The sequence below is a fragment of the Chitinilyticum litopenaei DSM 21440 genome (assembly GCF_000428145.1).
Classification (GTDB): Bacteria; Pseudomonadota; Gammaproteobacteria; order Burkholderiales; family Chitinibacteraceae; genus Chitinilyticum; species Chitinilyticum litopenaei.
In genome coordinates, this window is record NZ_ATZJ01000028.1 from 1 (window position 1) to 52,500 (window position 52,500).

Here is a 52,500-nt window from a genome sequence, read left to right on the forward strand (position 1 = left end):
GCCCAGTGATGCGCGCCCCCGCAGGCTTCCATGCCGACCTGGCAGGGCGGGAGTTTTTTGAAGAAATCGAGGACTTGCTCCCGGCGCAATTTCCGGGTGCAGACGACCTGTTCGTTGGCGTTGACGCCATGAACCTGGAAGACGTTTTTGGCAAGGTCAATGCCGATGCGGATAATGGTCATGATGGGCTCCTCGTTCCGTTTGGACTGGTTGGTGACACGTCCCAGTCTGGCACTTGATGCCGTTTCAGGAGGGAGGAGTCCATCCCATTGGCTTTCGCCGGAATGACGAATTGTCCATTGCTATGGTAGCTACCTAATCAGGTGGCGCCTTGCCGCGCCCCCGCGCTTCACCCGCTTCAGAACAGCATGCCGGCCAGTTTGCGCAACAATTCCTCGGCCGACATCATGGTCAGCAGCAGCGGAATCAGCGGGGCCACGGTGGCGGCGGCCAGAAAGAGGATGGCGTCGCGACTGACCGGCACCGTGCGCATGCCGCGCACCACGTCATAACTGCTGCCTAGATCAACCAGCGACGACATGTCCTGATTGCCGATTTTTTCGGCATCGTCCGGCAGGCCGCCGCGCAGCCATTTGTCGTCAAATTCGCGGTTGTGGCGCATCACCAGCACGCCGTACTCGCGATTGCCGTCGCGCTTGGCCTGCGCCAGCTGCGGGGTGAAGAACAGCAGTGGCCCAAGCACCAGCAGCTCCATGAACACCACCATCAGCAGGATTTCCAGTTTGAAATCCAGCAAGGCCGCGCCGCCGTAGAAAATGCGGTTGGCCAGCATCGCCGCCAGCATGGCGCCGTGCGCGACGGCAAGCGGCGTGAAGGCATAAAAGGTGCCGGAAATAAAACCCAGCCCGCCCAGCCGATCGGCGTGCGTGGGCAGCAGGCGCAGCGGCAGCCTCGCAATCCGCCACAGCAGTCGCGCCCAGATGAACATGCGGAAGTACCAGCGCAGCAACAGGAACTGGAAGATGGGCAGACTGACCAGCACATACCACCAGCCGGCGGCGGTGAACTGCATGCCGTCCGCCCCCGGGCGCGCATACCAGGTGCTGGTGTCGAGCACGACAAAGGTGTGCCAGATGAACAGCCCGACCGCGTACACGATGGCGATCAGCAGCAGCTCGGCGCGCGGCGAATTGCGCAAGGGCATGGCGGCGTCGATGGCAGCCTGAAAGCGCGGCAGATCGGTGTCGGCAATCAGGCCGCGATCAAGAAACTGCTGCATGACGCGGCGCAGGCGCAGGTGCACAAGCAGCTCGGCGGCCACCAGCACCGGTATCGCCAGCAGAAAGCGCACATGCACCTCGGCATCGAGCAGGAAGGGAACGGCGATGGCCCCGCCCAGCGCATCACCGCTGATGGCACTGATCAGCACCAGCGGCAGCCAGGCCAGCAGGGCAATCACCACGATGCGCCGCTTCAGCAGCCCCTCGGCGTCGTCCGAGAGTCGCGAACGCAACCAGAGCTGGAACAGCGGCCCGCCCAGCACCAGCGAGAAATCCGGGGTGGCCACCTTGGCCTGAATGCCATGCGGCGAGAGTGGCGAATGATCCATGGCATGCTCCTCAAGAACCGCTTTCAGCATAGCCCTGACCGGAGCTGGCCCGCCATTCCTTAGACAGCGCCTTCCGCAAAACCCGGTTTGTCATTCCGGTGAAATCTGGCCGCGGAATTCCCGCGGGACGCCGGCATGACAAGTTGCCGGGCAGGCTGCCGAATCAGGCCGCTGGGCCGGACGTGGCTCAGCCCAGCACGATGCGGTTGCGTCCCTGGCGCTTGGCCTCGTACAGCGCGGCATCGGCGCGCTTGAGGACTTGCTGGGCATCGGTATCCGTGGCCAGCAGCTCGCCAAGCCCGCCGCTGATGGTCGGGCTGCAGGGCTGGCCGTCAAGCAGCCGCAGCTCGTCCGCCACCCGCTGGCGCAGCCGTTCGACCAGCGGTGCGGCCTGCGCCGCGCCGGTATGCGGCAGCAGGATCACGAATTCGTCGCCGCCAAAACGCACCGAGACATCGGTGTGGCGCAGCTCGTTGCGGCAAATGTCGGCAATCGCGATCAGCACGCGGTCGCCCACGTCATGACCCAGCTCGTCGTTGATGCTCTTGAAGTGATCCACATCGAACAGCAGCACCGACAGCGGCGTCTGATAGCGCAGGAAGACTTCCAGATACTCGCGCAGCACATCGGCCATGTGGCGGCGGTTGGGCAGCCCGGTCAGCGGGTCGGTGCTGCTTTGCCAGCGCAGCTGCAATTCCAGCTCGTGGCGGGTAGTGATGTTGCTGGCCACCCAGAGCACGGCGGCTTCGCCATTCACCGGAAAATCCAGCGCCTGCACGCGTCCTTCGAACCAGATTTCGCGCGCGGGGCCTTCGTCGGGCAGGCCCAGCACATCCCGCCCGGACAGGCCGTACTCGACCACATGCAGGCCGGGCTGGGCCAGCGCCTGCTCGATCACGCCGAGAAACCAGGCGGTTTTCTCCGCGCTGAGCACCTCGTCCATGCGCTTGCCGATCAGATCGCTGCCATCGTGGTAATAACGGGTGTCGATGCCGCCGAACACGCCGGCATAGAGCCCGCTGCGGGTCAGGATGAACACCGGATCCGGCAGGGTCTTGAGAATGGACTGGATGTGGCTGAAATCCAGCATGGCGCGTGCGTCTCCCGTTTGACACACCAGCATAGCCTTCAAAGCGGATTTGCACCCGCAAGCATGCCGGGGCGCGTCATGCGCTTCGTTACACGATTAGTTCCCATTTTCTGCAAAAAAACGCGGATTTTTGCTGAACGCGCGGGAAAATTGACACCTTCGATCCCCCTTTGTACGATCAGCCTGTTTTCATCAGCAAAGGACTCCGGGCCATCTCGGCAGCTAATATGGGCAGTTACAGCCGCATTTTCACCTCCGCTTTCCCCCCTGCTTCATCTCCTCCCTCGTCTGACTGCCGTCAGCCACCAGCAGCACCCCGCCAACCGGCCGGAGGGTGCTGAAATGGAAATCCTGTTACTGATCGGCCTCGTCGTGCTCAATGGCGTGTTCGCCATGTCCGAAATTGCCCTGGTCACCGCCCGCAAGGCCCGGCTGCAGAAGCTGGCTGCCGAAGGCGATCATGCCGCCGGCGTTGCCCTCAAGCTGGGCGAAGACCCGACCCGCTTCCTGTCCACCATCCAGATCGGCATCACCTCCATCGGCGTGCTCAACGGTATCGTCGGTGAATCGGTGCTGGCCGGCCCGCTGGCGCTGTGGCTGCAAACGCTGGGCGTACCGGCGGCCAGCGCCAGTCTGGGCGCCACCGCGGCGGTGGTCATCGTGATTACCTATGTGTCCATCGTCGTCGGCGAGCTGGTACCGAAACGCCTGGGCCAGATGAATCCCGAGCCGATCGCCCGCCTGGTGGCGCGGCCGATGAATGGCCTGGCCATCCTCACCCGCCCCTTCGTGCTGCTGCTGACCGCCTCCACGCACGCCCTGCTGGGCCTGCTGGGCGCGAAGCAAAGCCAGCAGAATGGCGTAACCGAAGAAGAAATCCACGCCATGCTGGAAGAAGGCTCGGAAGCCGGCGTCATCGAGCAGCACCAGCACGAAATGGTGCGCAATGTGTTCCGCCTGGACGACCGCCAGCTCGGCTCGCTGATGATTCCGCGCTCGGATGTCATCTATCTGGACATCCGCAAGCCGCCGGAAGAAAACCTGCAATGCCTTATCGAGGCCGAGCATTCGCGCTTTCCGGTCTGCGATGGCGGCCTGGACAATCTGCTGGGCGTGATCAGCGCCAAGCAGGCGCTGGCCGGCGTGGCGCGCGGCGAGGCGCCTGATTACGTCAGCAAGCTTGATCCGTGCGTGTATGTGCCCGAAACGCTGACCGGCATGGAACTCCTTGAGCATTTCCGGGCCAATAGCATGCATCTGGCCTTTGTGATTGACGAGTATGGCGAGGTGGAAGGCATCGTGACGCTGCAGGACGTGCTGGAAGCGGTCACCGGCGAATTCACGCCGCGCAACGCCGAAGACGCCTGGTCGGTGCAGCGCGCCGACGGTTCCTGGCTGCTCGATGGCGCCATCCCCATACCGGAAATGAAGGACCGGCTGGCGCTGAAGACCGTGCCCGAAGAAGACAAGGGGCGCTACCACACACTCAGCGGCATGATCATGCTGTTGCTGGGACGGGTGCCCAACACCGGCGATCATGTCGACTGGGAGGGCTGGCGCCTGGAAGTCGTCGACATGGACGCCAAGCGCATCGACAAGATCCTTGCCGCGCGGCTGGACGAACACCCCTGAAGCGACCGCCTTGCCGATTTGCCTTGTTTACCCTGAAAGGATGGATTGCCATGAAACGCGTTCTCTTGTTCCTCTGTACCAATCTGGCCGTCATGCTGGTGCTCAGCGTGGTTGCCAGCCTGCTGGGCGTGAACCGCTTCCTGACCGCCAACGGCCTCAATCTGGGCATGCTGCTGGTCTTTGCCGCGCTGATGGGCTTTGGCGGTTCCTTCATTTCGCTGCTGATGTCCAAGACCATCGCCAAATGGTCGACCGGCGCTCAGGTGATCGAACAGCCGCGCAACCAGCATGAAGCCTGGCTGCTGGAGACGGTGCGCAAGCTCGCCACCCGCGCCAACTTGCCCATGCCGGAAGTGGCCATCTACGAGGGCGAGCCCAATGCCTTCGCCACCGGCGCGAGCAAGAGCAATTCGCTGGTTGCCGTGTCCACCGGCCTGCTGCACAGCATGACGCAGGAAGAAGTCGAGGCGGTGCTGGCGCACGAAGTGGCGCACATCGCCAATGGCGACATGGTGACGCTGACCCTGATCCAGGGTGTGGTGAATACCTTTGTCTTCTTCTTTGCCCGCGTGGTCGGCTATCTGGTGGACAGCTTCCTGCGCCGCAACGACGAGGAAAGCAGTGGCCCCGGCATCGGCTACATGATCACGGTCATTGTCTGCGAGATCGTGTTCGGCATTCTGGCCAGCATCATCGTCATGTACTTCTCGCGCCAGCGGGAATACCGCGCCGATGCCGGCGCCGCCCAGCTGCTGGGCTCGCCGCGCCCCATGGTGGCCGCCCTGCGCCGTCTGGGCGGCGCGCATCCGGCCGCACTGCCGCAGAACATGGCGGCGTCCGGCATCGCCGGCGGCGGCGCCTGGACGGAACTTTTCGCCACTCACCCGAGCCTGGAATCGCGCATCGCTGCACTGGGCGGCTGAGACCAATAATTCAGGTATCTCACGGAAGCCCTTTCCTGCCAAGGGCTACAGGCAGATACCCTTATAGAACTTTCTGCTTCCTTATAAAACCGGCCTGTATCAGGCCGGTTTTGTTTTATCTGCTTATGTCTCTCCTTCAGAAACCTTTATTCGTCATGCCCGCGAAGGCGGGCATCCAGAGCAACGCTTGATTTCACACCCTCATCTGGATTCCCGCGTACGCGGGAATGACGATTCTGCAGCAGAGACATAATCAGCTTGTTTTATCTGCCCCTGGCAGTTCCGACAAGACTTGCCGGCAAGGCCGCTTGCGGTCCGGCAGTTCAGGGGGCGGCCAGCAGGCGCTCGGGCAACTCGGCCAGCAGGGTCTCGTAGCGCTGCCAGTCATCCAGACAGCGGCACAGCAGCCGCGTGCCTTCCAGCAGGGCAATGCAGTCGGCCGCCCGCTCGCTGGCCAGCCCGGCGGGGAGGCCGGCATCTTCGATCACGCCCTGCAGCGCATTCAGCCAGTCCTGCACGGCGATGCCCATTTCACCGCGAAACAGCGCACAGGCCTCGCCCATGCTGTACACATCCAGCGTGCTGGCCTGACTTTTTTCCGCCTCATCCAGCTGCAGGCAGCGGGCAAAGGCCGCGACCCGTTCGGCCGGCACACCCGGCGCGCGCAGCACGGCCAGCGCGGCGTGAAACCACTCCCCTTCGGCCTGCAGCACCGCAATCGCCATATCGGTCTTGCCGCCGGGAAAATGGTGGTAAAGGCTGCCCTTGCCCAGGCCGGTGGCGTCGGCAATGCGGCTGAGCGTGGCGCCATCGTAGCCATAGGTATGAAACACGCGGCGCAGTTCATTGATCAGCACGGGGCGTTGCTTGCTCACGACATTCTCCTTGCCGATGCACAGTCGCACGGCGGGCGGCCGCCGCCGCCAGGTGCATGGCCCGGTAACGGGCCAATCGGATTCTCATGGGCGGCCAGTTTACCGGATTGCCCGCATGGCTTGACAAGAACGCCTGGCCTCACGGATAGTTTACCTAACGATCGGTACAATTTGGTCGTCCTCTCATCCGTCCCTCACTGGAGACTTGCCATGCGCCTCACGTCCTTCGTCCTGCCCTTCCTGTTCACCCTGGGGATGTTGCCCGCCCTGCCCGCGCAGGCCGAAATCAGCCGCAGCGACGCCATTGCCGCCTACCTGCAGGCCTGGGCGGAAAAGTCACCGGCCAAACGCCAGCAGCTGCTGGAAAAAGCGGTGACCGAGCAGGTGCAATTCCACGATGCGTTCTCCACTACCCGCTCGCGCAAGGAAATGGATGCGATGATCGTCAGCACGCAGGCGCAATTCCCGGGCTTGCGCGGCGAAATGGTCGGCCGCCTGCGCGAGGCCGGCAATGCGGCTCTGTTTGAGTGGAAGCTCTACGGCGCCGAGGGCCAGACGCTGTTCTTCGGCGTCGACGCCGTGAGTTTTGCCGACGACGGCCGCCTGCAGCGCATCGAAGGCTTTATCGATACGCGCCTGCAGTAATTCCCGCGGCGCGGCCGCATGCCATGCGGGGCACGGCGCCGTGCTCCGTGTCAGTTCTGCCGCACCCGGCAGCATTGACAAGGCAGGTATAGGCTTGAAGCCTTTATTCAAAAAAGGCTGCAGGCACATACCAAAAAATCATCCGGACAGATGCACACCGGGCGCCACCCTTGCTGCCGCGCTCAGCAGCGAAACACCTCGGTCAGCAGCCCCTCGTCCGGCATCTGCGTCTGCAAGCGGGTCGCCTGAATGCGCAGCTCGGCGCCGTTGGCGAACTGCAGCTCCAGCACGAGTTCGCCCACCAGTTGCGCCGGCAGAAGCAGCCCGGAATGGCGCGCGCCATTCACACGCAAGAGGCCGGCGCTGAGCCGCCCCAGGCAATCGCCGGCCAGCCCTTGCCAGCTCGCGTCTTCACAGCGCAGCGCGACACCACGCAGATAGCCATCTTCCGCTCCGCCGACCTGCGCTGCGGCGAAGATCACGGTCAGGATATCGCCGGCCGCATCGATGCGGGCGACTTCCGAGTCATGCCATTCCAGCACCAGCCCCGACCGCATCAGCGACCACCCGGCATGGTGTCCGGCGCCAGCGCTGAGGCCTGGCGCAAAAAGTCGATCAGCGGGCGCAAGGCGGCAAACTGCCGGCCAATCTGTTGCGCGGCATCCGCCTGGCAGTAAAAGCCGGGCGGCAGCGGCCGGCTGGCGGTGAAGCTTTTCAGTTTCAGCAGGGCAATCCGCGGATGATCCTTCGCATAGCCCTTCGGTGCGGTCTTCAGCGCCTCGCCCGTGTCCAGGCCTCCAAAGGCGGCAAGAAAATCCGGTTCGGCAATGAGGCGCTGCAGGCGCTCGCCCTGCTCGGCCACCGTCTGGCGGATGGCGTGCAGCGCCGCGGGCGCAGGGCACCACCAGCCACCGCCGATGAAGCACTCGTTCGGCGCGATGTGCACGTAATAGCCGGGTTCGACAAACTTGCTGCCAAAGCGCGAAATGCCGATGCCGAAATTGCTCTTGTATGGCAGCTTGTTCTTGCTGAAGCGCACATCGCGATGCAGGCGCAGCACGCATTGCTTCGCCGGCAGCTCGGGCGGAATGCACGCATCGAAGGCCGTGATTTCGTCCAGCACCGCACCGGCAAAGCGCACGACGTCGGCTTTCGCCGCCTCGTAGCGTTCGCGCTGGCTGGCGAACCATTCCTTGTTGTTGTTGGCTGCGAGTTCGGCCAGGAAATCGATGCTGGAAGCTGCAAGCGCAGTCATGTTCGCCACCGGGGTCAGAAAATTGCCCCAAGCATACCGCGCCCGGCAACCGGGCGCACCGGCGGCGTTCAGCCGCGCAGATAGCTCAGCAGACGGCCCTTGTACGGACTGCCATCGTGCAGCGGCGCAACAATCGCGGTTTCCGTGTGGGCAAATCCCAGCCCGGCCATGACACGGTGAAAGGCATTGCGGTTGCTGCGGTTCGGATCGACGATCAGCACCTCGCAGGCCGGCGCCGCATGCAGCGCGATAAAGCCGGCCAGTTGCTCCGGATGGCTGCGCTCATAGAGCACGTCGCTGCCGATGATGAGATCAAACTCGCCCAGGCCGGGGTTGTCGCGCCCCCAGTTGCCGGTGTGATACGGCAGCGGCGGCAGATCATTCAGCAGCAGATTGGCGCGCAGGAAGCTCTCGGTCAGCGGATGGCAATCACTGGCGGTGATGTTGCCCTCGCGGCGCTGGATGACGAGGCTGGCCAGCGCCAGCCCGCAGCCGATTTCCAGCACGCGACGGCCATCGATGTGCCAGGTCTGCATCAGGTCGGCCAGCTTTTGCGCCGAAGGCCATACCTGCCCGAACAGCGGCCAGGTGGCCGCGGTGATGCCGGCGGCGGCGGCGCTGCCGTCCGGGTCGTGAAACTGCTGTTTGTCGAGCAGCGAACGAATGGCCAGCGGTGCGGCGCTATGCACATGCACTTGCTGATTGCGGGTCTGGTAGCCGGGCGGCGAGCCCGCAGTGGTCTTGACGGGCATGGCCGTCCTCCTGAAACGATTTGCGTGCGGCGGGGATGATGGTCGAACCGACACGACGCTTCGCGGGAAGGGCTATGCAAGTACAATCAGGGCATGCAGCGGGGCAGTGCGCAAAGGGGGATGAAAAGGAAAACACGACAAAGGCCGACAGCGTAACACAGCAGCAAGGCATGCCCGACAACAACGGGGTAGCGAAATGTATCGCCATCAAGCCCATGCAGCGAAATGGCTATAAAGCCATACCCACCACCCTATCCAGGTACAAGGCCGCCAGCCCAAGAGAAAAGCCCGTTGATTGGCACATTTCTCCTCCGCAGCACACCCTGAGCGTTCGCGAAGCCGCGCGGCGCCGGGCTGGCCCGGATCGCGCATCAGCACAGCGAAGGATGGCGCACACGGCCGGGTCTTCTGCGCCGTCATGCCGCGAACAAGCAGCAAGCGCTTCGGTACGTTCTGTACCGAGACCGCAAGCCATTCCAGGCCATGGCCAGCAAGGCCTGGCGGCCAATTTGGCGCGTGGCGGATGCGATGGCAGGCTAGCGGGCGGTCACGATCGTCTTGCCGATCGGCGCGAGCGCCAGGCCGGCGAGCTTGAGGTGCTGCAGGCCAAAGGGAATGCCGATGAGGGTGATGAACAACCCCAGCGCGGCGCAGAGATGGCCGATGGCCAGCCAGATCCCGGCGACGAGGCACCAGATCACGTTGCCGACGGTACCCAGGCTGCCGGTGCCAATGTCGTGCCGGCCGGAGAGCTCGTGCCGGCTGACCGCTTCCCTGCCAAACGGCCACAATGCAAAGCCGCCGATCACGAAGCACGCACGCCCCCAGGGAATGCCGACAATGCTGATAAAGCAGAGCAGCCCGGCCAGCCACCAGCTCAGCGCCATGGCGAAACCGCCCAGCAGCAACCACAGGATGTTCAAGATCAAGCGCATGACGGGGGCTTCCTGAATGCATTCAAGGGCCGTCAGGATAACACAGCGCCCGTGCGCGGATTGCCGATGTCCCGCAGTGCCGGCGCCGCCGCTTTGTGCGACGCTGCGCGTCCGCTCAAGGAGAAACGCCATGGCCAAGCGCCACAGCCTGTTTGAAGACCTGCAAGGCGTGCTGACCGGCGCGCTGTTCATGGCGCTGGCCATCCAGTTTTTCCAGCACGCGAAACTGCTCACCGGCGGCGTGACCGGCATCGCCTTCCTGATTCATTACACCACGCACTGGGCGTATGGCGCGGTGTTCTTCATCATCAGCGCGCCCTTTTACCTGTTCGCCTGGCGCACGCTCGGCGCCGAATTCACGCTGAAAACCTTTGCCGCCATCGGCACGCTGTCGCTGTTGACCGGCTGGCTGCCGCACTGGCTGAGCTTTGGCACGCTCGATCCGCTATTCGCCGCCATCATGGGCGGCCTGCTTGCCGGCGCGGGAATCCTCATGCTGATCCGCCACCGCGGGAGCCTCGGCGGCGTGACGGTGCTGGCGCTCTACCTGCAGCAGCGCCACGGCTGGCGCGCCGGCCACGTGCAGCTGGGCTTCGACCTGGCCATCCTGCTCGCCGGCGTATTCCTCGCCAGCCCGCAGCAGATGCTGCTGTCGATTGCCGGCGCGGTGGCGCTGAATCTGGTGATCGCCATCAACCACCGGCCCGGGCGGTATATGGGAATGTAATTGTCCGCGGCTGCCCTGCCGGTACGGTAGTCAACCCGGCCCAGCCGAACCGGCTTATTGCCATGAACAGCCGGGGGAAGCTTTTTAAGCCGAATCAAGGCGTTGCGAGCAGTACACACTGCTTTGGCCAGGCTGCAACAAGGTGAACCCGACGCAAACTCACACCAGCGGGAACGCCAGCAGCAAGGAAAGCTAACTCGCCGTGCGCTGACTGCGCAGCACGCGCCCCAGCCTTGCCAGGCCTTCGGCGATGCGTTCGGGGCTGGCATGGCTGAAATTGAGGCGCAGGTATGCCGCGTCGGCCGGCTGCGCGAAAAAAGCGCTGCCCGGCATGATGGCCACGCGCTCGTCCCTCAGCATCCGCTGCATCAGTGACTGGCTATCCAGCGGCTGCGCCAGCTTCACCCAGAAAAACAGGCCGCCTGCCGGCAAGGTCCAGCTCGCCAGCCCGCCAAGGTGACGGTCAAGACTGGCGGCCATCACATCGCGGCGGGCGCGGTAGTCGGGCAGGATGCGTGCCAGATGGCCGGCCAGCAGCCCGTCTTCCAGCACTTGCGTGACCAGCAGCTGCGAAAGGCGGTTGCTGTGCAGATCGGCCGCCTGCTTGAGCCGCAGCAGATGCGGAAAAAGCTCGGGATGGGCGACCAAAAAGCCGAGACGCAGTCCGGGGGCAAGGATTTTCGAGAACGAGCCCTGGTAAACCCAGCGCGCAGCGCGCAGATGGCTGACCAGCGGCGCGGGCGCCGGGCCGTCATAGGCGAGGTCGCGGTAGGGGTCATCCTCGAACACGATGCCGGGATGCGCATCCAGCACGGCGGCCATGCCGCGGCGCTCGGCTGCGCTGTAACAGGCGCCGGAGGGATTCTGGAACGTCGGCGTCAGATACGTCATACAGGTATCCGCCTGCAGCCCTTCTTTCATTTTGGCTTCAGCACTTATACCCTCAACCCTGCTCCAGCCATCCAGCTCGGCGCCAAACAGGCGGAAGGCCTGCAGCGCCGCCAGGTAGGCGGGGGCCTCGACCAGCACGCGCCTGCCCGGTTCGATCAGCAATTTGGCCATGAGATCAATGCCTTGCTGGGAGCCATTCAGAATCAGCACCTGCTGTGGGCCGCAGCTGAGCCCCAGGCTGTTGAGCTGTTGTGCGACCAGTTCGCGCAGGCGCAGCTCGCCTTCCGACGGCCCGTATTGCAGCGCCGCGCGCAGGCGTTCGGGCGCCAGCCCGGCAGCATCGGGAACAAACAGCGCGTCCTCGGCTGGCAGACCACCGGCAAAGGAGATGACATCAGGCTGGCTGGCGGCCGCCAGAATGTCGCGAACCAGCGAGGAAGTGAGACGGGAGATGCGTTGGGCGAGCATGGGGATTGCCTCCGGGCGGGCTGTAGACAACAATATCAGTCAACAAGATTGACCAATAATTTCACAACCGGGACAAATAAGTCAACATGATTGACCAATCACCCTCGCAAGACGAACTCAATACCGCACTGGAACTGATGTTTCATGGCTACCGGGCGCTGACCGCCTCGCCCGATGCGCTGCTGGCGCGCTATGACTGGAATCGCGTGCACCACCGCATTCTCTATTTTGTCGCCCGGCGCAGCGCGGGCATCAGCCAGCAGGATTTGCTGGCAACACTGGGCGTGAGCAAACAGGCCCTGCATGGCCCCTTGCGGCAATTGCTGGCGGCGGGCCTGATCGACAGCCTGCCGGCCGAGCACGACAAGCGGCTGCGCATGTTGCGGCTGACGGCGGCAGGAATTGATCTTGAACAACAACTGAGCAATCCCCAGCGGGAATTGCTTGCAGCCGTCTTTCAAAGCGTGGGCGAATCCGCTACGGTGAGCTGGCTGGAAACCATGCGTGCCCTGTGCCGGGCCGGCGAGGCGCAAAAATCCGCACAGGATCTGCCCGGATTTTGATGCTGCTCACGGCGGACCAGCGCGCACACGCCTAGGATACCCACCATAGAATAACGGCCCGAGGGAGCTTGCCATGCCCGATTTATCCACGGTTTTCCTTGACCTGCCACTTGCCAACCCGCTGATGAATGCCTCCGGGGTGTGGTGCAGTGTCGCTTCCCAGCTGGAAGCGCTGGCAGACAGCGCGGCTGGCGCCATGGTCACCAAAAGCTGCACGCTGACCCAGCGCGACGGCAATCCGGAACCGCGCTACCGCGCCACATCCTGGGGCAGCATCAATTCGATGGGCCTGCCCAACGAGGGCTTTCCGTATTACCTGAACTACGCGCGCTGCCACGATTACGAGAAGAAGCCGCTGTTCATGTCGCTGGCCGGCCTCACGCTCGACGACAACCTGACCATGGTCGCCGAGCTGCGCGAGGCAGTGACGCCGGTGATCATGGAGCTGAACCTTTCCTGCCCCAATGTGCCGGGCAAGGCGCAGGTCGGCTACGATTTCGAGGCGATGGACACCTTCATCCACGAAATCGCCGACGCCTACGACCGGCCCTTCGGCGTGAAGCTGCCGCCCTACTTCGACATCGCGCATTTCGACGAAGCGGCAAACATCCTGAACGCCTATCCGCAGATCGCCTTCGTCACCTGCATCAATTCGATCGGCAACGGGCTGGTGATCGATCCGCAAACCGAGACGGTGGTGATCCGGCCCAAGGACGGCTTTGGCGGCATCGGCGGCGATTTCGTGCTGCCCACCGCGCTGGCCAACGTCAATGCCTTTTACCGGCGCTGCCCGAACAAGCAGATCATCGGCTGCGGCGGCGTGCGCAGCGGCGAACAGGTGTTTCTGCATCTGCTGGCCGGCGCCAGCATCGTGCAGGTCGGCACGCAGCTTTATGAAGAAGGACCGCTGATCTTTCCGCGCCTGCTGGCGGAGCTGCAAGCCATCATGCTGGCCAAAGGCTATGCAACACCAGGGGATTTCCAGGGAAAGCTGAAGACGCTTTGACAGCACAATGACAGCCCACAAAAAACCGGCCTTTTGCCGGTTTTTTCATGCCGGGCAAAGGGGAAGCGCTTGCCAAATCGGTTCCGGCAAGCTCAATCTGTAAGCTGTGATGCCATGGAAGCGCCCCATGCACTACCTCTTCGCCCTCTGCCTGCTGCTTGGCCTGATTGCCCGAACGGGCGCGGCAGACCTGCAGGCCTTTACCGAAGAATTTCCGCCCTTCAATCATGTGGAAAATGGCCGGCATCGCGGTCTGGCCAATGAAATCCTTGAGCGCATCATGCAGCGCAGCGGTCTGGCGATCAACCGCGAAAGCCTGCCCTGGGCGCGTGCGGTGCAAAAGAACGAGCAAACCGCCAACAGCATCCTCTACACCACCGTGCGCACCGCCGCCCGTGATCCCAACTACCGCTGGGTGGGCCCCTATGACAGCTGCGACATCGTGTTGCTGAAGCTCAAGAGCCGCAGCGATGTGCACGCCAGCAATCTGGCCGAAGCCCGGCAGTACACCATCGGCGCCATGCGCGGCGGCGCGGGTTTCCAGCTGCTGGAAGAAGCCGGCGTGCCGCCGGAAAACATGATGATCAGCCGCAACGAGGCCAATTCGGTGCGCATGCTGTACGCCGAACGTTTCGAACTGTCGGCCGGGCTGGTCATTCCGCACCGCTATATCGCCAAACAGCTCGGGCTGGACCCGGCGCAGCTGGTGCCGGCCTTCACGCTGCAAAAGGGCGATGGCTGTTATTTTGCCTTCAACCGCAAGGTTGACCCGCAGCTCTTTGCGCGCTTTGAAAGGGCATTCCAGGCCTTGCAAAACTCGGGCGAACTGGCGCAGCTGCAACAGCGCTATCTGGCCGACCCGGCGGGCAATGCCTCGCTGCCGGGCAGCGCCAGCCGGCCCAAGGCGGCGGCTCTGTAAGCTACCGGCACGGGGTCGAGGCTGCGCCAGAGGTACCAGGTGGCCACGGTACGCCAGGGCTGCCAGCGTTCGGCCAGCTCGCGCACCGCCTTGCGCGGCTGCCGCTCGCCGTCGTGATAATGCAGCGCCACGCCGCGCAAGAGGCCAATATCATCCAGCGGCAGCACATCGGGGCGCAGCAGGTAGAAGATCAGGAACATTTCCGCCGTCCACCGGCCGATGCCGCGAATGTCGGTCAGCTCGGCAATGACCGCCTCGTCATCCCAGTCGCGCCAGGCCTGCGGGTCCAGCCGCCCGGCGGCATGATGCCGCGCCAGATCACGCAGGTATTCAACCTTGCGCACCGAGAGCCCGCAGCCACGCAGCGCGTCGTCGTCCTGCGCCAGCACGCGCTCGCTGCTCATGCCGTCCAGCAGGCTGACCAGCCGCCCCCACACTGCATCGGCAGCCCTGACCGAAATCTGCTGGCCGACAATCGAGCGCGCCAGCGTCATGAAGGCGTCGCCGCGACCCTCCAGACTGATCCCGGGATAGGTGGCAATCAGCGCGGCCATGACCGTATCGGCAGCGGCCAGCTCGGCGCAGGCGCGGTCCCAGTAAGCGGGGCGGCCGATCAGCATGGCCCTGCCATCGCCATGACACAGCATTGATCACACATCATGGAAACACCTTACAGTTTGTATTTGTTGCTGCAATCACTTGGTCAGGCTCTATCCTGAACAGGACTGCGCCGTCTTGACCGGACCTTTTACCGCCATGCTCTCGAACCGTAAAGCCCTGAAATATGCCGTGCTCTATCTGCTGGCCGGCATCTTGTGGATCGTGTTTTCCGATCAGCTGCTGGCGGCGCTGATTCCCAATCTCTATCTTTTCACCATACTGAGCACCTGGAAAGGCCTGGCCTTTGTGGTCCTGTCCGCATTGGTCGTCTATCTTGCCGCCCGCAGCAAGCCCGCACCCCGACACCTCGAACCCGGCCAGCCCGGCAGGCAGGGACGCTTGCTGGCGGTTTTCCTGCTGCTGGCCGGCCTGGTCCTGGTGGCCGGCCAAGCCAGCGTCGCCCGGCTCAGCCAGACGCGCAGCGAGGAACTGCTGGCCAAGGTCAAGAGCATAGGCGAATACAAGGTACGCCAGATGGAGCGCATTCTGGCGCGCAATCTGCAAAATACCGAGGCCATGCGCGGCGAACTCGCCAGCCGGGACTTCAGCGCCATGCAGGGCGCCGAGGCCGAACAGCTGCTGGCGCGGCTGGATGACTGGGCGCGCCTGTATGGCTATCGCAGCGTACTGGTGCTGCGCCGCGACGGCAGCGCGCTGGCGGGCACCGGGCTGGTGGAGGCCGGCATGCCGGCCTCGCTGCTGCAGCGGGCGCAAGCCAGCGAAGCGCCCGTATTCAGTTCGATCTGGCGCAATGAGGGCGATGGCAGCGAAGCACTGGGTCTGGCCTATGCCAGCGGCTTCACCAGTCGGGATGGTCAGGCCCTTGTCCTCGTCGTTGTCGATGACCCCTATCGCGAGCTTTTCCCCTTGCTGCAGGAATGGCCGATTCCCAGCAAGACGGCCGAGGGCTATCTGTTTGAACGCAGCGGTGCGTACGTGCGTTATCTGTCGCCCCTGCGGCACGACCCGGCCCGACCGCTGAGCAAGCAGGCCCGCATCGATGGCAGCGCATTGCAGGCCGCCCAGTTCCTGCGGGGCGAAGTCCAGACTGGGCAAATGATCGAAGGGCGGGATTATCGCGGCGAACCGGTGGTGGGATTCGCCAGCGCCCTGCCCGGCAGCCCCTGGTTCATGATTGCCAAGATCGACCGGGCCGAGCTGTATGCCGGCGCCAGCGAAAGCGTCTCCCGGACCACCATGGTGTATGGGCTGATGCTGCTTTTGCTGGGCAGCGCGCTCTACGGCCTGCTGCAGCGCCAGGCCCTGCGCCAGGCGCAGCGCGAGCAGGAGCATCAGGAGGAGCTGCTTGGGGCGATGGAACTGCTGGACCGGATGGTCGAGGCGATCACCGAACCGATCTTCGCCAAGGACAACAGCGGCCGCTACATTCTGCTCAATGCCGCCGCCGCCGAGGTCATCGGCAAGCCCGAGCACGAGGCGCTTGGCAAGACGGATGCGGAGCTTTTTCCCCCTGCAGTCGCGCAAGCCATTGCCGCCGACGATGCGGCCATCCGCGCGCGTGGCGGTACCTGCCAGTATGAAGAAACACTGGTCGATGCCGACGGACGCGAGCGCATCTTTCACACCATCAAGGGCGTGCTGCATGACGCCCAGGGGCAGATCAGCGGCGTGTTTGGCGCTGCTCGCGACATCAGCCGCCAGAAACAGACGGAAAACCACCTGCGCCTGATGGCCGCCGTGTTCGAGAACATCCAGGACGGCGTGATGATTACCGATTTGTCCGCACGCATTCTCGCGGTCAACCGGGCCTTTACGACGATCACCGGCTATGCGGAGGCCGAGGTGCTCGGGCAAACGCCGCGCGTGCTGCAGTCCGGCCGGCAAGGCCCGGAATTTTATGCAGAAATGCGCACCATGCTGCAGGAGCAAGGCAGCTGGCAGGGGGAAATCTGGAATCGTCGCAAGAATGGCGAGGTGTATCCGGAATGGCTGCGCATCACCACCATCCACGATGCCGGGCAGCAGCCCATGCATTACCTCGGCGTATTCTCCGACATCAGCCAGATCAAGCGCAGCGAGGCAGAGCTGGCCCATCTGGCCAACTATGACCTGCTGACCGATCTGCCCAATCGCCAGCTGATCATGCTGCAGCTGGCACAGCTGATGCGCCAGGCAGAGCGCCACGAGCAGCAACTGGCGGTCCTGCTGGTCGATCTGGACGAATTCAAGACGGTGAACGACAGCCTTGGGCACCAGGCAGGCGACGAGTTGCTGCTGGCGGTGGCCAAACGCCTGCGCGCCATCGTGCGCGCCAGCGATCTGCTGGGCCGGCTGGGGGGCGACGAATTCCTGCTGATCGCCGAAATCCGCGAAGCTGGCGAAGCCGCGCTCATCGCCCAGGAAATCCTGCTGGCGCTCTCGCACCCCTATCACCTGCAGGATTGCCAGGAAGTCAGCGCCAGCGGCAGCATCGGCATCAGCATCTTCCCGGACGATGGCGACAGCGCCGGCGCCCTGCTGCGCGGGGCGGACGCCGCCATGTTCGAGGCCAAGCACAAGGGACGCCATCAGTTCTGCTATTACACCAGCGCGCTCAACGCCCAGGCGCATGCCGCGCTGCAGCTGGAGGCCGCCTTGCGCCATGCGCTGGAGGAAGAACAGTTCGAGCTGTATTACCAGCCCAAGTTTGCCCTGAGCGACGGCCACCTGTGCGGTGCCGAAGCACTGCTGCGCTGGCGGCGCGCGGACGGGCAGCTGATTTCTCCGGCCGACTTCATCCCGGTGGCCGAGCGCACCGGGCTGATCCTGCCGATCGGCGACTGGGTGATCGACACCGCCTGCCGGCAGCTGCGGCTGTGGCGCGATGCCGGGCTGAACGACTTCCGGCTGGCGATCAATCTCTCGGTGCGCCAGCTCGGCTCAGGCACCATCCACCATGTGCTGCAGGCCTGCATCGCCCGCCACGGCGTACCGGCCAGCAGCATCGAGCTGGAAATCACCGAAAGCCTGATGATGATCCAGCCCGAGGAGACGGCGCGCCTGCTGGGTGAATTAAAGCAGGCCGGTTTTTCGCTGGCTATCGACGACTTTGGCACCGGCTACTCCAGCCTGTCCTATCTGGTGCGCTTCCCGGTCGATGTGCTGAAGATCGACCAGTCCTTTGTCCGTGACCTGCCGCATGCCGCCGATGCGGCGGCGCTGGCCGGCTCCATCATTGCCATGGCGCATACGCTGCAAAAGGAAGTCGTGGCCGAGGGCGTGGAAAACCGCGAACAGCTGGCCCTGCTGCAACAGCAGGGCTGCGACATCGTGCAGGGCTTCTACTATCACCCGCCCCTGCCGATCAGCGAGTTTGCCACGCTGCTCGAGCGCAAGGGGATGACTCCCGCCAGCATACCCAGTCAGGCATAAGGCCAGAAGCATTCCAGGCAATAGGTCACGGCCATATACCCATCAGATCAGCAGCATTCATGGCGATATGCGGGGGCATGCCCGGCCATTTCACCAGCCCGGCGCAGGGGCGCGCGGCTTGCGGTTATCTGGGCCGTTTTGCCGTAGGCTCTGTGCCTGGATTCATCCGGGCTAGCTGCCCGCCACCGTCATCTGCTCGATCAGGATGGAACCCACGCGCCGCGAGCTGCCTGGCAGCACATCGTCGCCAATCGCGACAATCTGGCGGTACATGTCGCGCAGATTGCCGGCGATGGTGATTTCCTCGACCGGATGGACGATCTGGCCATTCTCGACCCAGAAACCGGCCGCACCGCGCGAATAGTCACCAGTAACCAGATTGACGCCATGGCCGAGCAATTCGGTGACATAGAGACCGGTGCCCAGCTCGCGCAGCAGCGCATCGGCGCGGTGCGTGGATGGCACGATCAGGTTGTGTGCGCCGCCGGCATTGCCGGTGGTCTGCATGCCCAGCTTGCGGGCCGAGTAGCTGCCGAGGAAATACCCCTGCTGCATGCCGGCCTCGACGACGGTGCGCCGCCGCGTGGCGACCCCTTCGCTGTCAAATGCCCCGCTGGCCATGCCACGCGGCAGGAATGGGTCTTCGATGATGGACACACAGGGGGCGAAGACCTGTGTGCCCAGACTGTCGAGCAGGAAGCTCGACTGCCGGTAAAGACTGCTGCCACTCACGGCGCTGACCCACTGACCAATCAGTGAGCCGGCCAGTGCGGCCTCGAACAGCACCGGGTAATTGCCGGTCTTGATGCGTCGCGCGCCAAGCCGGCGCACGGTACGTTCGCCGGCGCGCCGCCCTACCCACTCGGCCGCGCCCAGATCACCGCGCGCGCGCGCCACGTCGTACCAGTAATCACGCTGCATGCCGCTGACATCCTCGGCGATCACGGCAGCCGAGAGGCTGTAGCGCGTGCTCATGCCGCCGCCGGCAAAACCCAGCGAATTCGCGTAAACCCAGCTGGCCGCACTGCTGGCGAAGCTAGCGCCTTCGGAATTGCTGATCCGCGCATCCACCGCACGCGCAGCGGCCTCGCAAGCCTGCGCTTCGCGGATTGCCTCGTCGACGACGATGGCTTGCGGGTGGTAAAGCTCGTAATCGCCGAACTCGGTGGCAAAGAGCGCCGGATCGGCCAGCCCGGCAAACGGGTCGGCGGCGGTGTGCCGGGCAATGGCCAGCGCGGCGCTCACCGTGTCGCGCAAGGCTGGCAGGGTGAAATCCGAGCTGCTGGCGTGGCCCTTTTGCTGCCCCAGATACACGGTAACGCCCACGCCCTTGTCACGGTTGTATTCCAGCGTTTCCACCTCGCCCAGCCGCACCGACACATTGAGTCCGCAGGCCTCGGAGATTTCCACATCGCAGGCCGTGGCGCCCTGGCTGCGGGCTTCGGCAAGGATCTGCTGCGACAAATCGTGCAATTGCTGCTGGCTGTGACTGAATTCGGACACGCTGTTTGTTTCCGTAGGACTGGTTGGCTGATGGCGGGCGGAGCGCACGGTATGGGCGGCTGCCGGCACCGCTGGCAAGGCATGCTGACCCGCTTGCCGCCCGGCTTCTGTTGCGCGCTTAGGCGAAGCGATGGTCGCAGGTTTGCTATCATAACGCTTTTGCTTCTGTGCGCTGCCAATGAATCCGCAATTTGATCACGACGACGATATCGAACCGCTCAGCAAGACCCAGCTGAAACGCGAAAGCGAGGAGCTCCAGGCTCTGGGGGAAAAGCTCATTCCGCTGGACCGCAAGCAGCTGGAAACGCTGCAGTTGCCGGACAAGCTCTTCGATGCGCTGCTGGAGGCCAAGCGCCTGAAGGCGCACGGCGCGATCGCCCGCCACAAGCAGTTCATCGGCAAGCTGATGCGCAATGTCGACCCTGCGCCCATCCAGGCCCTGCTCGACAAGCTCGCCGGTGTATCCGACACCCACAATGCCTGGCTGCACGGCCTGGAACGCCAGCGCGACCGTCTGCTGAGCGACCCCAAGGCGCTGGAGGTGCTGATCGATGAGCAGCCGCAGCTCGACGTACAGCAAGTGCGCCAGCTGATCCGCAATGCCCAGAAGGAAAAAGCCAGCCTTGGCAGCCCGAAGCCCTTGCCGATGAAGGCCTACCGCGAACTGTTCCAGCTGCTGAAATCCTGCCACCCGGAACCGGCCCTGCCCGGCACGCTGCCGGCGACCAGCGACGACGGACACGATGACTAGGCGGCAGCTCAGCGCGCGGGCGCTGCTGTTTGACATGGATGGCACGCTGGTCGATTCCACGCCCTGCATCACCGGCTTGTGGACACGCTGGGCCCATCGCCACGGCCTGGCCCCCGAACGGGTCCTGGCCGAAGTACACGGCCGCCGCGGCGTGGAAACGGTACGCAGCGTCGCGCCGCACCTGGATGCCGAACACGAAGTGGCCCTGCTGCTGGCCGAAGAAGCGCGTACGCTCGATGGCACCGTGGCCATGCCGGGCGCGCGCGAGCTGCTGGCGCAGCTGCATGGGCAGAACTGGGCCGTGGTCACCTCGGCACCGCGCGCGATTGCCGCCGCCAAGCTGCGCTGGGCCGGCCTGCCGCTGCCCGAGCGCCTGATCGGTGCCGAAGATGTCAGCGAGGGCAAGCCGCACCCGGCGCCCTTTCTGGCGGGCGCCGCGCTGTGCGGTGTCGACCCGGCCGAGTGCATCGCCTTTGAAGATGCGGCCAGCGGCATCGCCGCGGCCCGCGCCGCCGGCATGCCGGTGGTGGTGATGCAGCACGCCCACACGCCGACTCAGGATGCCGCACTGTGCATCACCTCGTTTGCGCAATTGCGGCTGAGCATCTCCGCCGCACAATTCACGATTTGTCTTGAGGATCACCCTGCATGAGCGACCACGCCCTGCTGCCCTGCGTTGAAGTGGAAACCGGCTCGCAACCCGACTGCACCGTCATCTGGCTGCACGGCCTGGGAGCGGACGGGAATGATTTTGTCCCCGTCGTACCCGAACTGGGGCTGCCAGCCGGCAAGGCCGTACGCTTCCTGTTTCCGCACGCACCTTACCAGCCGATTACCTGCAATAACGGCTATGTGATGCGGGCCTGGTATGACATCCAGTTTTTTGAAGACATCAAGCGCCATGCCGATGTCGAGGGCGTCAAGGCCTCGCTTGCCGCCATTCGTGCGCTGATTGCCAGCGAAAATGCCCGCGGCATTGCCAGCGAGCGCATCGTGCTGGCCGGTTTTTCGCAGGGGGGCGCCATTGCCTACACGGCAGGATTGCTGCACCCGGAACGTCTGGCCGGCATCGTGACCCTTTCCACCTACCTGCCAGCCCCGGCACTGCTGGATGATGCCGCTGCCCGCCAGCCCAATGCCGGCACCGCTGTCCTGGCCTGCCATGGCAGCCATGACCCGGTGGTGCCCATGCTGCTGGGCGAGCAGGCCCGCGATGCGGTACAGGGCTTTGGCAATCCGGTCAGCTGGCATACCTGGCCGATCCAGCATTCGGTCTGCCTGCCGGAAATCCAGCTGATCGGGCAATACCTGACCAGGGTATTGACCTGAAGCCAATCAAATAAAAAGCCCCTGGCCATATACGCACCAGGGGCTTTTTGATGATGCAGCTTGCTGCTGATGTGCAGAGGCCTCAGGTTTCCTGGCGCAGCACATTGACGGCAACCCAGATCCAGTCGGTCCCCTTCTCCAGAATGTTGCCCAGGCTGACGGAAAACACCTTGTCGCGCGCCTGCACCTTGTAAATGCGTTCCTGCGCGTAATCAGCCGAATGCATCAGCAAGGTATTCACGTTGGCGCCATCAATCTGGTGGGGAATGTACATGGCGGTGCGCACGCTGTTGAGATCGATCGTGCCGGTATAGCCAATTTCATCGACGGTGATGTTGTCCAGCCTGTCGAGCTTGTCCGAATACAGGCTGACCGCAACAGGCGTGGTGCTCAGACGTTGCACGCCGGCGTAGACCTCATCCTCGTTGATGCGCTGCAAACGGCGCACAATGCCGACTTGCCAGTTCGCATCGGTATCGAAGCGCACCCCCAGCAAGAGCCCCGGGCGTATCCATTCACACTCGGACAGGCGCAAATGCGCGCCATAACCGCCCTCGCTCTCATTCTCGATGGCCCAGCTGACCCAGTCGGGCAGCTTGTTCGGCACGACATTGGGCGAGCCCGGCGTCTGATACGCCTGCTTCTGCTTGGTGCGCGATGACACGAAACCGTAGAGTCGCATGTCCATGATTTCGTCGTAATCCACGCGGCTTTTGCTGTCGACCGGCTGGCGGGTGTGTTTTTCATTGTCGGCGCGCACATGCCGGCAAACGCGATCCAGGCCATGCACCACGTCAGCCGCCTTGGAAACCTTGACCCGCTCGCTGCGCTGCACGACATTGTTGCGCATGCTCATCGTCCAGAACACATCCAGATGCTTGAGCAGCTCCAGGCTGCCCGGGCCGCGCGCGTCCGTACCGAGTCCCAGCGTAGCCGGCGCCGCACCCATTTCCAGCTTCTGGATGACTTCATCGATCTTGCGCACCAGCTCGCCCAGGCTCCAGTAGCGGAAGGTTTCACCCACTTCATCCGGGTTGATTTTCTGCGGGCCACTGGCTTCCTGCAGATTGACGCAGAGATGATGCTGGTCCGGCAGCAGCTTGCGGGAGATCTGCAGGAGTTTCGACCACCCTTCCAGCCACAGGTCGGCTGTATGCAACTGGCGCACGGACAGATTGTTGCTCGCCAGCGTATTGAGCAGCAGCAGTTGCAGGTATTCATCCGCGCAGGAAGTCACATCGATGCTGACGCTGTCATAGAGCTTGAACGGATTGCTGTCGGCGCCGGATATTTCGGAAAGGCGATAGAGCTGATGCGCCAGCGTCCAGATCCGGGCCGGGGGCTTTTCGAAGCGGAAGTAATGCCATTTGGCCTCGGTAGCCAGATAATGCAGGCTGCGCGCCCAGATCAGCGGCATCATCGGCTCAAGCTGGCTGGCCAGCGCCTCGCCCAGATCAGCCTGGATGAAACGCTGATAGATCTCTGCCATGTCGCGCGAGAAATGCACAATGTCCTTCCAGAGCTTCTGCTCCAGCTCCTTGGGCATGCGCGGATTGTTGATGTATTGGTAGCAAACGGTGTCGAAGGCTTCCTGCACAAAGTCATCCACCAGCAGCAAGGCTTCCAGACCGTCCTTGCTTGGTGCGATATTGCTGACCAGAAAATCGCTGACTACGCCATGCACCTTGCTGCAGCGGGAGGTGGAATCCAGTTCCTCCAGTTGCTTGAGCCATTGCTGGGCGAGCTTCCGGGTGGTGAGCGGGGATTTTTCCCGTCCAAAAAGGTTGGTAAGGCGGTCAAGCATGGCTTAGCCCTGGTCAAGTGGCATTGCGGAAAACAGGATTATGAAATGAATCACGGGGAAGTGGCCAACCAGCGTTGCGCCTCTTCCACATCTTCAAACACGCGGATTTCAGATTCGCTGATCACGCGGTTCACCCACACCGACCAGGTAACCCACTGGTCACTGGAGACAATGGCGACCCGCTTGAATTGCTGGCGATGTCGGGTAACAAAGCGCAACTCCTCGACAGCCATGTCGATGGTGTAGGCCAGCATGTCGTTGAGGTCGATCAGCATGTCGGCCTTGTCCTGAAAGCGCAATTCATACAGCGCTTCTTCTTCGAACTGGCGGAAATCCTGAACGGTGAATTCACCGAATACCTTGGCGTGTATATAGCCTGGCTCATGGGAAATGCTGATCATGGTGCCCCCGCTCCTTGATTATTGCCACAGACCTTCTTGCCTTGTCAGGATAGCGTTTGCCACCCCGATTTGCCAGTTTATGCCAAGCTGCTTTTGCCGGCATGCGCGGTGTTACGCCATTCTGGCCAGCTCGCGCAGCAACAGCCGCGTTTGCAAGGGCCGCCCATCCAGCAGGGTCAGATTCAGAATGGTGCGCATGAACTGCTTGAGCTCGGCCAGTTGTGCCGGCAACAAGGACTTGTCGGCGGCAAAGTCCAGCAACGTCTGGCCGGCAATGCCCGCCTGCCCCGCTTCCAACAGCTGCAGACCAGACTCGGCGGTGAAGGTGTAAGTTCCACCGGCAAGCACCGGCTTGCCGTCCGCCGTGCAATCCCAAGCCAGTGCATAACCGTATCGCTGCAGCAGCGTGCGCTCGAAACAGCGCAATGCCTGCTCCGGCAGGCTCGCTTCGGCACGTGCCAAGGTACGCAGCAGCTCATAGTAATCGGCGAACAGCTCGGCTGCAGGCGTATCACGCGGCAGGATGCGCTGCAGCAGCTCGTTGAGATACATGCCGCACAGCAGGCTGGTGCCGGTAAGCTGGGGAATGCCGGGTTGCCAGCTTGCGGCATGCAGGGTCTTGACTTCGCCGGAACCGAACCAGTCAAGCAGCAGAGGCTGATAGCCAAGCAGCACGCTGCGCAGTTGCGAACCGGGACGCTGCACCCCTCTGGCCATGATCACCAGCCTGCCATGATCACGCGAAAACACGTCGAGCAATCTGCTCGTTTCCCGGTAGGGGTATTGATGCAGAATGAACGCAGGCTGCTGGTTGATCCGGTTTGCGCCCTTGGCTGCCATGACAGGAACAGTTTATCCGCAACCGGTTTATTCGAAACCGAACTGCCGCAGCAAGCGGGTGTCGTCTGCCCACCCGGACTTGACCTTGACCCAGACCTCCAGATAAACCTTGGCATCGAACATCTGTTCCATGTCCTTGCGGGCATCGGAAGCAATGCGCTTGAGCTTTTCACCGTTGCGGCCGATCAGCATGGCCTTCTGGCTGTCACGATCAACCCAAACCGCAGCGAAAATGCGGCGCAACTCCTGGCCATTTTTCGCCATTTCCTCATCGAATTTTTCGATCTCGACCGTCATTGCGTATGGCAGTTCGTCACCCATGGTGCGAAAGATCTTCTCGCGAATGATTTCAGCCGCCAGAAAACGCTCGTTGCGGTCGGTAACCTGGTCTTCCTCGTAAAACGGCGCGGACAGGGGCAGCAAGGGCTCAACCGCCTGCTGCAGCACATCCAGCTTCAGGGCACGCAAGGCGGAAAGCGGTACGATGGCGGCAAAATCACGCTTTTGTGCCATTTGCTCAATAAATGGCAGCAGCGCCGCCTTGTCGGCAACGGCATCCATCTTGTTGAGAACCAGAATGACCGGACGATCTTGCGGCAAGAGCCTGAGCACCGCCTCGTCATCCTGGCCAAAACGCCCGGCTTCGACGACAAACAGAATGACATCGACATCGGCCAGCGTGCTGGTCACATTCCGATTCATGGCCTGGTTGAGGGCGTTGCGGTACTTGTTCTGAAATCCGGGCGTGTCGACAAAGACAAACTGCGCCGACTCGGTGGTCAGCACACCGGTAATGCGGTGCCGGGTAGTTTGCGCCTTGCGCGAGGTAATGCTCAGCTTCATCCCGATCAGATGATTGAGCAAGGTGGACTTGCCGACATTGGGCCGACCAACAATGGCAACAAAGCCACAACGGTAGTCGGGTGACACGCTATTGATTTCGTTCATTTTCTGACCAGTTTTTTTCCGGGATACATTTGCCGCAATTGCTGCAGCACATAAGCGGCCGCTTCCTGCTCGGCATTTTTCTTGCTGGCGGCAAGCCCGCGCCCGGACAGTTTGAGCTCGCCAATCTCGCAAAGCACCTCGAACAACTGCTCAGGCGACTCGCCCTCCTGACGCAGCAGGATATACGACGGCAGCGGCAATTTTCTGCCCTGCAGCCATTCCTGCAGGGCAGTTTTGGCATCCTTGCCAGCGGTGGCTGGGTCGATCAGGGCAATACGCTCGGCAAACAGTCGCTCCAGCACCGGCTCCAGCACGGACAAACCACCATCCAGCCAGATGGCACCTATAATGGCCTCCAGCGCATCGGCCAGGATAGAAGGACGGCGAAAACCGCCGCTTTTCAGCTCGCCTTCACCCAGTCGGAGGTACTCGCCCAGTCTGAGGTTCTGGGCGATGTCCGCCAACCCCTCCTGGCACACCAGTCGTGCGCGAATCCGGGACAAGTCGCCTTCCGGGTGCGCTGGAAAGGCGCGAAACAGGGCTCGGGCAACCCAGGCATTCAAAATGCCATCACCGACAAACTCCAGCCGCTCATTGTGCTGCATGGCATAGCTGCGATGGGTAATGGCCTGCTGCAAAAGTGCGGCATCGGAAAAAACGTAGCCGAGCACTTTCTGCAAGCGCTCGGCTGGTAAGCGTACTGACAATTGTTTCAACTCACATTTTATTCGATCGATTTCTGGGCACTGCTGGCCTGGAAACTGAACAGCAGACTCACATTGCCGACAACAGGCACAACCTGCTCATAATCAACGCTGACATTCACACTCCCACCCTGAGTGTTCACAACGAGATCGGCAGGTTTCACGCTGGTGATGTATTCGATCTCGGCATGACGGGCAAATGCTTCGCGAATTTCCTGAGGTGATTTACCGCTGCCTTCCCTGGCAATCGAATTGATTGCCTTTTTGACCGAGAAAAACTCCATGTAAGCAGGCACCATCTTGAAACCGAGAATGGCCGCAAACGCGACAAAGATGGCAATGATGATGAAGCCGAAGAAAGAAACACCCTGCTGTTTGTTCATCCACACTCTCCTATTAATCGATCCAGGTACCAATACGGCTCAAATCCCTCAGATTCAGCCACACCAAGGAAGCCCGGCCAACCACATACTTCTCCGGAACGAAGCCCCAGTAACGACTGTCAGCGCTGTGATCCCGGTTGTCGCCCATCATGAAATAGTGACCATCCGGAACCTTGCAAACGAAACCATCCTCATCATAGCGGCAGTTTTCACGGAACGGAAAACCGTCACTGACCTGGGCCAGGGAAATCACTGGCGCTTCCTGCATTTGCAGCGTGCGATAAGTGTGCGCTCCGGCCTGCTCCTGGTACATCTGGTTATTGACCTGATAGACGCCTTGCTCGACATACTGGTGTTCGCCCAGCGACTTGGTTGGCACTGGCTTGCCATTGATCGAGAGGCGCTTGTTGCGATATTCGACCGTATCACCGGGCAGTCCGACCACCCGCTTGATGTAGTTCACTTCGGGTTGCACCGGATAGTAAAAGACCATCACGTCGCCATGCTCGGGCTTGCCCACCGGAATGAACACCGAATTGAGCACGGGAACACGCAAACCATAAGCAAACTTGTTCACCAGGATGAAGTCGCCGACGACCAGACCGGGACGCATCGATGAGGACGGAATCTGGTAAGGCTCGGCGACGAAGGCACGCAGCACGAAAACCAGCAGAAATACCGGAAAAAAACCACGCCCGATTTCGGCCCAGGCCGGCGCATGTTCATCTGCGGCGCGCTTTTTCTCGAGCACGAACTTGTCCAGCGCCCAGATCACCGCAAACAGAATGACGAAAATCAGGAATGCGGCCGCAATCGTGGTGAACTGCACCGCCAGTACAAACAGGCCGGCCAAAGCCGACAGATAGCCGTACTGCACCAATTGTGGCGGCTCATCCTTGACCCTTTCCTGCTTTTGTCCGATGGCAATCAATACCGGCGCGATGACCAGCAGGATCGCCCCCACCAACATCCAGTTCATTCCCAACCCTCTTCTGGTTTATTTGTCGGAGACTTGCAGGATGGCGAGGAACGCTTCCTGCGGAATTTCCACGTTACCGACCTGCTTCATGCGCTTCTTGCCGGCCTTCTGCTTTTCGAGCAGCTTCTTCTTGCGCGTGATGTCGCCACCGTAACACTTGGCGAGTACATCCTTGCGCATGGCCTTCACGGTTTCACGAGCGATGATCTGGCTGCCGATGGCGGCCTGCACGGCAATATCGAACATCTGGCGCGGAATCAGTTCGCGCATTTTCGAGATCAGCTCACGGCCACGATAAATGCTGGTGGCACGGTGCACGATCAGGCTCAGTGCATCCACCCGCTCACCGTTGACCAGCACATCGAGCTTGACCAGATCTCCGGCGCGGAATTCCTTGAATTCATAATCCAGCGATGCATAGCCACGACTGACGGACTTCAGCTTGTCGAAGAAATCCATCACCACTTCGGCCATCGGCAAATCGTAGGTCAGCAAGACCTGGCGGCCCATGTATTGCATGTTTACCTGCGCGCCGCGTTTCTGGTTGCACAGCGTCATGACCGGGCCGACATAATCCTGCGGAACCAGGATGGTCGCGGTGATGATCGGTTCGCGGACTTCTTCGTATTTGCTGGGATCCGGCAATTTGGACGGATTTTCGATCTGTACGACTTCTCCGTCCTTCATCACCAGCTCATACACCACGGTTGGCGCCGTCGTGATGAGATCCATGTCAAATTCGCGCTCCAGGCGTTCCTGCACGATTTCCAGGTGCAAAAGGCCCAGAAAGCCGCAACGGAAACCAAAACCGAGCGCCTGCGACACTTCCGGCTCGTATTGCAGTGCCGCATCATTGAGCTTGAGCTTTTCCAGACTGTCACGCAGGGCTTCGTAATCATGACTTTCCACCGGATACAGCCCGGCAAATACCTGGGATTTGACTTCCTTGAAACCCGGCAGTGCTTCGCCAGCCGGATTCTTGGCCAGGGTGATGGTGTCGCCAACCTTGGCGCTGACAATTTCCTTCACCCCAGCAATGACGAACCCCACTTCACCAGCCTTGAGCGATTCGCGCTGAACCGACTTGGGGGTAAAGACACCGACCTGCTCGCACAGGAATTCGGCCTTGGTGGCCATGAACTTGATTTTGTCCTTGACGCGCAACTCACCGTCGACCACGCGCACCAGCATCACGACGCCGACATAATTGTCAAACCAGGAATCAACAATGAGCGCCTTCAGCGGTCCATCAGGATTGCCTTTGGGCGGGGGAATCTTGTTGACGACCTCTTCCAGAATGTCTTCGATGCCGATGCCGCTCTTGGCCGATGCGCGAACGGCTTCGATGGCCTCGATGCCGATGATGTCCTCGATTTCCTGGGCCACGCGCTCTGGTTCGGCGGCCGGCAGATCGATCTTGTTCAGCACCGGGCGCACTTCGACGCCCTGCTCGATCGCCGTGTAGCAATTGGCAACGGTCTGGGCTTCCACCCCCTGCGAGGCATCGACAACCAGCAAGGCACCTTCGCATGCGGCGAGCGAGCGGCTGACTTCATAGCTGAAGTCGACGTGCCCCGGGGTGTCGATGAGGTTGAGGTTGTAGATCTTGCCGTCGCGCGCCTTGTAGTGCAGGGCAGCGGTCTGCGCCTTGATGGTAATGCCGCGTTCCTTTTCGATGTCCATCGAGTCGAGCACCTGCTCGCTCATTTCACGCAGTTCGAGACCGCCGCAAAACTGGATGAAACGGTCGGCCAGCGTGGATTTGCCGTGGTCGATATGGGCGATGATCGAGAAATTGCGAATGTGATCCATGAAACCTGTCAACACTTACGAAAAAAGGGCACGCCACGCGTGCCCTGGGCAAAATAGGTTGCCGCGATTCTAACGGAAATCGGCCAGATAGGCATCCAGCGCAGCAGAATCAAGATGATAGTGGCAGATTTCACGCCCGTCGGCGCCGCACAGGACGGGAACCAGTTCGCCAAAGCGGGCTTCCAGCGGCTCGTTTCCCTCGATATCGATCCAGCGCAGCTCGACCGGCCAGCTGGCAAGCTGCTCGCGCATCAGCGTACACAGACTGCAGTAGGCGTGGCCGTAAAGCTGCAGGATCGGCAAGGCGGCACTGACGGTCATTTTTTCTCGGCGGGCGCGGTAATGATGGTGAAGAATACCCGGCCATCGCGCACGACCCGCAGGGGCAGCGCTTCGCCGGCTTTCAGCGCCGTCAGTGCCTGGCGCAATTGCGCGGCATTCTGCAGCTCGCCACCAGCCACGCCGACCAGCACGTCACCGGACTGCAGGCCTGCCTTGGCGGCGGCCCCGCTGGCCGAACGCACACCGATACCGTATTTGAGACCCAGCTGTTGCAACTGGCGCGCATTGAGTTCGACCAGCACCAGTCCGAAACGCTCGGTATTGGCCTGTGGCTTGCCCTTGTATTCACGCGGGTTATCGGATTCATCCGCGTCGTCCATGGTGCCCACGGTCACCACAACATCCCTGGCAGCCTTGTCACGCCAGACGGACACGGTGGCCTTGCTGCCCGGCTTGAGCGACGTGATCATGCGCGGCAAATCGGCAGAGCGGTTCACCGTCTGGCCATTGACCTTGAGGATGATGTCGCCGACCTTCATGCCGGCCTTGTCTGCCGGGCCATCCTTTTCCACCTGGGTGAGCAGCGCTCCACCGGCCTTGGGCAAGCCAAAGCCCTTGGCCAGTTCTTCGTTCAGATCCTGAATGGCAACACCGATCCGGCCACGGGTGACCTTGCCGCTGGCCTTCAGCTCGTCGGAAATCTTGATGGCCACATCGATCGGGATCGCGAAACTCAAGCCCATGTACCCGCCCGAGCGGCTGAAAATCTGCGAATTGATGCCAATGACCTCGCCAGCCATATTGAACAGCGGGCCGCCGGAGTTACCGGGGTTGATGGCGACATCGGTCTGGATGAAGGGCACGAAATTCTCGTTGGGCAGGTCACGGCCCTTGGCGGAAATGATCCCCGCCGTCACGGTATTGTCGAGACCGAAGGGCTGGCCGATGGCCACGACCCATTCACCGACGCGCGACTTGTTCGGGTCGCCGATGCTGACCCTGGGCAGATTGCTGGCCTCGACCTTCAGCAAGGCCACATCGGTGCGCGAATCGGAACCAACAACCTTGGCCTTGAAGCTGCGCTTGTCGTTGAGCTTCACCGTGATTTCATCGGCTTCGGCAATCACGTGGGCATTGGTCAGAATGTAACCATTGCTGTCGATGATGAAACCGGAACCCAGCCCTTGCACCTGCCGCTCTTGCGGCTGGATATTGCGCGGCAGGGGAACGGGCAGGCCGAAATGGCGGAAGAGCTCCAGCGCATCATCGGCGCCGGCTGGCCCGCCGGCCTTGACCGTCCCAGTGACCGAAATATTCACGACCGCCCGGCCTTCCTTTTCCGCCAGCTGGGCAAAATCCGGCAGGCTTGCGGCCGGCGCGGCCTGCACGCTCTGAAGGGCAGCACTCAACAGCACTGCAGAAAAAAACCGCTTCAACATGCTTTCTCCTTTCCACATTCGATGGATGCTCATTCGATGGAATATGGGCGATGCGGATGCACCGCCAGCAACGCTTGCAATATTTGGTACATGACGGGCCTTGGCCGGCCCCAGGCTCTGCTAATGCTTGATTGCTTTTTAAGCAACCCCGCCAGCGTAGCCTGCGCGAAACACCGCGACAGCAAGTACCAGTACTTGCGCGCATGGGTGAGGAAGCCTCAGGAAGAGTGCCGATCCCCGGCTGCCGCGCAGGTACTGGCGCACGCACCAGACCCGCAAGCCCCCCTGCCGACACGTGCGATGAATGGTTCGGCCGGCCCGGTCTGCTTGCGCCGCAACCAAAGCAGCACAAAGGCAAGCACGAGGCCCGATGCCGCGCCGGTCAGCGCACCGGCATCCCCGGCAAGCCAGCCCCCGAACCCGGCGCCGAGCAGCAACAAGGCCAGTGGCAAACCATAACCCCACAGCGCGCTGTGCAGCAGGGCCGGTTCGGGTATGGCAATGACCACCAGATCACCGGGCACTACCGGCAGCGGGCTGCGCACACTGAATTCCTGGCGGGCGTTACCAAACATGCGACTGATGGCAACCGACTTGCAGCCGGTAACCGGGTCGCAATGCCCACAGGGCGAATGCGGACGCAAGCGCACCCAGGCCCGCTCGCCATCCAGGCGTTCAACTTGGGCTTCTGTTTCGATCATGATGCCTGCTCACAACTTACTGGCGCGGGTTGAAGGCGTGCGCAAAGGCCTTTACCGTTTCACCCGGCACTTCGCCCAGCACGGTCACGGTCTGGCCATTCAGCGGGCGCACGAAGAGGTGCATTCCGCCTTGCTGCGCCAGTCCCGGTGCCAATTGCACCTGACTGGGGTCCAGGAAAATGGAGACGGTGACCAGTCCATCGGTGTAGACAAGATGCTGGACCTTGCGCGCCTTTTCGCCCTTGGGCTTGCGCACGATCTGCTTTTGCAGCACGAAGCCGGGCGGCAGGTTGCGAATGTCCCACTGGCTGTCCAGACCGGCCAGCAGCGGTTTGCCTTCACTGCTCTCCATGACCACGGGGCGCACCGGCGTCGTCGGCTTCAGCAGCTTGCGATCAAAGCCGCCCCCCAGACGAATCTCGGAAAAGGTATAGGTCTCGATCGGCTCACGACGCGCACCGAGCATCATGCTCTTGAGCAGCAGGCCGCTGCCTTCATGCAGCCACAGCCGGTGGGGATAACGCAAGCCGTCGCGTGGCTCCAGCTGATACACATCGGCATCAAGGCCTGCCACCCTGTCCCTGCCAAGCCTGCGCAACTGGTAACTGGCCAGCACATCGCCGACGCTGTGCGTCAGGCGCGGGAAGAAGCGCGATACCGCCATGCGATCCAGCGCAATACTCAGAGGGGTATCAGCATGATACATATGGTACTGATTGCCTGTGCGCACATACTCCCTGGCCGGGCCATCCAGCGATTCACAGCGCTCCTGTTCGGCGCCGCCTTCCACCAGCTGCATGATGCGGAAATTCTCGACCATATCGCCATGCTGGTGGACGTATACACCCTGGTAGGAAAGCTGGCGCGCCGCCTGGTTGGCGCGATCAATCAGCCTCGAGGCCTCGGCAGTGGGTAGCGACTCGGCGGCCTGCAAGCTGCCGGCCAGCAGCAGCACGAACAGGAACAGGGAATAACAATAGGGTTTGCGCATCATCGTCCAGCACACATCACTGGTTTGCCGCCGGCTTGAACACCGCGGTCTGCAAGGGTTCGCCGCCATTGAGCGGATTGTTCGCCGCTTCGCGGTGCGCGCTCAGGTAGGCGCGAACCGCCTCGACATCGACCTGGGCGACCGCCTGGGCGGCAACGGGCTGGCCTACGGCTGCCACCATGGGTTGTGCGGCAGGGGTGGCAGAACGGTAGACGCCCTGCCAGAGGGCCACGCCGAAAAAAGCCACTGAGGCCGCGGCCGTCAGCGGCACCAGCAGCTTGCGCATCGGCCGTCCGCGCCGCAGGCGCTGCGGCGCCACCACCACCGGCTCGGCCGCCAGGCGGGCAGAAAACTGCTGCATGAAATCGGGGCTCAGCAGCGGATGCCCGGCCTGGCAATCCTGCTGCAGATGCCAGGCATACCAGGCTTGCTGCAGCGCCGGCGACGCCTGCAACTCACCAATCAAGCGGGAAGCTTCCCTGTCGTCCAGCTCGCCATCCATCAGGGCCGACAGTTGCTCGTCAAGCGTGTTATTGGCATTCATTTTTCGATCCTTGTTCTTACCAGCGCTTGTCGCGCCCGACCACACTCAGCAGCGGCCGCAGTTTGGCCGCAATGGCCTCCCGGGCGCGGAAAATGCGCGAGCGTACGGTACCGATCGGGCAGTCCATCATGGTAGCGATGTCCTCGTAGGACAGTCCTTCCATTTCCCTCAGGGTAATCGCGGTGCGCAGCTCTTCCGGCAGTTCGGCCACGGCATCATTCACCGTAGAGACAATCTGCCGGTTGGCGAGTTCCGTCTCGGGCGTATGGTAATCCGGGATAAGCGCCGCGGCATCCAGCGATTCGCCATCCTCGTCGGCCACATCGCCCGCCAGACGCGGTCGGCGCCCCTGGGCAACCAGATGGTTTTTGGCCGTGTTGAGCGCAATGCGGTAAAGCCAGGTGTAAAAGGCGCTTTCGCCGCGGAAATTGCCCAGCGCGCGGTAGGCCTTGATAAAGGCCTCCTGCGTGACATCCTCGATTTCTGCCGGGTCGCGGATCAGCCGCGAAAGCAGGCGCGCGATTCTACGCTGGTATTTGACCACCAGCAGCTCAAAGGCGCGCTTGTCGCCAGCCTGGGCTTTTTCAACCAGCAGCTGGTCGGCATCCCTGGCGGTCTGGGCGGGAGTGGGCGTCGAATCCATCGAACTAGATAAACCATGTGAGCAAAGCGGACAATAGAGTGCCACATGGGGGCTGAAACCGCGATTACAAGAGCGCGACGGCACGATACCGCCCCGTAGCCTGCCTGCCGGAATCCCTGTGCGCCCGCGCGCGCGCAAGCCTATCCGGGTTAGAATCACGGCTTGATTTGCAGCCCCGCGGATAATTCCACCATGCGCAGCTTTGACACCCTCATCATCGGCTCCGGCCTCGCCGGCATGACCATGGCCCTGCAACTGGCCGAGCAGCACAAGGTCGCTCTGGTGACCAAACGGGCCTTGCGCGACGGCGGCAGCGGCTGGGCGCAGGGCGGCATCGCCGCCGTGCTCGACGACGCCGACAGCGTCGAGGCGCATATCCGCGACACCCAGGTCGCCGGCGGCGACATCTGCGACGAGGCGGCCACCCGCTTCATCGTGGAAAATTCGCGCGCTGCCATCGACTGGCTGATCGCGATGGGCGTACCGTTCACGCGCGATAGCCACGGCGAAACCAGCTATCAGGGCTATCACCTCACCCGCGAGGGCGGCCACAGCCACCGCCGCATCATCCACGCGGCCGACGCCACCGGCGCTGCGGTCATCGACACGCTGGCCAACAAGGTGGCCGCACACCCGAACATCACCGTGCTGGAAGAACACATCGCCGTCGACCTGATCACCAGCCAGAAGCTGGGCCGGGATGAGGCACAGCGCTGCTACGGCGCCTACGTGTACGACAAGACCGGCGACCGCGTCGAAACCATGCTGGCGCAGCACACGGTGCTCGCCACCGGCGGCGCCGGCAAGGTGTATCTGTATACCACCAACCCCGACGTGGCCACCGGCGACGGCATCGCCATGGGCTGGCGCGCCGGCTGCCGCGTGGCGAACATGGAGTTCATCCAGTTCCACCCGACCTGCCTGTATCACCCGCACGCCAAGTCCTTCCTGATCACCGAAGCGGTGCGCGGCGAAGGCGGCATCCTGCGCCTGCCCGACGGCACGCGCTTCATGCCGCAGCACGACGAGCGCGCCGAGCTGGCGCCGCGCGACATCGTCGCCCGCGCCATCGACTTCGAAATGAAGAAAGGCGGCTATGACTGCGTGTATCTCGACATTTCCTACAAACCGGCCGCCTTCGTGAAGGAACATTTCCCGACCATCTACCAGCGCTGCCTCGAGCTGGGCATCGACATCACCAAGCAGGGCATCCCGGTCGTGCCGGCGGCGCACTACACCTGCGGCGGGCTGGTCACCGACCTGTCCGGCCGCACCGACGTAGCCGGGCTCTACGGCATCGGCGAGGTGGCGTATACGGGGCTGCACGGCGCCAACCGGCTGGCGTCCAATTCGCTGCTGGAATGCATGGTGCTTGGCAAGGCCGCCGCCGCCGAAATCGTCACCCATGCCGACATCCCGCTACCCAAGGTGCCGGAATGGGATGAAAGCCTGGTCACCGACGCCGACGAGGAAGTGGTCATCGCGCACAACTGGGACGAACTGCGGCGCTTCATGTGGGATTACGTCGGCATCGTGCGCACCAACAAGCGCCTGGAGCGCGCGCAGCACCGCATTCAATTGCTGCAAAGCGAAATCGACGAGTTCTATCGCAACTTCCGCGTCAGCAACGACCTGATCGAGCTGCGCAATCTGGTGGAAACGGCGGCGCTGATCGTGCGCTGCGCGATGGCCCGCAAGGAAAGCCGCGGCCTGCATTTCAGCCGCGACTACCCGAACGCCCTGCCCGACAGCGGCCCGACCGTGCTCGAGCGTGAGGTGTGAGGTGTGAGGTGTGAGGTGTGAGGTGTGAGGTGTGAGGTGTGAGGTGTGAGCAGCATACCCACCACCCTTAAGCAGTACTGCGGTGCAAGGTCGGGCAACTGCCCAGTTCCGCGCGGGTCCCTACGGCCGTTTGCATCAGCGGATCGTGGCGCAAGGCGGTGTGGTCGTTGAGGTCTTCGTAACCGTAGCACAGGGCATAGAGGCGTTGGGCGACGAGGTCGCGCAGGGAATGAATGATGCGGTCGGGATCGCGCGGATCGTGTAGCGCCTTGGCGACGGCCTCGGACAAACCGATGCGGCGATCAGTCTTGCGCAGCAGCATCAGTCCGCCATCGGAACTGAGTGCGCCGCCAGTGAAATGGGCTTCGATCTGGCAACGGCCAAGACGGCCAAACGGGAGTTCAGCTGCGGTACACTTTGGCATCGGCGGAGTTGCATGTGGAAGGTCTGGAAGCCATATCCTATGCGGCTTTAAGCCCTCTGCCGACCCTCCATTCATGAAAAATGCAGGCTAGCATCAAGATGTTGGGTTAAGGTGAGTGGAAAACCAAGAAACATGGTGCCGAATATCGTCGGCAATCGCGCAAGGTACGCCTGGGGATCGATGTGGAAACACTCGAAATCCGTGCCATTGAAGTCACCTCGAACAGCATTGGCGATGCGCCCGTCTTGCCTGATCTGCTCGCGCAGATTCCAAGCAATGAGATGCTGGTTTCCGTTGTTGGCGACGGCGCCTATGACACCAAGGGCTGTTATGCCGCGATTGCCAGCCGAGACGCCGAGGCCATCATTCCCGTGCGCAAGAATGGTAAGCACTGGAAAGAAAACACCGTCGGGGCCTCAACCCGCAATAAATGCATTACGAACAACGAAGCTCCTCGGGCACGTCATCTGGAAGAAATGGAGCGGCTACCATCGGCGTAGTCTGGTTGAAACCAAGATGCGGTGCTTCAAACTGCTTGGCGAACGCGTCATGTCGCGCGACTTTGATCGTCAGGTTGCTGAACTGCAAATTCGAGCGGCACTGCCGAACCGTTTCACCCGGCTCGGGATACCGGAAACGGTACGCATGGGATAACGCCGTCCGTGGTTGGGGGAGGCTTGGCTCGAATTACGTTTGTGCAACAAATCCTATTGGGGTGCGGATCGGAGAAAACTGGGTTATTCGACCTCCCCAAGGAAAGGCTCAAAGTCAGCGAATTCCGAATCTTAGCGGAAGAAATTGCCTGAGAATGTAAGACTGGAGGAGGTTTTTGCCTCTGAGCAATGTTTTTCAACAGTCTACTAGTGAAACAAACTTCTGTATAGGCAGAAAAATGGATGACATTAATCATATTTTGCATAAATTTGCATCCGCTTTACATGAAGGGTTTCCTGATCTAGTTATCACCGATTTCTTGACGCTATCGGATGATTTAAAAGACAAACCTCAGGTTCGATGGTGGTATGCGCATGCGCTAAAGCAGTGTTCGCTGCATGGTGAGGCCGCGGCTTTATTTCATGAGCTTTCGGTGCACGATGAAATTACAGCTGATTGTTTTTTTTATGAAGGCTACTGTCACTGGCGCCTGGGAAATACCAGTTTTGCTGTAGAACTCACGAAGAAATCCCTAGCATGGAACCCCGGACATTCTAAGGCACATTTTAATCTTTGTGTTTTTTATCGGGAGATAGAAAACTATCAGCTTGCACTGCCGCACGCAAAGTGGATTCTGGAGAATGGCACAGAGCCTCAAGAACTTCTTCTCGCAGGAGAGGTGTTTAAAGTTTGCTGGGACTTAGATAATTCCTATCTTGCAGCTTGCCGGGCAATTGAGATCGACCCCCAGTCGCTGGATACGCAGATTGGGGCTCACTTCTCAATTTGTTTAGCTTGCGACTGGAAAAGATCAGAGGCAATTTCCCAAAAACTAATGGCTTGTTACCTGGCTGGAAAATATGATGTAGGCGAGTCTTTGCTATCTAATGTCACATGGTGCATGGATGAGTCGATCAATTTTGAGGTGGCGCGGCATGCCGCCAGAAAAATCCCTACGCCCATAGTTTTGTACAGCTCTTCAAGGATTCGTAGACCTGGTCGTTTGCGGATTGGATATGTTTCCAGCGATTTTTATGAACATGCCACATTGTCTCTGATCGTGGGAGTTTTTGAGAAGCATGATCGCAATAATTTCGAAGTATTTGTGTATGACCATGGTCGAGACGATCAATCTTTATACAGGCAGCGTCTCCGTTGTGGCGTGGAGCATTTTGTTGACATAAGATCGCTTGACGATGCTGAAGCCGCAAGAATGATTAATAGTGACGGCATAGATATTCTCGTTGATTTGAAAGGGCAAACTCAGGGTGCGCGCCTTGGCATTTTTGCATTCCGTCCTGCACCAGTTTCGGTTACCTATCTTGGATTTCCTGGCACCAGCGGAGCGAATTTCATTGATTACTTAATAGGTGATCATATTGTAGTTCCAGACGCCAGCCGAAAATTTTATTCTGAGAAGGTATGCCGACTCCCATGGAGCTATCAGTGCAACGATGACAAAAGGCTTATTGACTCTGGCAAAGTCAACCGGAGTGATTTTGGCTTACCGGAAAACGGCTTTGTCTTTTGCTGCTTTAATCGCTCTTCGAAGATTGAGCTTCATTCATTTACGTTCTGGATGAAAATACTTGCAGCTAGCCCTGGTAGTGTTCTGTGGTTGCTGGATGCAGGGCCTGTCGCAGAGAGAAATTTGCGCAGAGAGGCAGGAAATCTTGGTGTTGATGGTGAGCGACTTATTTTTGCTGACAACGCCCCAGCTCCTTTGCATTTGGCTCGACTTGCTCTTGCAGATTTAGCTTTGGATACACGAATTTTTAATGGCCATACAACAACAAGCGATGCTTTATGGGCTGGCGTGCCTTTGCTTACTGTTGTTGGAGAGCATTTTGCAAGCCGTGTTTCTGCCAGTCTTCTGACTGCACTCGGTTTGCAAGATCTTATTTTCCAAAACTGGGAGGCACTATGTGCAGAGGCGATTGATTTGGCAGAAAATAAGGAAAAATCACTTCGACTTCGTAATCGTGTTGCTGAAGCGCGAGAGACGTTCCCGCTGTTTGATACTAAGCGCTTTACCAAAGATTTGGAAATGGCATTTGTTATGATGGCAGAGAGGGCCGAGGCAGGTTTACTTCCTGATCATATTGATGTTCCATTGCCCCCCCCGGAAAACCCCACCAACCCAAGCGTGTAAACCGGCCGCCTTAACAGGCTGTTGAAAAAAGCATCGCGCCGAGGTCAGGGCCTCCACCTGCCTTACAAATCGAAGTAATCACTTTCGCCAAGGCTCGAAATTCGCTGATTTCGAGCCTCTTCTTCACCTGTTTCCAGGTTTTTGCCGCCGCTCTGCGGCTTCAGGACGCACTGGTCCCTATGTGGCGCCTTCCCGCCACACGATCCCGGGCAAGTTGAAGGCGATGCGCAGCAACATCAAGCGCTTCATTCTGCCGCCACGTCGCAGCGAGCGGCGCTATCCGCGCGCAGTGAAGATGAGCAAAACCCGTTACCCAGTCAAGAAAAATGCCGCTCAGGCTTAACTGAGCGGCATTGCCTGACTGGGCGGCTTTTTTTCATCCTGCGCACATGACATGCAGCGCTAGCTTTTGGCCTGCGGTGCGGCGGCCAGCGCGGCGGTCAGCAGCTCCCAGAAGCGCGCCACGCTGGCGATCTCGACGCCTTCATCGGGCGAGTGCGCATTGCGGATCGTCGGGCCGAAGGACACCATTTCCAGCTGCGGATAGGCCGCGCCGATCAGCCCGCATTCCAGCCCGGCGTGGATCACCTTCACCGCCGCGTCGTCGCCATAGGCCTGGCGATACGCGGACTGCAGCAGCGCCAGTGCACGCGATTCCGGGCGCGGCGCCCAGCCGGGGTAGGCGCCGGTCAGCTCGCAGCTGCAACCGGAAAGCCGCGCCAGGGCGGCGATGCTGCCGGCCAGCGCCTGCATGCCCGCCTCGGTGAGCGAGCGCACCATCAGGTCGATGTGCAGCTTCTTGGCCTCGACCTTCACCACGCCCAGATTGTTCGACGTTTCCACCACACCCGGCACGGCCTGGCTCCAGCGCCGCACGCCGTGCGGCAAGGCCTGCAGCAGATTGATCACCAGCCGCGAGTCGGTCGCCGACAGCGCAATGCCGGCCGCTGCCGGACGCACGCTGACGCTCACGCCCTCGTCAACACCGGCCAGCTCGGCGCGAAATGCCGCGGTAAATTCGGCGCACAGCGCATCGAGCAGCGGAATGTCGCAGGCCGGCACCGCAATCAGCGCGAAGGCCTCGCGCGGCAGCGCATTGCGCAAGCTGCCGCCGCTCAATTCGACCAGCCGCGCGCCATAGCGCTCGTCGGCCACCTGCAGCACGCGCGCCAGCAGCTGGATGGCGTTGCCGCGCTCGAGGTGGATATCCACGCCGGAATGCCCGCCACGCAGCCCGGTCACGGCGAATTCGACGGCGACATGGCCGGACGGCATGGGCTGGCTGATCAGATTGCGCTGCAGGATGACGTCAACGCCACCGGCGCAGCCCAGATAGAACTCGCCCCAGTCCTCGGTATCGAGGTTGAGCAGCAGCTCGCCCTTGAGCCAGCCGGGCTTGAGCGCACGCGCGCCGCTCATTCCGGCCTCTTCGTCCACCGTCAGCAGCACTTCCAGCGGGCCGTGCGCCAGCGAGTCGTCTTCCAGCACCGCCAGCGCGGCGGCAACGCCGATGCCATTGTCTGCGCCCAGCGTCGTCCCGGTCGCGTACACCCAGCCGTCGACGATGCGCGGACGGATCGGATCGGTGTGGAAATTGTGCACGGTGGCCGCGTTCTTTTGCGCCACCATGTCCAGATGGCCCTGCAGCACGATGCCGGCACGATCGGCCATGCCCGGCGTCGCCGGCTTGCGGATCAGCAGATTGCCGCCCTCGTCCTGCTCGATTGCCAGGCCGCGTCCGCGCGCCCAGGCGGCGATGTGCGCACGCAGCGCCGCCTCGCTGCGCGACGGGCGCGGAATGGCGCACAGGGTGGCGAAGTGCTGCCAGAGCAGCGCCGGAGTCAAACTGGCAAAAAGTTCGCGATGCATATAAGCCGTCCAGAACAAATCCAAAATCGTGCGCGCCAATCGGGCACAAATTCCGCACAACCGCGCATTGTCAGCCAAGCTCATTACGCTGTCGCTTGGCGTAAACCCCTAGGTTTTGTTGACGCTTATGTTTGCGCTGTCCGTTTGTGCAGTTTCAACCCTGACACAAGGCACGAGCTGACTGAAAAGCCGGAGCCTCATCCGCCGCTGGCCATCAGCCCCGCCATGTCTTGTGGCTGCCGGCCCCTCTGCCCGGGCTCTGGCAGCCCACTATCCACAGCAGATACCATAACTGGTATAAGCATCAAACCATTACTAAAAAAGGGACTCAGCAATATACCCAGAAAACACACGCATTCGCCCAAAAAATGGGCAAGCCCTGAAAAGCCTTGCCGGACAGCAGCTTAGCCCGCTTCTCCACAAGCGCTGCACATCGCTATCCACGCTGGCTGTGCAGAAGATTCCGACAATGCAAGCCGGACAAAATTCGCCCAAAAAACAGGCAATAGCGTTTTTTCCTGTGAAATCATGGCGCAAGCAGGCTTATCCACAGACGATGCACACGCTCGTCCACGCCGTCTGTGCAATTCGTCCTTGCATTGCCGCAAAAATAAGCAGGGCTATTTAATACCGCTGAATCAGCGCCTTAGCCGCCTTGTCCACAGGGCACTCACACGCTCGTCCACGCCGCTTGTGGAAATGCACGATACACTGTCCACATGACGATTCCAGCCCCCCACCCCTACGCCCTGCTTACCCCCGATACCGTGCTCGCCGCCGTCGATGGCACCGGCTGCTTGAGCGACGGCCGACTGCTGGCGCTCAACAGTTTTGAAAACCGCGTCTATCAGGTTGGCCAGGAAGACGGCCCGCCGCTGATTGCCAAGTTTTACCGCCCGGGACGCTGGAGTGACGCGGCGATCCTCGAAGAACACGCCTTCGCCCTGGCGCTGGCCAGCGAGGAAATCCCCGCCGTACCGCCGCTGGCGATCGCCGGCCAGACGCTGTTTGCGCATGCCGGCTACCGCTTTGCGCTGTTTCGCCGCCAGGGCGGGCGCACGCCGGAATTCGATCAGCCCGAAGTCCTGGAATGGCTGGGCCGTTTTCTCGGCCGCAAGCATTTGCTGGGCGCCGCGCGTGCCTATCAGCACCGCCCCAGCCTGGATCGCACGACGTATGGCGATGCGGCCCGCGAAACGGTGCTCGCCAGCGGCTTGCTGCCACCCGAACTGGTCGCGCCCTACCGCAGCGCGGTCAATGCCGCGCTGGTTGCAGTGGATGCCTGCTGGCAGCGTGCCGGCGCCCCGGTCACGCTGCGCCTGCATGGCGACTGCCACCCCGGCAATCTGCTGTGGACAGATGCCGGGCCGCATTTCGTCGACCTGGACGACAGCTGCATGGGCCCGGCCGTGCAGGATTTATGGATGCTGCTGGGCGGCGAGCGCGTGGAAATGGGCCAGAAGCTGGGCGACCTGCTGGCGGGCTATGAAGCCTTCCGTGACTTCGACCTGCGCGAACTGCACCTGATCGAAGCGCTGCGCACACTGCGCATGATTCATCATGCCGCCTGGCTGGCCCGCCGCTGGGACGACCCGGCTTTCCCGCCCGCCTTTCCCTGGTTCAACACGCACGCCTACTGGCAGGAGCATCTGCAACACCTGGCCGAACAGCTGGAGCGCATGCATGAAGCACCGCTCTGGTCGGCCGGATCGGGGTATTGAAACGCCGGCGCACGACGAGCTCGCCCACAGCGCGGCGCAAGCCTGTGGCTGGCACGACGACTCGTCCGCCAAGCCGGACGGGAAAATCCTGCGCCGCCTGCTGGCGCTGACTCTGCAACGATCAATACAGGGAATTACCCCATGAGCCACTGGCCCGCCCTTCATGCCGAACTGCGCGTCGCGCGCGAAACTGCCCGGCGGGAGCGGCAAGAAGTGCAAAAAGTGCTGCGGCGCCAATTGATCGCGGGGCTTTCCGGTAAACTGCGCGCTTTCCCCGCCCGTCCCGCTCCGTCATGCTCAGCTACCGCCATGCCTTTCACGCCGGCAACCATGCCGATGTCCTCAAGCACTGCATCGAGTTGCTGCTGCTTGATTACCTGAACCAGAAAGAAAAACCCTGGTGGTATGTCGACAGCCACGCCGGCGCGGGGCTGTATGCGCTGACCGAGGGCTTTGCCGCGAAGAATGCCGAGTTCAATACCGGCATCGGCAAGCTGTGGCATGCCGGCAATCTGTCCGAGCCGCTCAAGCGCTATGTGGCGGCGGTGAAGGCCATCAACCCCGGTGGCGAGCTGCGTCACTATCCGGGCTCGCCGTGGTTCGCGCTGCAATGCGCGCGCGCGGATGACCGGCTCAAGCTCTTCGAGCTGCACCCGAGTGATTTTGACTTGCTGGCGGGCAATTTCGAACACGTCGGTCGCCGTGCACAAATCACCAAAACCGATGGCTTCAATGCGCTCAAGAGCGTGCTGCCGCCACAGCCGCGCCGCGCGCTGACGCTGATCGACCCGCCATACGAAGTCAAGGACGATTACCAGCGCGTGCCCGCCGCGCTGGAAGAAGCATTGCGGCGTTTTGCCACTGGCACCTATGCCGTGTGGTATCCGCTGCTGGGCCGCGCGGACACCCGCGAAATGCCGGAGAAGCTGAAAAAGCTGCCCGCGCATGGCTGGCTGCGCGCCGAACTGCAGGTGCGCACGCCCGCGCGCGACGGCTTTGGCATGCATGGCAGCGGCATGTTCATCATCAACCCGCCGTGGACACTCGCCGCCACGCTGGCGAATCTGTTACCCGAACTGGTTGAGCTGCTGGGTGAAGATGCCGGCGCGAAATTCGTGCTGGAGCACCACAGCCAGTAAGCGGCCGCCTGCTCCTGCCCGTGTTCCTGCCGCTGCACCGCTACAGCCTCCGCCTGGCATCAGCATGCCGCGTCACACCATTTCCAGCACCGCAGCCACCGGCTTGCGCGGTTTTTGCGGCCAGTTGCCGGACGCGGCCACACCGACCGGCAGCAGCATCACCGGAATGTCGTCGGCCCCCAGGCCGAATTCCTGCGCCACCGCCGCCGCATCGAAGCCGATCATCGGGCAGCTGGCCAGCCCCATGCCTTCGGCCGCCAGCATCAGCGTCATCGCCGCCAGCGAAGCCGAGCGGATCGCTTCGTCGCGCTGCAGCTGCGGATTGTTGCCATAGCCCTCAGTCGCGTAATGCACCATCGTCGCCTGCAGGCCGGCGTCAAAAATGCCGGCATCCACCGTCGCCTGCAGCGTGGCGTGCAGCTCGGCGTGCGGAGCGAGGCGACCGCAGACGATGAAGGTCACCGCGGCCTGCTGCACTTTGTCCTGCCCGTAGGCATGCTGCAGCAGCCGCGCCTTGGCTGCCGCGCTGCGCACGGCGACAAAACGCCAGTTCTGGCTGTTGTAGGCGCTGGGCGCCAGCGTGGCCAGCCGGATCAGCTCGGCGACTTGCGCATTGCTCACTGTCTGCTCGGCCGCGAAGTAGTTGCAGGAAATGCGCTGTTCGATCAGGGTGTTGATGTTCATCTTTGGGTTTCTCCGGATAGGGTTGAATGAGTCAGCGGCTGGCAGCCCCTGGCAATCTGTCAGGTATCAGCCTGAAGCCCTTTCAGGAAATGAGCTGCAGGGCAATACCTGATGATGTAAATCAGGAAGACCGCGCACTGCCCACTGTTGCCGACCGCCAGCCGGCGACGCGCTCGCGCAGCAGGCAAACATTGGCGTGACGTTCGGCGAGCGTGCGCCCTGCCACGCATTCGAGCAGCAAGGGGCCGTCCCAGCCGGCGGCCTGCAGCGCGTTCAGCAGTTGCGGCCATTGCGCATCGCCGTCACCGGGGTTGATCGCCACATCCGGCCCGCCCGCGTCCAGCCGGCAATCCTTCAGCATCACGGCGCGGCAATGCGGGGCGAGCGCGGCCACGCAGTCGCGCGGCAGCTCGGCGCCACGGCTGTAATACAGCACATTGCCGGGGTCGAAACACAAGGCCAGGCCGGGGCTGGCGACCTCGTCATGCAGTCGCAGCAGGTCGGCGAGGCTGGCGGTAATGCCGCCGTGATGCTTCACCACGATGGTCACACCGCAGGTCGCCGCATGCGGCGCTACCGCGGCCAGCAGCCGGCGGTAATCGGCGTAGCGCGCCGGCTCATCGCAGCCCAGGTCCAGCAGCAGCGGCGCCCCCAATGCCGCCGCGTGATCGAGCAGGCGGCGATAGCGATCAATGGCCCGCGGCAGGCCGTCCTGCAACACGACACTGCCAAGCAACAGCCGGGCTGCAAGGCCAGACTGGCGCAGGGCCGCGCGCACGGCGACGAGTTCCGTGGCATTGCTGTCGGCATGCACCGGCCACGCCGGCTGGCCGGCCGTATCGGCACAGGGAAATATCCCCACTTCCGCAAAGCCGGCCGCGGCAATCGCCGCGCAGGCGCGGGCAAAATCGAGTTCCTGATAAGGGCGGGTGGTGCAGGCCAGTGGCATGGCGGGGTCTCGCATCCAGGTAAGGCAGACAGTGTGCGGCGAAACCTGATTGCGATAAATGTGGTAAAACTTTGTCGATTTCTAATCACTGGTTTGCAATATGGACAAATTGCGCAGCATGCAGGTGTTCGTGACCGTGGCCGACTGCGGCAGCTTCAGCGCGGCAGCCGTGCAGCTCGGCATCTCGGCGGTGATGGTCGGCAAATACATCCAGCAGCTGGAGCAGCAGCTGGGCAGCCGCCTGCTGGAGCGCAGCACGCGCCGGCAAAGCCTCAGCGAAGCCGGCAAGGCCTATTGTGCGCACGCCAGGCAGGTGCTGGAGCTGGTCGAAGCCGGCGAGGCAGCAGTGGCCAGCCTGCAGGATTCACCGCGCGGCCTGCTGCGCATCAGTGCGCCGGTCACGCTGGGCGGCGTGGCCATCGCCCCCTTGCTGGCCGGTTATCTGGTGCGCTACCCGCAGGTGCAGGTCGAGCTGATGCTGAGCAATCAGCGCGTGGACCTGATCGAGGACGGCTTCGATCTGGCCATCCGCATCGGCCCTGCACCGCAGGAGCTGGTGGCGCGCGCGCTGCCGCCCTACCAGCTGGCCATCGCCGCCGCACCGGCCTACCTCGCGCGGCACGGCACGCCACAGGAGCCGGCGGAACTGGCCGATCACCATTGCCTGACGCACCGCATCTGGGGGCAGCGCGAAGGCTGGCCGGGGCTGCTGATGGCCGATGGCCGCGAGTGGCCGGCGCCAAGCCGGCTGGCCTGCAACGACGGGCAAGCGCTGCGCCAGGCCGCGCTGGCGGGCGCCGGCATCGTGTTCCAGCCACTGGTGCTGCTCGCCGCCGATCTGGCCTGCGGCGCGCTCGTGCCGGTGCTGAGCGGCCACTGGCCGGCCCCGCGGCCCTGCCATCTGGTCTACCTGCCCGACCACCGCCCGCGCCCCCGGCTGCACAGCCTGGTCGATTACCTGCTGGCGGCGCTGAATGGGCAGGGTATCGCTGCAGAGCCTGATGATTGAAAGGGCTACAGCCTTATACCCAAGCTTTCACCAGCACACGCCCCACGCCAAGCCGAGTGCGCCCCGGCAAGTTGGCGGGGCTGCGTAACAACGCAGCAAACCGCAACAGAGCCTAACTGACGCTGATTTGTTCGGCCTGGCTCAGGCGGTGCAGCGATTGTTCAAGGTTGCGGATGCGCTCGATCGATTCGGCCACCAGCGCCGAAATCTCCTTGGCCGAGCCGGTCGATTGCAGCGCAAGCTTGCGCACCTCTTCGGCCACCACGGCAAACCCCCTGCCCTGCTCGCCGGCACGCGCCGACTCGATGGTGGCGTTCAGCGCCAGCAGATTGGTTTGCGCGGAAATCTGGTTGATCACGGCGATGATGTGGCGGATCTTCTCGCTTGAGGCAATCACCTGGCGCATTTCCTCATCGGTCACCCGCTCGGCCTCCAGCTTGGACGTCACATCGACGCCATAGCTGACTATCGTATGCACGCGGCCACCCGCATCGGTAATCGGGCAGGCCGTGCCATTCATCAGCACCGAACTGCCGTCGCTGCGGAACAACTCGAATTCGCCCGCCACCAGTTCGCCCGCCAGAATGCGCTGGAAGCGCTCATGCCCGATGATTTCGGGCAGCGTGCGGCTGCGCGCCAGCAGGGGCTCCAGGCGATCATCGCCCAGATGCTGCAGCAGATAGTCATTGGCCGCCAGCAGCCGGCCGTCCAGCCCCCATTCGCACACGGCATTGGTGCAGCCGATGGCGGCAAAGCGCTTGCCGTACTCCTGCTCGCGCGCCTTGGTGCGGGTGATGTCGGCCTGCACCACGATGAAATGGCTCAGGGCACCGCCCGCATCAACCACCGGATTGACCGCCAGCGACACCCAGTAATCCCGCCCCGCCGCATCGCGATTGAGCAGCTCGCCATGAAAGGCGCGCCTGTTGCGCAGGGCCTCCTGCAGGCCGGCGGCGGTCTGCGGATCCGCCTGCGGCCCCAGCAGCACATCGAGCGCGCGGCGCTCGCGCACGGCCTGGGCCTGCAGGCCCGTGAGCTGGCTGAAACCATGATTGGCATACACGATGCGCCCCTCGCCATCGGTCACCAGCACCGCATTGTCCGTCTGGTCGACCACCAGCGAAAGCAGGCGGAATTCGGCGCGCCGCTGCACCTCGGCGGTAATGTCGCTGGCGTATTTCACCACCTTGAGCACGCGACCGTCAGGAGTCTTGATCGGGTTGTAGGTGGCGTGAATCCACACTTCGCGCCCACCCTTGGCCAGCCGCCGGAATTCGGCCGTCTGGTATTCCCCCGCGCGCAGGCGTTGCCAGAAGCGCTCGTACTCCGGGCCCGCCAGGTCTTCGGGAGGCGCGAACATGCGGTGCGGCTGACCGACGATTTCCTCCAGCCGGTAGCCCATCAGGCGCAGGAAATTGTCATTGGCGGTGAGGATGCGGCCATCCAGCGCAAACTCGATCACCGCGCCGGAGCGGCGGATGGCCTCGATCTGGGCGCTGTAATCGGCATTCTGCAGCACCTGCGCGGTGACGTCGGAGGCAAACTTGACCACCTTGCTGACGCGGCCGCGATGGCATACCGGCACATAGGATGCCTGTATCCAGACCTCGCGCCCGTCCCGCGCCAGGCGCCGGAAGCAGGCCGTTTGCGCTTCGCCGGCCTGCAGGCGCTGCCAGAACTCACGGTAGGCCGGGCTGTCGGCCTCGGCGGGGTCGACAAACAGGCGATGGTGCTTGCCGCGGATCTCGTCCAGCGCATAGCCCATCAATTGCAGGAAAATCGGATTGGCCGTTTCAATCTGCCCGTCCGGGCGAAACTGGATGACGGCCTGGGCGGTATTCAGGGCATTGAGGACATCACCGGCGGACAACCAGCGGCGCAACCAGCTCAACATGCTTCACTCTCCTGTCAGGCAACTTGCAAGATGCTCTTGCAAACGATAGTCAGAACTGACCATTTTTGCCTGAGCACTGCGGTGCTGCGGCCATGCCAGCGCGGCCCGACCACCGCCCGCGCATCGGCGGCACTGCCTGATCGACCACCTGCCGGTAGCGCTGAATAGCATGGGTATTACTGCACAGCCAAATGATTGCAAAGGCTGCAGCCTGATACCCTGCCATTCACCAGCACCCACCATGGTCCACGCCGGGCGCGCCCCGGCAGGCCGCCGGTCTGCTCAGTCCGGATCATTCTTCGGCACAACGACGCATGGTGCAGAATCAGGCGCTGCTCCGCAGGGCCGCGAGGAAGGGAGCCTCTGAGGGGGAGTGAAAAACCGGCAACACGCCGAAAGAAGCCAACCCGCAAGCTTGCCGCCGGCACTCCGGCGCCGTTGTAGCGGGCGCCAGAACAACAATCCCGGCTATGGTTTTGCCTGCCGGTAAGGCTGAATGCCGAGCAATTGATCCACCGTCACCAGCTCGTAACCGCCGGCGCGCAGCCAGGGAATCAGCGCATCGACCGCCGCCACCGTCTTGCCGCGCTTGCCGCCGGCGTCGTGCATCAGCACGATGGCCTCCTCGTGCACGAAATCCTGCAGGCCGCGCTCGATATTGTGGCGGCCGAACAGCATGCGGTTGCGGTTCCAGTCCTGCGTGTCCAGCGACCAGAGAATCACCTGCATGCCCTTTTGCTGCAGGCGGGCTATCTGCGCGTCGCTGATATGACCATAGGGCGGACGCATCAGCCGCGGCTCCAGGCCCAGCATGTCGCGATACAGCGCCTGCGTGCGGCCCAGCTGCTCGTCCCACCAGTAGGCCTCGTCGGTGTCGACCATGTCGGGGTGATCCCAGGTGTGGTTGCCCAGCGTATGGCCATCGGCCAGCGCGCGCTGCGCCAGCGCCTTGCGCCCGGCGAGGTTCTGCCCCAGCCAGAAGAAGGTCGCGCGTGCCTTGTGGCGGGCCAGCACATCGAGCAGCGCCGGCGTGTCTTCGCCCGGGCCATCGTCAAAGGTCAGCGCGATCAGGCGGCGGTGCGTCGGGCCTTCCAGCCAGACCTGGCCGGGAAAGCGCGCGGCCTGCCCGGCCATGTCCTGCAGCGGCACCTGATCCCAGTTGTCCAGATACGGCGTGCGCACCTGCTGGCTGACCTTGGGCGTGTGCGCAGGCACCGTGGACGGTGCCGGCGGCTGCGGTGGCCACCATTCGCGCACAGAGACGGTGAGCAGCACCGCCACCAGCAGGGCGAGCAGCAGGCGCAACCAGGGGGAAGGGAAACGGGACACGGCAGCACTCCGGCAGACAGGGCGTGCGTCTGCGGCACGCCGATGCCTGCAGCTTGGCCCGCTTTGCATCGCCTGGTTTGTCAGCGCTTGCGCACTTGGCCGGCACGGCGAAAACAAAGCGCAAGCGCTGACAAACGCCTGCCGGCTGGGGCGGCCAGAATCAGGACATCGCTATCGCTGCAATGCAACAAGGAGAATACGCATGGCGCGACCCGGAGTTGGCGAACGCACGGCCTGGCTGTTCATGGCGCCCTTTCTGCTGCTGTTTGCCGTATTCACGCTGTGGCCGCTGCTGTTCAACGGCTGGCTGGCCTTTCACGACTACTTCATCCGCAGCGGCAATATGGCCTGGAACGGCTTTGCGCATTTTGTCGCGCTGGCCGAAGACGAACAGTATTTCCACCCCGCCCTGCGGCACACGCTGATCTTCCTGCTGGTCGTGCCGGTGCTGCAGCTGACCGCTCTGGGACTGGCGATCCTGCTCAGCCCTGCCCGCGCCGGATTCGGTTTTTTCCGCGCGCTGTGCTACTCGCCGGTCATCCTGTCGGTGACCATCGGCGCCGTGGTCTGGCAGCAGCTGCTGCAGCAGGACGGGCTGGTGAACTGGCTGCTCGGCCTCATCAGCGGCGTGCCGCGCCAGAGCCTGCCCGACTGGCTCAACAGCACCGACTGGGCGCTGCCGGCCACCATGGCATTCTTCTGCTGGAAATACGCCGGCTATTACATGGTGCTGTATCTGGCCGGCTTGCAGGGTGTGCCGAAAACGCTGCAGGAAGCGGCCATGCTGGATGGCGCCGGCCCCTGGGCGCGCTTTCGCCACGTGACGCTGCCCGCGCTGCAACCGGTGATCCTGCTGGCCACGCTGCTCTCGACGATTGCCGCGCTCAAGGCCTTTCAGGAAGTAATCGTACTCACCGGCGGCGGCAACGGCACGATCACGCTGCTGGTGTACGCCTACTACTCGGCCTTTTATGCGCAGAATTTCGGCATAGCCGGCGCGGTGGCGCTGCTGATGACGCTGCTCTGCCTGCTGCTGGCCACGCTGCAGCTGCGCTGGTTTGGCGAACACGGCCGCCTGCGCCATGGAGGATGACATGCCCAAGCCCCACCGCCTTGCCACCGGCCCGCTGCTGTGGCCACGCTATGCGCTGCTGTTGCCGATTGCCCTGCTGCTGTGCCTGCCGCTGGCCTGGACGCTGTCGGTCGCCATTTCCGGCGATCCGTCGCAGATGTGGCTGTTCCCGCAGGCCCTGTTGCCGCACGAACCCAGCCCGATGTGGTTCGAGCGCGTCGCAGCGGAAATCCCGATCGGCCGCTATCTGCTCAACTCGCTGGGTATCGCGGTGACGGGCACGCTGGCCAGCGCCTTGCTGGCCATACCCTGCGGCTATGCCCTGTCGCAGATTCCCTTTCGCGGGCAGGGTGCGCTGACAGCCCTGCTGGTGCTCACCCTGATGCTGCCCGGCGAGCTGGCCATCATTCCGAACTTCCTGACCTTCTCGCGCGTGGGACTGCTCGACAGCTACCTCGCGGTCATCCTGCCCGGCGTGGCGACGACCTTTGGCGTCTTCATGATGCGCCAGGCCTTCCAGGACCTGCCGCAGGACATGCTCGACGCCGCGCGTGTCGACGGCGCCAGCGAATGGCAGCTGCTGTGGCGCATCGCGCTGCCGCAGTGCCGACCCATGGTCGCCGCGCTGGTGATCTTCGTCTTCGTGCAGAACTGGAACGACTACCTGTGGCCGGCCGTGGTGCTGAAATCGCGCGAGAAACTGCCGCTGGCCGTCGGCATCTTCAACGACCTCACCGGCCCCTTCTCGACCTCGACCAGCATGGTCATGGCCGCCATCATCGTCGCCACGCTGCCGGTGCTGATCGGCTTCGCGCTGACACAGCGCTACTTCCTCACCAGCCCCGGCAATGCCGACGCACGGGATTATTCGGGGACGAACTGAGGCAGGAGTAGCTTGTGCTGCTGTTGTGCTTGCACAGCCCGTTGGCCCTTCGGGCTGCCCTGCGATGCTCGCTTTTCCGGGGGCGCGGGACAACTCGGCCCTGCGGGCCTCAGACACGTCCCGCACCTGATCCTCCCCCTTCGGGGAAAACTGCGCTTCTCGGCGGCTGCGAGGGCATCGCGTGCCAAGCAGCGGCACAATATACCCATGCAGTGATAAGCCTACAGACAAATAATATAAAGGGCTGCAGTTGCATACCCACCATCGCAGCTTGGGTTGAGCGTAGCGAAACCCAACAATCCAGCGAGTAGGTACGAATAGCGCAGCGTATTCGTATGCATGGGTTTATGCGCCTGCGGCGCGGTGTTTTGATGCCGGGGATGCCCGGCGGCACGTCAGGGGGCTCTACTGCACCCCACAAAGCCTGCGACTTTGCGGGGACCCCGCGCTTGCCAAGCCCCCCGACACCCCCAAGGCGCGCCCGCTCCGCCGGCCCTTCGGGCTACCCTGCGATGCTCGCAAACCACAGCGCGGGTTCGAAACTCGCCCTGCGGGCTCAAACATCTCACCCGCGAAACCCTGTGGCTTGCTGCGCTTCTCGG

49 protein-coding genes and 2 pseudogenes are annotated in these 52,500 nt (G+C 62.4%); 20 read left to right on the forward strand and 31 right to left on the reverse strand.

Going from position 1 to position 52,500, the window contains the following annotated elements:
- From C515_RS0111540 to C515_RS0111550, 3 genes and pseudogenes are all read right to left on the reverse strand, one after another.
- Nucleotides 1–182, reverse strand: a pseudogene (locus C515_RS0111540) (IS110 family transposase); the annotation flags it as partial.
- Between the two features lie 176 nt (nucleotides 183–358).
- Nucleotides 359–1,570: a hypothetical protein gene (locus tag C515_RS0111545; protein WP_051304877.1), complete on the reverse strand. Its 1,212-nt coding sequence runs from the start codon at nucleotides 1,568–1,570 to the stop codon at nucleotides 359–361.
- 187 nt (nucleotides 1,571–1,757) lie between these two features.
- The gene (locus C515_RS0111550) at nucleotides 1,758–2,660 is read right to left on the reverse strand and encodes a diguanylate cyclase (protein ID WP_028455667.1); all 903 of its coding nucleotides are present in this window, start codon (nucleotides 2,658–2,660) and stop codon (nucleotides 1,758–1,760) included.
- A 342-nt stretch (nucleotides 2,661–3,002) separates the two neighbouring features.
- Between C515_RS0111550 and C515_RS20720 the strand changes: the two genes are divergently transcribed.
- Together C515_RS20720 and htpX are read left to right on the forward strand one after the other, a co-directional pair.
- Nucleotides 3,003–4,292: a hemolysin family protein gene (locus tag C515_RS20720; protein WP_043649234.1), complete on the forward strand. Its 1,290-nt coding sequence runs from the start codon at nucleotides 3,003–3,005 to the stop codon at nucleotides 4,290–4,292.
- A 50-nt stretch (nucleotides 4,293–4,342) separates the two neighbouring features.
- The gene (htpX, locus tag C515_RS0111560) at nucleotides 4,343–5,215 is read left to right on the forward strand and encodes a protease HtpX (RefSeq protein WP_028455668.1); all 873 of its coding nucleotides are present in this window, start codon (nucleotides 4,343–4,345) and stop codon (nucleotides 5,213–5,215) included.
- A 323-nt stretch (nucleotides 5,216–5,538) separates the two neighbouring features.
- On the opposite strand, the gene C515_RS0111565 is transcribed toward htpX, so the two are convergent.
- Nucleotides 5,539–6,090, reverse strand: coding sequence for a TetR/AcrR family transcriptional regulator (locus tag C515_RS0111565; RefSeq protein WP_028455669.1), 552 nt, complete (start codon nucleotides 6,088–6,090; stop codon nucleotides 5,539–5,541).
- 210 nt (nucleotides 6,091–6,300) lie between these two features.
- Here C515_RS0111565 and C515_RS24045 point away from each other — a divergent pair, with 210 nt between their 5' ends.
- The gene (locus tag C515_RS24045) at nucleotides 6,301–6,735 is read left to right on the forward strand and encodes a nuclear transport factor 2 family protein (protein ID WP_028455670.1); all 435 of its coding nucleotides are present in this window, start codon (nucleotides 6,301–6,303) and stop codon (nucleotides 6,733–6,735) included.
- Between the two features lie 182 nt (nucleotides 6,736–6,917).
- Here the strand turns inward: C515_RS24045 and C515_RS0111575 are convergent, their stop codons facing one another.
- The 4 genes from C515_RS0111575 to C515_RS0111590 form a co-directional block, all read right to left on the reverse strand.
- Entirely contained in the window at nucleotides 6,918–7,292 is a 375-nt protein-coding gene (locus tag C515_RS0111575; protein WP_028455671.1) for a hypothetical protein, read from the reverse strand.
- Complete coding sequence (locus C515_RS0111580; RefSeq protein ID WP_028455672.1) at nucleotides 7,292–7,990, reverse strand: DUF2461 domain-containing protein; 699 nt, start codon at nucleotides 7,988–7,990, stop codon at nucleotides 7,292–7,294. The genes C515_RS0111575 and C515_RS0111580 overlap by 1 nt, the downstream gene beginning before the upstream one ends.
- 68 nt (nucleotides 7,991–8,058) lie before the next feature.
- The gene (locus tag C515_RS0111585) at nucleotides 8,059–8,742 is read right to left on the reverse strand and encodes a class I SAM-dependent methyltransferase (RefSeq protein ID WP_028455673.1); all 684 of its coding nucleotides are present in this window, start codon (nucleotides 8,740–8,742) and stop codon (nucleotides 8,059–8,061) included.
- A 536-nt stretch (nucleotides 8,743–9,278) separates the two neighbouring features.
- Nucleotides 9,279–9,677 (reverse strand): YccF domain-containing protein, encoded by a 399-nt coding sequence (locus C515_RS0111590; RefSeq protein WP_028455674.1) that lies wholly within the window; start codon nucleotides 9,675–9,677, stop codon nucleotides 9,279–9,281.
- A 130-nt stretch (nucleotides 9,678–9,807) separates the two neighbouring features.
- On the opposite strand from C515_RS0111590, the gene C515_RS0111595 reads away from it, so the two are divergent.
- Complete coding sequence (locus C515_RS0111595) at nucleotides 9,808–10,404, forward strand: YitT family protein (RefSeq protein WP_028455675.1); 597 nt, start codon at nucleotides 9,808–9,810, stop codon at nucleotides 10,402–10,404.
- A 192-nt stretch (nucleotides 10,405–10,596) separates the two neighbouring features.
- On the opposite strand, the gene C515_RS0111600 is transcribed toward C515_RS0111595, so the two are convergent.
- On the reverse strand, nucleotides 10,597–11,763 hold the full coding sequence (locus C515_RS0111600; protein ID WP_028455676.1) for an aminotransferase-like domain-containing protein: 1,167 nt from the start codon (nucleotides 11,761–11,763) through the stop codon (nucleotides 10,597–10,599).
- Between the two features lie 86 nt (nucleotides 11,764–11,849).
- On the opposite strand from C515_RS0111600, the gene C515_RS0111605 reads away from it, so the two are divergent.
- The 3 genes from C515_RS0111605 to C515_RS0111615 all read left to right on the forward strand — a co-directional run bounded on the left by C515_RS0111605 (nucleotide 11,850) and on the right by C515_RS0111615 (nucleotide 14,251).
- Nucleotides 11,850–12,326: a MarR family winged helix-turn-helix transcriptional regulator gene (locus C515_RS0111605; RefSeq protein WP_028455677.1), complete on the forward strand. Its 477-nt coding sequence runs from the start codon at nucleotides 11,850–11,852 to the stop codon at nucleotides 12,324–12,326.
- 73 nt (nucleotides 12,327–12,399) lie between these two features.
- Nucleotides 12,400–13,332, forward strand: a complete 933-nt coding sequence (locus C515_RS0111610; RefSeq protein WP_028455678.1) for a dihydroorotate oxidase — start codon at nucleotides 12,400–12,402, stop codon at nucleotides 13,330–13,332.
- Between the two features lie 127 nt (nucleotides 13,333–13,459).
- Complete coding sequence (locus C515_RS0111615) at nucleotides 13,460–14,251, forward strand: substrate-binding periplasmic protein (RefSeq protein ID WP_028455679.1); 792 nt, start codon at nucleotides 13,460–13,462, stop codon at nucleotides 14,249–14,251.
- On the opposite strand, the gene C515_RS20725 is transcribed toward C515_RS0111615, so the two are convergent.
- Complete coding sequence (locus tag C515_RS20725) at nucleotides 14,179–14,871, reverse strand: DNA-3-methyladenine glycosylase family protein (RefSeq protein ID WP_081686922.1); 693 nt, start codon at nucleotides 14,869–14,871, stop codon at nucleotides 14,179–14,181. The two genes, C515_RS0111615 and C515_RS20725, sit on opposite strands and share 73 nt — an antisense overlap.
- A 115-nt stretch (nucleotides 14,872–14,986) precedes the next feature.
- Between C515_RS20725 and C515_RS22555 the strand changes: the two genes are divergently transcribed.
- Entirely contained in the window at nucleotides 14,987–18,283 is a 3,297-nt protein-coding gene (locus C515_RS22555; protein WP_144290436.1) for an EAL domain-containing protein, read from the forward strand.
- 171 nt (nucleotides 18,284–18,454) lie between these two features.
- Here the strand turns inward: C515_RS22555 and pmbA are convergent, their stop codons facing one another.
- Nucleotides 18,455–19,786 (reverse strand): metalloprotease PmbA, encoded by a 1,332-nt coding sequence (gene pmbA / locus C515_RS0111630; protein WP_028455680.1) that lies wholly within the window; start codon nucleotides 19,784–19,786, stop codon nucleotides 18,455–18,457.
- Between the two features lie 178 nt (nucleotides 19,787–19,964).
- Between pmbA and yjgA the strand changes: the two genes are divergently transcribed.
- Genes yjgA through C515_RS0111645 form a run of 3 tightly spaced genes read left to right on the forward strand, consistent with a single transcriptional unit; the run spans nucleotide 19,965 to nucleotide 21,866 of the window.
- A complete protein-coding gene (gene yjgA / locus C515_RS20735; protein WP_043649237.1) occupies nucleotides 19,965–20,537 on the forward strand; it encodes a ribosome biogenesis factor YjgA in 573 nt (190 codons plus the stop codon).
- Nucleotides 20,530–21,189: an HAD-IA family hydrolase gene (locus C515_RS0111640; protein ID WP_028455681.1), complete on the forward strand. Its 660-nt coding sequence runs from the start codon at nucleotides 20,530–20,532 to the stop codon at nucleotides 21,187–21,189. Before yjgA ends, C515_RS0111640 begins: the two co-directional genes overlap by 8 nt.
- Nucleotides 21,186–21,866, forward strand: a complete 681-nt coding sequence (locus C515_RS0111645) for an alpha/beta hydrolase (RefSeq protein ID WP_028455682.1) — start codon at nucleotides 21,186–21,188, stop codon at nucleotides 21,864–21,866. The genes C515_RS0111640 and C515_RS0111645 overlap by 4 nt, the downstream gene beginning before the upstream one ends.
- An 82-nt stretch (nucleotides 21,867–21,948) precedes the next feature.
- On the opposite strand, the gene C515_RS0111650 is transcribed toward C515_RS0111645, so the two are convergent.
- The 14 genes from C515_RS0111650 to rpoE form a co-directional block, all read right to left on the reverse strand.
- Nucleotides 21,949–23,670, reverse strand: a complete 1,722-nt coding sequence (locus tag C515_RS0111650; RefSeq protein ID WP_028455683.1) for a cyclic-di-GMP receptor FimW-related protein — start codon at nucleotides 23,668–23,670, stop codon at nucleotides 21,949–21,951.
- Nucleotides 23,671–23,720: 50 nt separating this feature from the next.
- Entirely contained in the window at nucleotides 23,721–24,071 is a 351-nt protein-coding gene (locus tag C515_RS0111655; RefSeq protein WP_028455684.1) for a SpoIIAA family protein, read from the reverse strand.
- 111 nt (nucleotides 24,072–24,182) lie between these two features.
- Nucleotides 24,183–24,911, reverse strand: coding sequence for a DNA repair protein RecO (recO, locus tag C515_RS0111660; RefSeq protein ID WP_028455685.1), 729 nt, complete (start codon nucleotides 24,909–24,911; stop codon nucleotides 24,183–24,185).
- A gap of 27 nt (nucleotides 24,912–24,938) precedes the next feature.
- Nucleotides 24,939–25,859, reverse strand: a complete 921-nt coding sequence (era, locus tag C515_RS0111665; protein ID WP_028455686.1) for a GTPase Era — start codon at nucleotides 25,857–25,859, stop codon at nucleotides 24,939–24,941.
- The gene (gene rnc, locus C515_RS0111670) at nucleotides 25,856–26,530 is read right to left on the reverse strand and encodes a ribonuclease III (RefSeq protein WP_245575027.1); all 675 of its coding nucleotides are present in this window, start codon (nucleotides 26,528–26,530) and stop codon (nucleotides 25,856–25,858) included. Before rnc ends, era begins: the two co-directional genes overlap by 4 nt.
- Before the next feature lie 53 nt (nucleotides 26,531–26,583).
- Nucleotides 26,584–26,946 (reverse strand): DUF4845 domain-containing protein, encoded by a 363-nt coding sequence (locus tag C515_RS0111675; protein WP_028455688.1) that lies wholly within the window; start codon nucleotides 26,944–26,946, stop codon nucleotides 26,584–26,586.
- A 13-nt stretch (nucleotides 26,947–26,959) separates the two neighbouring features.
- Nucleotides 26,960–27,925, reverse strand: a complete 966-nt coding sequence (lepB, locus tag C515_RS0111680) for a signal peptidase I (protein WP_043649243.1) — start codon at nucleotides 27,923–27,925, stop codon at nucleotides 26,960–26,962.
- 18 nt (nucleotides 27,926–27,943) lie between these two features.
- Nucleotides 27,944–29,737: a translation elongation factor 4 gene (gene lepA, locus C515_RS0111685; protein ID WP_028455690.1), complete on the reverse strand. Its 1,794-nt coding sequence runs from the start codon at nucleotides 29,735–29,737 to the stop codon at nucleotides 27,944–27,946.
- A gap of 69 nt (nucleotides 29,738–29,806) precedes the next feature.
- Entirely contained in the window at nucleotides 29,807–30,058 is a 252-nt protein-coding gene (locus tag C515_RS0111690; RefSeq protein WP_028455691.1) for a glutaredoxin family protein, read from the reverse strand.
- Complete coding sequence (locus C515_RS0111695) at nucleotides 30,055–31,458, reverse strand: DegQ family serine endoprotease (protein ID WP_051304872.1); 1,404 nt, start codon at nucleotides 31,456–31,458, stop codon at nucleotides 30,055–30,057. Before C515_RS0111695 ends, C515_RS0111690 begins: the two co-directional genes overlap by 4 nt.
- A gap of 218 nt (nucleotides 31,459–31,676) precedes the next feature.
- Complete coding sequence (locus C515_RS20740) at nucleotides 31,677–32,159, reverse strand: SoxR reducing system RseC family protein (RefSeq protein WP_051304873.1); 483 nt, start codon at nucleotides 32,157–32,159, stop codon at nucleotides 31,677–31,679.
- Between the two features lie 16 nt (nucleotides 32,160–32,175).
- Nucleotides 32,176–33,153 carry a MucB/RseB C-terminal domain-containing protein gene (locus C515_RS0111705; RefSeq protein ID WP_028455693.1) on the reverse strand — a complete coding sequence of 326 codons (978 nt, stop codon included), beginning with the start codon at nucleotides 33,151–33,153 and terminating at the stop codon, nucleotides 32,176–32,178.
- Nucleotides 33,154–33,166: 13 nt separating this feature from the next.
- Complete coding sequence (locus C515_RS22560) at nucleotides 33,167–33,694, reverse strand: sigma-E factor negative regulatory protein (protein WP_051304874.1); 528 nt, start codon at nucleotides 33,692–33,694, stop codon at nucleotides 33,167–33,169.
- 16 nt (nucleotides 33,695–33,710) lie between these two features.
- Nucleotides 33,711–34,337: an RNA polymerase sigma factor RpoE gene (gene rpoE, locus C515_RS0111715; protein ID WP_028455694.1), complete on the reverse strand. Its 627-nt coding sequence runs from the start codon at nucleotides 34,335–34,337 to the stop codon at nucleotides 33,711–33,713.
- A 192-nt stretch (nucleotides 34,338–34,529) separates the two neighbouring features.
- Here rpoE and nadB point away from each other — a divergent pair, with 192 nt between their 5' ends.
- Nucleotides 34,530–36,119 (forward strand): L-aspartate oxidase, encoded by a 1,590-nt coding sequence (nadB, locus tag C515_RS0111720; protein ID WP_028455695.1) that lies wholly within the window; start codon nucleotides 34,530–34,532, stop codon nucleotides 36,117–36,119.
- A 67-nt stretch (nucleotides 36,120–36,186) separates the two neighbouring features.
- Here nadB and C515_RS0111725 read toward each other — a convergent pair whose 3' ends face one another.
- Nucleotides 36,187–36,543 (reverse strand): transposase, encoded by a 357-nt coding sequence (locus tag C515_RS0111725; RefSeq protein WP_028455696.1) that lies wholly within the window; start codon nucleotides 36,541–36,543, stop codon nucleotides 36,187–36,189.
- A 110-nt stretch (nucleotides 36,544–36,653) separates the two neighbouring features.
- Between C515_RS0111725 and C515_RS23110 the strand changes: the two are divergent.
- Together C515_RS23110 and C515_RS23115 are read left to right on the forward strand one after the other, a co-directional pair.
- Nucleotides 36,654–37,197, forward strand: a pseudogene (locus C515_RS23110) (IS5 family transposase); the annotation flags it as partial.
- 238 nt (nucleotides 37,198–37,435) lie between these two features.
- Entirely contained in the window at nucleotides 37,436–39,349 is a 1,914-nt protein-coding gene (locus C515_RS23115) for an O-linked N-acetylglucosamine transferase, SPINDLY family protein (protein ID WP_144290437.1), read from the forward strand.
- Between the two features lie 402 nt (nucleotides 39,350–39,751).
- Here the strand turns inward: C515_RS23115 and C515_RS0111755 are convergent, their stop codons facing one another.
- Nucleotides 39,752–41,218, reverse strand: a complete 1,467-nt coding sequence (locus tag C515_RS0111755) for an aminoacyl-histidine dipeptidase (protein WP_028455698.1) — start codon at nucleotides 41,216–41,218, stop codon at nucleotides 39,752–39,754.
- A 719-nt stretch (nucleotides 41,219–41,937) separates the two neighbouring features.
- Here C515_RS0111755 and C515_RS0111760 point away from each other — a divergent pair.
- From C515_RS0111760 to C515_RS0111765, 3 genes are all read left to right on the forward strand, one after another.
- Entirely contained in the window at nucleotides 41,938–42,939 is a 1,002-nt protein-coding gene (locus C515_RS0111760; RefSeq protein WP_028455699.1) for a serine/threonine protein kinase, read from the forward strand.
- Nucleotides 42,902–43,084 (forward strand): hypothetical protein, encoded by a 183-nt coding sequence (locus C515_RS23570; protein WP_144290438.1) that lies wholly within the window; start codon nucleotides 42,902–42,904, stop codon nucleotides 43,082–43,084. The genes C515_RS0111760 and C515_RS23570 overlap by 38 nt, the downstream gene beginning before the upstream one ends.
- A 148-nt stretch (nucleotides 43,085–43,232) precedes the next feature.
- Entirely contained in the window at nucleotides 43,233–44,078 is an 846-nt protein-coding gene (locus C515_RS0111765) for a 23S rRNA (adenine(2030)-N(6))-methyltransferase RlmJ (RefSeq protein WP_028455700.1), read from the forward strand.
- A 72-nt stretch (nucleotides 44,079–44,150) separates the two neighbouring features.
- On the opposite strand, the gene C515_RS0111770 is transcribed toward C515_RS0111765, so the two are convergent.
- Together C515_RS0111770 and C515_RS0111775 are read right to left on the reverse strand one after the other, a co-directional pair.
- Entirely contained in the window at nucleotides 44,151–44,762 is a 612-nt protein-coding gene (locus C515_RS0111770; RefSeq protein ID WP_028455701.1) for a nitroreductase family protein, read from the reverse strand.
- A 121-nt stretch (nucleotides 44,763–44,883) separates the two neighbouring features.
- Nucleotides 44,884–45,711, reverse strand: coding sequence for a sugar phosphate isomerase/epimerase family protein (locus C515_RS0111775; protein ID WP_028455702.1), 828 nt, complete (start codon nucleotides 45,709–45,711; stop codon nucleotides 44,884–44,886).
- Nucleotides 45,712–45,811: 100 nt separating this feature from the next.
- Here C515_RS0111775 and C515_RS0111780 point away from each other — a divergent pair, with 100 nt between their 5' ends.
- Nucleotides 45,812–46,720 (forward strand): LysR substrate-binding domain-containing protein, encoded by a 909-nt coding sequence (locus C515_RS0111780; RefSeq protein WP_028455703.1) that lies wholly within the window; start codon nucleotides 45,812–45,814, stop codon nucleotides 46,718–46,720.
- A 112-nt stretch (nucleotides 46,721–46,832) separates the two neighbouring features.
- On the opposite strand, the gene C515_RS24800 is transcribed toward C515_RS0111780, so the two are convergent.
- Nucleotides 46,833–48,614, reverse strand: coding sequence for a PAS domain S-box protein (locus C515_RS24800; protein WP_028455704.1), 1,782 nt, complete (start codon nucleotides 48,612–48,614; stop codon nucleotides 46,833–46,835).
- A 468-nt stretch (nucleotides 48,615–49,082) separates the two neighbouring features.
- Nucleotides 49,083–49,943, reverse strand: coding sequence for a polysaccharide deacetylase family protein (locus tag C515_RS20755; protein ID WP_158380815.1), 861 nt, complete (start codon nucleotides 49,941–49,943; stop codon nucleotides 49,083–49,085).
- Nucleotides 49,944–50,145: 202 nt separating this feature from the next.
- Between C515_RS20755 and C515_RS0111795 the strand changes: the two genes are divergently transcribed.
- Nucleotides 50,146–51,036, forward strand: coding sequence for a carbohydrate ABC transporter permease (locus tag C515_RS0111795; protein WP_028455705.1), 891 nt, complete (start codon nucleotides 50,146–50,148; stop codon nucleotides 51,034–51,036).
- Between the two features lies 1 nt (nucleotide 51,037).
- Nucleotides 51,038–51,898 (forward strand): carbohydrate ABC transporter permease, encoded by an 861-nt coding sequence (locus C515_RS20760; RefSeq protein ID WP_051304876.1) that lies wholly within the window; start codon nucleotides 51,038–51,040, stop codon nucleotides 51,896–51,898.
- The last annotated feature ends 602 nt before the right edge of the window (nucleotides 51,899–52,500 follow it).

Coding starts and splice junctions, on each gene's coding strand:
- C515_RS0111610 (WP_028455678.1), top strand. CDS start 12,400: ATGCCCGATTTATCCACGGTTTTCCTTGACCTGCCACTTGCCAACCCG.
- C515_RS0111705 (WP_028455693.1), bottom strand. CDS start 33,153: ATGATGCGCAAACCCTATTGTTATTCCCTGTTCCTGTTCGTGCTGCTG.
- C515_RS24800 (WP_028455704.1), bottom strand. CDS start 48,614: ATGTTGAGCTGGTTGCGCCGCTGGTTGTCCGCCGGTGATGTCCTCAAT.
- C515_RS0111765 (WP_028455700.1), top strand. CDS start 43,233: ATGCTCAGCTACCGCCATGCCTTTCACGCCGGCAACCATGCCGATGTC.
- C515_RS0111775 (WP_028455702.1), bottom strand. CDS start 45,711: ATGCCACTGGCCTGCACCACCCGCCCTTATCAGGAACTCGATTTTGCC.
- C515_RS24045 (WP_028455670.1), top strand. CDS start 6,301: ATGCGCCTCACGTCCTTCGTCCTGCCCTTCCTGTTCACCCTGGGGATG.
- C515_RS23115 (WP_144290437.1), top strand. CDS start 37,436: ATGGATGACATTAATCATATTTTGCATAAATTTGCATCCGCTTTACAT.
- C515_RS0111755 (WP_028455698.1), bottom strand. CDS start 41,218: ATGCATCGCGAACTTTTTGCCAGTTTGACTCCGGCGCTGCTCTGGCAG.
- C515_RS0111760 (WP_028455699.1), top strand. CDS start 41,938: ATGACGATTCCAGCCCCCCACCCCTACGCCCTGCTTACCCCCGATACC.
- C515_RS0111655 (WP_028455684.1), bottom strand. CDS start 24,071: ATGATCAGCATTTCCCATGAGCCAGGCTATATACACGCCAAGGTATTC.
- C515_RS0111725 (WP_028455696.1), bottom strand. CDS start 36,543: ATGCCAAAGTGTACCGCAGCTGAACTCCCGTTTGGCCGTCTTGGCCGT.
- recO (WP_028455685.1), bottom strand. CDS start 24,911: ATGGCAGCCAAGGGCGCAAACCGGATCAACCAGCAGCCTGCGTTCATT.
- era (WP_028455686.1), bottom strand. CDS start 25,859: ATGAACGAAATCAATAGCGTGTCACCCGACTACCGTTGTGGCTTTGTT.
- C515_RS0111600 (WP_028455676.1), bottom strand. CDS start 11,763: ATGCTCGCCCAACGCATCTCCCGTCTCACTTCCTCGCTGGTTCGCGAC.
- C515_RS0111595 (WP_028455675.1), top strand. CDS start 9,808: ATGGCCAAGCGCCACAGCCTGTTTGAAGACCTGCAAGGCGTGCTGACC.
- rpoE (WP_028455694.1), bottom strand. CDS start 34,337: ATGGATTCGACGCCCACTCCCGCCCAGACCGCCAGGGATGCCGACCAG.
- C515_RS0111795 (WP_028455705.1), top strand. CDS start 50,146: ATGGCGCGACCCGGAGTTGGCGAACGCACGGCCTGGCTGTTCATGGCG.
- C515_RS0111650 (WP_028455683.1), bottom strand. CDS start 23,670: ATGCTTGACCGCCTTACCAACCTTTTTGGACGGGAAAAATCCCCGCTC.
- C515_RS0111590 (WP_028455674.1), bottom strand. CDS start 9,677: ATGCGCTTGATCTTGAACATCCTGTGGTTGCTGCTGGGCGGTTTCGCC.
- nadB (WP_028455695.1), top strand. CDS start 34,530: ATGCGCAGCTTTGACACCCTCATCATCGGCTCCGGCCTCGCCGGCATG.
- C515_RS22560 (WP_051304874.1), bottom strand. CDS start 33,694: ATGAATGCCAATAACACGCTTGACGAGCAACTGTCGGCCCTGATGGAT.
- C515_RS0111550 (WP_028455667.1), bottom strand. CDS start 2,660: ATGCTGGATTTCAGCCACATCCAGTCCATTCTCAAGACCCTGCCGGAT.
- C515_RS20740 (WP_051304873.1), bottom strand. CDS start 32,159: ATGATCGAAACAGAAGCCCAAGTTGAACGCCTGGATGGCGAGCGGGCC.
- C515_RS0111575 (WP_028455671.1), bottom strand. CDS start 7,292: ATGCGGTCGGGGCTGGTGCTGGAATGGCATGACTCGGAAGTCGCCCGC.
- lepB (WP_043649243.1), bottom strand. CDS start 27,925: ATGAACTGGATGTTGGTGGGGGCGATCCTGCTGGTCATCGCGCCGGTA.
- yjgA (WP_043649237.1), top strand. CDS start 19,965: ATGAATCCGCAATTTGATCACGACGACGATATCGAACCGCTCAGCAAG.
- C515_RS0111580 (WP_028455672.1), bottom strand. CDS start 7,990: ATGACTGCGCTTGCAGCTTCCAGCATCGATTTCCTGGCCGAACTCGCA.
- C515_RS20725 (WP_081686922.1), bottom strand. CDS start 14,871: ATGCTGATCGGCCGCCCCGCTTACTGGGACCGCGCCTGCGCCGAGCTG.
- C515_RS0111640 (WP_028455681.1), top strand. CDS start 20,530: ATGACTAGGCGGCAGCTCAGCGCGCGGGCGCTGCTGTTTGACATGGAT.
- C515_RS0111545 (WP_051304877.1), bottom strand. CDS start 1,570: ATGGATCATTCGCCACTCTCGCCGCATGGCATTCAGGCCAAGGTGGCC.
- C515_RS0111605 (WP_028455677.1), top strand. CDS start 11,850: ATGATTGACCAATCACCCTCGCAAGACGAACTCAATACCGCACTGGAA.
- C515_RS23570 (WP_144290438.1), top strand. CDS start 42,902: ATGAAGCACCGCTCTGGTCGGCCGGATCGGGGTATTGAAACGCCGGCG.
- C515_RS0111645 (WP_028455682.1), top strand. CDS start 21,186: ATGAGCGACCACGCCCTGCTGCCCTGCGTTGAAGTGGAAACCGGCTCG.
- C515_RS0111770 (WP_028455701.1), bottom strand. CDS start 44,762: ATGAACATCAACACCCTGATCGAACAGCGCATTTCCTGCAACTACTTC.
- C515_RS20760 (WP_051304876.1), top strand. CDS start 51,038: ATGCCCAAGCCCCACCGCCTTGCCACCGGCCCGCTGCTGTGGCCACGC.
- lepA (WP_028455690.1), bottom strand. CDS start 29,737: ATGGATCACATTCGCAATTTCTCGATCATCGCCCATATCGACCACGGC.
- C515_RS0111615 (WP_028455679.1), top strand. CDS start 13,460: ATGCACTACCTCTTCGCCCTCTGCCTGCTGCTTGGCCTGATTGCCCGA.
- C515_RS20720 (WP_043649234.1), top strand. CDS start 3,003: ATGGAAATCCTGTTACTGATCGGCCTCGTCGTGCTCAATGGCGTGTTC.
- htpX (WP_028455668.1), top strand. CDS start 4,343: ATGAAACGCGTTCTCTTGTTCCTCTGTACCAATCTGGCCGTCATGCTG.
- C515_RS0111675 (WP_028455688.1), bottom strand. CDS start 26,946: ATGAACAAACAGCAGGGTGTTTCTTTCTTCGGCTTCATCATCATTGCC.
- C515_RS0111695 (WP_051304872.1), bottom strand. CDS start 31,458: ATGTTGAAGCGGTTTTTTTCTGCAGTGCTGTTGAGTGCTGCCCTTCAG.
- C515_RS0111690 (WP_028455691.1), bottom strand. CDS start 30,058: ATGACCGTCAGTGCCGCCTTGCCGATCCTGCAGCTTTACGGCCACGCC.
- C515_RS0111780 (WP_028455703.1), top strand. CDS start 45,812: ATGGACAAATTGCGCAGCATGCAGGTGTTCGTGACCGTGGCCGACTGC.
- C515_RS0111585 (WP_028455673.1), bottom strand. CDS start 8,742: ATGCCCGTCAAGACCACTGCGGGCTCGCCGCCCGGCTACCAGACCCGC.